General features: G+C 44.2%; 43 protein-coding genes and 1 CRISPR repeat array (1 of these 44 running past the window's edge). Of the genes, 17 read left to right on the top strand and 26 right to left on the bottom strand.

All coding sequences use genetic code 11. The features are described 5' to 3' along the window. Positions 1-180: the 5' portion of a hypothetical protein gene (locus tag PN466_RS12790; protein ID WP_271940024.1), read on the bottom strand. Its footprint begins 48 nt before the window's first position; 180 of the gene's 228 nt are visible here — the first part of the coding sequence; its start codon is at positions 178-180; its stop codon lies beyond the left edge, outside the window. Between PN466_RS12790 and PN466_RS12785 the strand changes: the two genes are divergently transcribed. The 4 genes from PN466_RS12785 to PN466_RS12770 all read left to right on the top strand — a co-directional run bounded on the left by PN466_RS12785 (position 179) and on the right by PN466_RS12770 (position 4,161). Beyond that, the gene (locus tag PN466_RS12785; RefSeq protein WP_271940023.1) at positions 179-2,011 is read left to right on the top strand and encodes an NAD(P)H-quinone oxidoreductase subunit F; all 1,833 of its coding nucleotides are present in this window, start codon (positions 179-181) and stop codon (positions 2,009-2,011) included. The genes PN466_RS12790 and PN466_RS12785 overlap by 2 nt on opposite strands. Positions 2,012-2,023: 12 nt before the next feature. After that, a complete protein-coding gene (locus PN466_RS12780) occupies positions 2,024-3,523 on the top strand; it encodes an NADH-quinone oxidoreductase subunit M (protein ID WP_271940022.1) in 1,500 nt (499 codons plus the stop codon). Positions 3,524-3,537: 14 nt separating this feature from the next. Continuing rightward, complete coding sequence (locus tag PN466_RS12775) at positions 3,538-3,912, top strand: DNA-binding protein (RefSeq protein WP_271940021.1); 375 nt, start codon at positions 3,538-3,540, stop codon at positions 3,910-3,912. A gap of 120 nt (positions 3,913-4,032) precedes the next feature. Then, on the top strand, positions 4,033-4,161 hold the full coding sequence (locus tag PN466_RS12770; protein ID WP_271940020.1) for a hypothetical protein: 129 nt from the start codon (positions 4,033-4,035) through the stop codon (positions 4,159-4,161). Positions 4,162-4,234: 73 nt separating this feature from the next. Here the strand turns inward: PN466_RS12770 and PN466_RS12765 are convergent, their stop codons facing one another. Continuing rightward, entirely contained in the window at positions 4,235-4,564 is a 330-nt protein-coding gene (locus tag PN466_RS12765; RefSeq protein ID WP_271940019.1) for a type II toxin-antitoxin system RelE/ParE family toxin, read from the bottom strand. 6 nt (positions 4,565-4,570) lie between these two features. Then, positions 4,571-4,834, bottom strand: coding sequence for a ribbon-helix-helix domain-containing protein (locus PN466_RS12760; RefSeq protein WP_271940018.1), 264 nt, complete (start codon positions 4,832-4,834; stop codon positions 4,571-4,573). A 569-nt stretch (positions 4,835-5,403) separates the two neighbouring features. Here PN466_RS12760 and PN466_RS12755 point away from each other — a divergent pair. Then, positions 5,404-6,705, top strand: coding sequence for a CO2 hydration protein (locus PN466_RS12755; protein ID WP_271940017.1), 1,302 nt, complete (start codon positions 5,404-5,406; stop codon positions 6,703-6,705). A gap of 44 nt (positions 6,706-6,749) precedes the next feature. Next, entirely contained in the window at positions 6,750-7,151 is a 402-nt protein-coding gene (locus PN466_RS12750) for a fasciclin domain-containing protein (protein WP_271940016.1), read from the top strand. A 29-nt stretch (positions 7,152-7,180) separates the two neighbouring features. Here the strand turns inward: PN466_RS12750 and ispD are convergent, their stop codons facing one another. After that, entirely contained in the window at positions 7,181-7,870 is a 690-nt protein-coding gene (gene ispD, locus PN466_RS12745) for a 2-C-methyl-D-erythritol 4-phosphate cytidylyltransferase (protein ID WP_271940015.1), read from the bottom strand. 219 nt (positions 7,871-8,089) lie between these two features. Further along, positions 8,090-9,031, bottom strand: a complete 942-nt coding sequence (locus PN466_RS12740; RefSeq protein WP_271940014.1) for a hypothetical protein — start codon at positions 9,029-9,031, stop codon at positions 8,090-8,092. A gap of 72 nt (positions 9,032-9,103) precedes the next feature. Here PN466_RS12740 and PN466_RS12735 point away from each other — a divergent pair, with 72 nt between their 5' ends. From PN466_RS12735 to PN466_RS12715, 5 genes are all read left to right on the top strand, one after another. Beyond that, on the top strand, positions 9,104-10,063 hold the full coding sequence (locus PN466_RS12735; protein WP_271940013.1) for a glycosyltransferase family 9 protein: 960 nt from the start codon (positions 9,104-9,106) through the stop codon (positions 10,061-10,063). A 939-nt stretch (positions 10,064-11,002) separates the two neighbouring features. Further along, positions 11,003-11,590, top strand: a complete 588-nt coding sequence (locus PN466_RS12730) for a D-glycero-alpha-D-manno-heptose-1,7-bisphosphate 7-phosphatase (protein ID WP_271940137.1) — start codon at positions 11,003-11,005, stop codon at positions 11,588-11,590. A gap of 238 nt (positions 11,591-11,828) precedes the next feature. Beyond that, a complete protein-coding gene (locus PN466_RS12725; RefSeq protein WP_271940012.1) occupies positions 11,829-13,052 on the top strand; it encodes a DUF790 family protein in 1,224 nt (407 codons plus the stop codon). Positions 13,053-13,185: 133 nt separating this feature from the next. Beyond that, a complete protein-coding gene (locus tag PN466_RS12720) occupies positions 13,186-14,799 on the top strand; it encodes an AAA-like domain-containing protein (protein ID WP_271940011.1) in 1,614 nt (537 codons plus the stop codon). Between the two features lie 15 nt (positions 14,800-14,814). Further along, on the top strand, positions 14,815-18,282 hold the full coding sequence (locus PN466_RS12715) for a WD40 domain-containing protein (protein ID WP_271940010.1): 3,468 nt from the start codon (positions 14,815-14,817) through the stop codon (positions 18,280-18,282). 22 nt (positions 18,283-18,304) lie between these two features. Here PN466_RS12715 and PN466_RS12710 read toward each other — a convergent pair whose 3' ends face one another. Further along, a complete protein-coding gene (locus PN466_RS12710; protein ID WP_271940009.1) occupies positions 18,305-18,646 on the bottom strand; it encodes a winged helix-turn-helix transcriptional regulator in 342 nt (113 codons plus the stop codon). Between the two features lie 101 nt (positions 18,647-18,747). On the opposite strand from PN466_RS12710, the gene PN466_RS12705 reads away from it, so the two are divergent. Together PN466_RS12705 and PN466_RS12700 are read left to right on the top strand one after the other, a co-directional pair. Next, on the top strand, positions 18,748-19,473 hold the full coding sequence (locus PN466_RS12705; protein WP_271940008.1) for a pirin family protein: 726 nt from the start codon (positions 18,748-18,750) through the stop codon (positions 19,471-19,473). 318 nt (positions 19,474-19,791) lie between these two features. Beyond that, positions 19,792-20,376: an NADPH-dependent FMN reductase gene (locus PN466_RS12700; protein ID WP_271940136.1), complete on the top strand. Its 585-nt coding sequence runs from the start codon at positions 19,792-19,794 to the stop codon at positions 20,374-20,376. A 34-nt stretch (positions 20,377-20,410) separates the two neighbouring features. Here the strand turns inward: PN466_RS12700 and PN466_RS12695 are convergent, their stop codons facing one another. From PN466_RS12695 to PN466_RS12675, 5 genes are all read right to left on the bottom strand, one after another. Then, complete coding sequence (locus PN466_RS12695; RefSeq protein WP_271940007.1) at positions 20,411-22,264, bottom strand: zinc ribbon domain-containing protein; 1,854 nt, start codon at positions 22,262-22,264, stop codon at positions 20,411-20,413. A 397-nt stretch (positions 22,265-22,661) separates the two neighbouring features. After that, positions 22,662-24,180: direct repeats of the CRISPR family, unit length 37 nt; unit sequence GTTTCAATCCACAGCAATCTCTATTAGATTTTGAAAC. Positions 24,181-24,189: 9 nt separating this feature from the next. Beyond that, on the bottom strand, positions 24,190-24,630 hold the full coding sequence (locus tag PN466_RS12690; protein WP_271940006.1) for a Crp/Fnr family transcriptional regulator: 441 nt from the start codon (positions 24,628-24,630) through the stop codon (positions 24,190-24,192). A gap of 3 nt (positions 24,631-24,633) precedes the next feature. Continuing rightward, complete coding sequence (locus PN466_RS12685) at positions 24,634-27,366, bottom strand: hybrid sensor histidine kinase/response regulator (RefSeq protein WP_271940005.1); 2,733 nt, start codon at positions 27,364-27,366, stop codon at positions 24,634-24,636. 144 nt (positions 27,367-27,510) lie between these two features. Beyond that, the gene (locus PN466_RS12680; protein ID WP_271940004.1) at positions 27,511-30,696 is read right to left on the bottom strand and encodes a cyclic nucleotide-binding domain-containing protein; all 3,186 of its coding nucleotides are present in this window, start codon (positions 30,694-30,696) and stop codon (positions 27,511-27,513) included. 20 nt (positions 30,697-30,716) lie between these two features. Next, the gene (locus PN466_RS12675; protein ID WP_271940003.1) at positions 30,717-32,324 is read right to left on the bottom strand and encodes a bifunctional metallophosphatase/5'-nucleotidase; all 1,608 of its coding nucleotides are present in this window, start codon (positions 32,322-32,324) and stop codon (positions 30,717-30,719) included. 115 nt (positions 32,325-32,439) lie between these two features. Here PN466_RS12675 and PN466_RS12670 point away from each other — a divergent pair, with 115 nt between their 5' ends. Then, on the top strand, positions 32,440-33,327 hold the full coding sequence (locus PN466_RS12670) for a PhzF family phenazine biosynthesis protein (protein ID WP_271940002.1): 888 nt from the start codon (positions 32,440-32,442) through the stop codon (positions 33,325-33,327). Between the two features lie 290 nt (positions 33,328-33,617). On the opposite strand, the gene PN466_RS12665 is transcribed toward PN466_RS12670, so the two are convergent. The 6 genes from PN466_RS12665 to PN466_RS12640 all read right to left on the bottom strand — a co-directional run bounded on the left by PN466_RS12665 (position 33,618) and on the right by PN466_RS12640 (position 42,535). Continuing rightward, entirely contained in the window at positions 33,618-34,739 is a 1,122-nt protein-coding gene (locus PN466_RS12665; protein ID WP_271940001.1) for a HesA/MoeB/ThiF family protein, read from the bottom strand. A 438-nt stretch (positions 34,740-35,177) separates the two neighbouring features. Continuing rightward, on the bottom strand, positions 35,178-37,913 hold the full coding sequence (locus tag PN466_RS12660) for a CBS domain-containing protein (protein WP_271940000.1): 2,736 nt from the start codon (positions 37,911-37,913) through the stop codon (positions 35,178-35,180). A gap of 79 nt (positions 37,914-37,992) precedes the next feature. Next, positions 37,993-38,352, bottom strand: coding sequence for a hypothetical protein (locus PN466_RS12655; protein WP_271939999.1), 360 nt, complete (start codon positions 38,350-38,352; stop codon positions 37,993-37,995). Positions 38,353-38,554: 202 nt separating this feature from the next. Then, the gene (locus PN466_RS12650; protein WP_271939998.1) at positions 38,555-39,193 is read right to left on the bottom strand and encodes a Uma2 family endonuclease; all 639 of its coding nucleotides are present in this window, start codon (positions 39,191-39,193) and stop codon (positions 38,555-38,557) included. A gap of 383 nt (positions 39,194-39,576) precedes the next feature. Then, on the bottom strand, positions 39,577-39,840 hold the full coding sequence (locus PN466_RS12645) for an element excision factor XisI family protein (protein ID WP_271939997.1): 264 nt from the start codon (positions 39,838-39,840) through the stop codon (positions 39,577-39,579). Positions 39,841-39,991: 151 nt separating this feature from the next. After that, on the bottom strand, positions 39,992-42,535 hold the full coding sequence (locus PN466_RS12640) for a S8 family serine peptidase (RefSeq protein ID WP_271939996.1): 2,544 nt from the start codon (positions 42,533-42,535) through the stop codon (positions 39,992-39,994). Between the two features lie 310 nt (positions 42,536-42,845). Between PN466_RS12640 and PN466_RS12635 the strand changes: the two genes are divergently transcribed. Beyond that, positions 42,846-45,011: a WD40 repeat domain-containing protein gene (locus PN466_RS12635; protein ID WP_271939995.1), complete on the top strand. Its 2,166-nt coding sequence runs from the start codon at positions 42,846-42,848 to the stop codon at positions 45,009-45,011. Between the two features lie 76 nt (positions 45,012-45,087). Here PN466_RS12635 and hpf read toward each other — a convergent pair whose 3' ends face one another. Then, complete coding sequence (gene hpf, locus PN466_RS12630) at positions 45,088-45,735, bottom strand: ribosome hibernation-promoting factor, HPF/YfiA family (protein WP_271939994.1); 648 nt, start codon at positions 45,733-45,735, stop codon at positions 45,088-45,090. A 265-nt stretch (positions 45,736-46,000) separates the two neighbouring features. Here hpf and lipB point away from each other — a divergent pair, with 265 nt between their 5' ends. Continuing rightward, complete coding sequence (gene lipB, locus PN466_RS12625; protein ID WP_271939993.1) at positions 46,001-46,663, top strand: lipoyl(octanoyl) transferase LipB; 663 nt, start codon at positions 46,001-46,003, stop codon at positions 46,661-46,663. A gap of 75 nt (positions 46,664-46,738) precedes the next feature. Here lipB and PN466_RS12620 read toward each other — a convergent pair whose 3' ends face one another. The 8 genes from PN466_RS12620 to PN466_RS12585 form a co-directional block, all read right to left on the bottom strand. After that, positions 46,739-47,215, bottom strand: a complete 477-nt coding sequence (locus tag PN466_RS12620) for a single-stranded DNA-binding protein (RefSeq protein WP_271939992.1) — start codon at positions 47,213-47,215, stop codon at positions 46,739-46,741. An 86-nt stretch (positions 47,216-47,301) separates the two neighbouring features. Continuing rightward, positions 47,302-47,658, bottom strand: a complete 357-nt coding sequence (sodX, locus tag PN466_RS12615; RefSeq protein WP_271939991.1) for a nickel-type superoxide dismutase maturation protease — start codon at positions 47,656-47,658, stop codon at positions 47,302-47,304. Between the two features lie 225 nt (positions 47,659-47,883). Then, a complete protein-coding gene (gene sodN, locus PN466_RS12610; RefSeq protein WP_271939990.1) occupies positions 47,884-48,366 on the bottom strand; it encodes a superoxide dismutase, Ni in 483 nt (160 codons plus the stop codon). A 238-nt stretch (positions 48,367-48,604) separates the two neighbouring features. Beyond that, entirely contained in the window at positions 48,605-48,958 is a 354-nt protein-coding gene (locus PN466_RS12605) for a zinc ribbon domain-containing protein (RefSeq protein WP_271939989.1), read from the bottom strand. 39 nt (positions 48,959-48,997) lie between these two features. Further along, complete coding sequence (locus PN466_RS12600; RefSeq protein ID WP_271939988.1) at positions 48,998-49,675, bottom strand: phosphoribosyltransferase; 678 nt, start codon at positions 49,673-49,675, stop codon at positions 48,998-49,000. Positions 49,676-49,744: 69 nt separating this feature from the next. Continuing rightward, complete coding sequence (asnS, locus tag PN466_RS12595) at positions 49,745-51,133, bottom strand: asparagine--tRNA ligase (RefSeq protein ID WP_271939987.1); 1,389 nt, start codon at positions 51,131-51,133, stop codon at positions 49,745-49,747. A 302-nt stretch (positions 51,134-51,435) separates the two neighbouring features. Beyond that, positions 51,436-51,741: a hypothetical protein gene (locus PN466_RS12590; RefSeq protein WP_271939986.1), complete on the bottom strand. Its 306-nt coding sequence runs from the start codon at positions 51,739-51,741 to the stop codon at positions 51,436-51,438. Between the two features lie 163 nt (positions 51,742-51,904). Then, entirely contained in the window at positions 51,905-54,334 is a 2,430-nt protein-coding gene (locus PN466_RS12585; RefSeq protein ID WP_271939985.1) for a cache domain-containing protein, read from the bottom strand. Positions 54,335-54,706: 372 nt separating this feature from the next. On the opposite strand from PN466_RS12585, the gene PN466_RS12580 reads away from it, so the two are divergent. Continuing rightward, on the top strand, positions 54,707-57,671 hold a 2,965-nt coding region (locus PN466_RS12580), incomplete at its 3' end, for a two-partner secretion domain-containing protein (RefSeq protein WP_271939984.1).

Genomic DNA, 57,671 nt, shown 5'->3' with positions numbered 1-57,671 from the left:
AGGGGCGATCGCCACAGCTCGATCGCGTTTGTTTTTTGATCGAGAACATTTTACAATCCAGCTTAAGGTATAGACTTTTAGCAATGCAACATCTAAAATAATGAGGCAAGAAGTAATCCTACTTGGATTGCTTAAGTCTAGCTCCTCTTTTCCTCCCCAATGGATGATTGACTCACCCATGAACACCTTCAGTCAAACGATTTGGTTAGTCCCGGCTTATGCCATCCTCGGTCTATTAATGACAATTCCTTGGTCACCGGGTTTGATTCGGCGAACCGGCCCTCGACCGGCTGGTTATATTAACTTATTAATGACATTGGCGGCTTTTATCCATAGTCTCCTCGGTTTACGGGAAGTGTGGGGTGCGCCCACTCACTATTCCCTCAATTGGCTCCATGCCGCTAATCTGGATATTACTTTTGATGTTGAAGTTTCAGCCACCACGGTCGGTGCATTAGTGGTGATTTTGGGCTTGAATATTCTCACCCAAATCTATGCCATTGGCTATATGGAAATGGATTGGGGTTGGCCCCGATTCTATGCTCTGCTGGCTGTTTTTGAGGCAGGGATGGCGGTTCTCATGCTCGCCAACTCCTTATTTTTCAGCTACGTGATGTTGGAAATCCTCACCTTGGGAACTTACCTGCTGATTGGCTTCTGGTTTAATCAGTCTCTGGTGGTGACGGGTGCAAGGGATGGGTTTCTGACCAAGCGAGTCGGTGACTTAGTTTTACTCATGGGTGTAGTTGCTCTTTACCCCCTGGCCGGAACCTGGAATTATGATGAATTAACCGTTTGGGCGAATACGGTAGAGTTGAATCCGACAGTCGCCACTTTATTGGGTTTAGCACTGCTGGCTGGACCGTTGGGGAAATGTGCCCAATTCCCCCTACAACTGTGGTTGGATGAGGCAATGGAAGGGCCGATGCCAGCAACGGTACTCCGAAATGCGGTCGTGGTTTCTACCGGGGCTTGGGTGTTAATTAAGATGCAGCCGGTTTTGGAGTTATCGCCCTTTGTGGTGAATACAGAAATTGCGGTGGGGGCGTTTACTGCCGTTAGTTGTGCGGCGATCGCCTTAGCTCAAGTGGACATTAAACGTGTATTTTCTTATGCCACCAGTAGTTATTTAGGCATTGTGTTTATCGCGGTGGGGACTGGAAACAGTCAAGGAGCGTTAATGCTGCTGTTGACCTATGCGATCGCCATGGCGCTGATGTTAATGGCGGTAGGCGGTATTATCCTAAACAATATTGCCCAGGATATTACTCAACTGGGTGGATTGTGGTCTCGTCGTCCCATTTCTGGTATTTGCTATGTAGTCGGCGCTCTCTCATTAGTAGCGGTTCCTCCCCTCGGATGTTTCTGGGGACTTGCAGAAATTGCCAATGGGTTATCCCCAACTTTATTAACCGTTTTGTTATTGGTAAATGGATTAACCGCCTGTAGTTTAGCGCGGGTGTTCGGACAACTATTTACGGGTTCCATTACAGATTGGACAAAGCGATCGCCAGAAGGATTATGGGCACTCGTTTTACCGATGATGGTTTTACTCGGTGTTGCCCTCCATTTACCCCAATTATTAGCCGTTTTAGGACTATTACCTACTCTGAGTTTAGTGACACAACCCGCCTCTTTATTGCTAATTGGCTCGACTATAATCGGTGCTGGGATTGCCTTATTCCTCTATGTTGGCGACCGAATCCCCAAACCCATTAAACTTCCTGTTCCAGGAATTCAAGATTTCTTTGCCTACGATTTCTACACTGCCCAACTCTATAAAGTAACGGTCATCGCTATTGTGGGATTTCTGGCCAAATTTATTGATTGGTTCGATCGCATCTTAGTCGATGGTGCAGTGAATTTGATCGGTCTGTTCACCATCGCCAGTGGTGAAGGTTTAAAATACAACACTACGGGACAAGTACAGTTTTATGCCCTCTCGATTCTTATGGGCACCATTCTCTTTGGATTATTACTCGTTTATCCCCTAATTTCTGCTTTCCCTTAATCAACTCTCCCTATGCTATCTGCCTTACTCCTGATTCCCTTATTAGGCGCGATCGCCATTTTCCTCTATCCTAAACCCCAATCGAGTCGGGCGATCGCCACTATTGCCAGTCTTGCCAGTTTCGGTTGGAGTCTCTATTTACTCAAATTATTTGACCTCAACCCACCAGAACTGAGCGCAGTCCAATTTAGTGAATTCCATACTTGGATTCAACCCCTGGGTCTAAACTATAGTGTCGGTGTTGATGGTCTCTCCTTGCCTCTGCTGGTTCTCAATGGCCTTTTAACCCTCATTTCCCTCTACACCAACCGTAAAGATCTCGAACGCTCTCGTCTTCATGACAGCCTGATCTTACTGATTAACGGTGGAATTGCCGGCGCTCTAATGGCGCAAAACCTGCTCTTATTTATCATCTTCTATGAATTAGAACTGATTCCTTTTTACCTACTCATTGCCATTTGGGGAGGAGAAAAACGGGGTTATGCTTCAACCAAGTTTCTCCTCTATACCGCCGTTTCCGGCTTAATGGTAATCGTAGGATTCTTAGGACTTGTCTTCCTGGGTGACTCGGGTAGTTTTGAGTTTAGCGATCTAGACATCAATAGCCTGGATCTGATTACCCAAATCCTTCTCTTAACTGCACTCCTGATTGGATTTGGTATTAAAACTCCCCTAGTTCCCCTCCATACCTGGATGCCAGATACTTACGTTGAAGCCTCCCCCAGTACCACGGTACTGCTCGGTGGGATTTTCTCTAAGTTGGGAACCTATGGCTTATTGCGCTTTGGACTGCAACTGTTTCCTGTAGGTTGGGAAACCATTGCCCCAGGGTTAGCCATTATTGGGACAGTCAGCGTCATTTATGGAGCCTTAAGTGCGATCGCCCAACGGGACATTAAACGCATGGTCGCCTATAGTTCGATTGGTCACATGGGGTATATCCTGGTTGCAGGGGCGGCAGGGACTGAATTGAGTGTTTTGGGGGCGATCGCGCAAATGATTGCCCACGGCTTAATTCTCGCCCTCCTCTTCTTCCTCGTTGGTATCGTCGAACAAACCACCGGCACCCGCGATCTCGACGTTCTCAACGGCTTAATGAACCCCATTCGCGGCCTACCTCTCACCAGTGCCCTCCTGATTTTAGCCGGAATGGCTAGTGCTGGTATCCCTGGTCTAGTTGGATTTGCGGCTGAATTTATCGTCTTTCAAGGCAGTTTTGCTACCTTCCCCATTCCTACCCTACTGTGCATCCTCTCTTCAGGATTAACAGCCGTCTATTTCGTCATCTTAATTAACCGCACTTGTTTCGGTAAATTAGATAATTCTCGCGCTTATTATGCCCGCGTTACCCTGAGCGAACAATGGCCAGCCTTAGTGCTAACCGTCATTATCCTCTTTTTAGGCATTCAACCCAATTTCCTATTGCGCTGGATGGAACCAACCACCAACCGCATCGTCGCTGAACTGCATCAACCTGCTCGGATTGAAATTGCCCAAAATTTACCCTTGTAGAGGAGATCTCGACTATGAAATTAACAACTTTAGGAACATTAATTGCGGCTATTTTAGCCCTCCCCATTTCCCTCACTGTCTCTGGAGTAACCCAGGCTCAAAACACCTCTATTAGCAACTTAAATCGAGAGGAAAATACCACTATTTCTGGCACAATTATTGGTTGGGGAGAAGCCGATGAAAACGAGTTTATTCTCCAAGATTCCACCGGAACCATAGTCGTCGATGCTGGCCCCCGTTCGTCGCAAGACTTGAATCTCAATATCGGAGATGAAATCACAGTCGCCGGAGAATTCGATGATGGAGAATTTGATGCCTTTTCCCTCACCTATGCCGATGGCACAGTGGTAGACATTCGGTATCATGATGATGAAGAATATGATGACTAGCGGGTAGCCTGTACGGTGGGCAGGAGGAGTAGCGAAGCGATCATATTCAACTTCTACACCTCTTGCCCTGTCCACCCTACTAAGCTTGTTCTTGCGATCGCAGTGAAGCAGAGGTAAGTTGTGAGTCGCCTGCTTGAGTTAATTGAAGAAGAACTCAAGAAAGATCTTGAACTTCTGAAGGAGCTAGAAGACACAAGACGTTACGAAACTCGTCCAATTCGTAGGCGTAAATATGATGCTCAGATTTAACAATTAAAACAGACAATTTTTGTCGATTTCTAGAAAGGAATCTCCAGTGATTTTGCTCAAGGGTATAAAGATTTCACTCATCAATTTCAAATAAGGCTTTTAGGTCTCGATACCCACTGACAATCCTTAAAATTTCCACTCCCTCGGCGATGGGCTGCGCCCCACTAGAGGCGATCGCCCGATAAAATATCAGATAGTTATTAACGGGAAAACTGCGCGAGTCCGGCCAAAGTTCATCTCGTCGTTTCCCTAACCCCGGAAACTGAGCGAGTCTCTGGCAAGTTTGGTTAACACGCTCCATTAGCTTCTCAGCAGCATCAATACTCTGATATTCGGCAATGTAATCTAGGATGGCTTCTAAATCTCGACTGGCTGGAATGGTAAAGCGACAAATTAGATTCATAATTCATCAGTATCGATCACGTTTAGCGCTTAATTTCTGCTCCAGATGCTTGAATACTGTTTCTGCATCTAGTAACTCACCCCTATCTGCCGCTTCTACTCCTATTTGCACTTCTTTTCGTAGTTGGGCATACCGTCCTTGGTAGATTCGGTTAATTTCTTCTAAGAGCTTGACTCCTGCTAAAATCACATCACTAGGGGAAGCATACTGACCAGTATCAATTTGATTTTCAATCAGTCGTTCTAACTCAGGGGTTAATAGAATTTTCATGATCTTGTCCTCCAACTTACTCTAATATAGTTTATTCTCTTTGGAGTAAGACATCTGAACAGGAGTAGATGAAGAACTTAAAACGCTTTTCTTTGTCTTGCTCTTACTTGGAACTTTTCTATCAGTCAATTGTCGCCTAGAGGTAGTTTCAGTAGTTGATTGACTGACGGTTTGGTAAAATCTCTGGAGAACGACGGTTATTGATTTGAGTGGCTTCCCAGAGGGCATAGCAGATGGGGTACTCTCTTTCATCTGGGCAACACCGACGTGGAATAACTCTCCGATAATGGTTATACTCTCATTTTGCATTTTTTTGTTTGAGTCCCGTTAGGTCACAGTTCCATTGCCATCACAGGGATTGATTTGCATACCGACCAGAGCAGCAGCAGTTATTTGGATATTTAACAATATTTCCCATTGCCTATTCCTATACAAATGTTGCCCTGCCCACCCTACTATATATATAGTGTGTTAGCCAATGGGTTTAACTTGCTCGCGCTTAGAACTTGACAAAATGCACACAGCCTTAACAGGTTAGCAATCCCTATTCCTTGTTCCCTAGTAAAACTATGCCTGAAACCCTAGAGTCATCAACCACAAAAATTCCGCCTTCAACCCACAAATACGCCGAAGTCATCCATCGTCTAGAAGCCGGTGGTTCCATGTTACCGGATACCCCGGAAAACCTAATGCAAATTATCGGCATTTATAAAGCCTATGCCGTGCCGATGGATTTCTATTGGCGAGATTTACTCTATATTGCCGAGCGCGTTTTTCTTGACCCTTTACCCTTCTTTAAATACTTCTTACCCCAAGAGTATTTAGATCTCCCCAATCACTATGCCGGAGACACCGCAGATTTTCGAGTTTGGCAAAAAGGAGAAGCCAGCGCTCACCCGGAATTATTGGAATTTATGGACAAGGGAGAACTGAAGAAAAAACTCCCAAAAATTTTCCATCATCTCTGGCACGATCGCGTAAACATGGAGTTTGCCGAAGCCTGTATGCGTGCCATGCTCTGGCATCAGGGAATGGGGGGTCAGTTTTATGACTATCTGGAGAGTGAGGAATATCTCGCCAACTGTGATAAGGCCATTAAAGCTTATTTTAAGGGCAATCCCTTGATGTTGGGACTCTATAAGCTCTTCCCGCAAATGTTCTACGAAAAGGTGCGCGAACTCTCCTACTACGCTAACTTGGGCTTATTCTGGGAAGTCATGGCTCCCGTGTTTTTTGAAATGAGCGATCTTTATGATGCCGGAGAGTTCAAAACGGTCCCCGATGCTATGAATTTCCTGGTTAATGGTATCTTCATTGCTGCCGGACGACCCATTTATCACCATGTCTATATTGGTGATGAATGTTATGAAATTATTCCCAAATCTAAAGGGTTTATGTGGCTCTATGAAGCGGCTTTACCCTATGTAGAAGCCGTGTTTTACCGTACTGCGCCCTTCCGAGGAACCAAGTCCTACAACGCCCAAGCTAAACAAGTTCCCGAAGAGCAAAAAGACTTTCACTATGGCATTCTCTACGCCGATGTTTTCCCGGTGGGAACCGCAGGCATTCCCCCAACTCTTTTAATGCAAGATATGCTCCATTTCCTCCCTCCTTATTTAGAAGAGTATTACCAAAAATACTGTCGAGGAGAAGATGATATGCTGATTCAGTTGGGAATTACCTTCCAGCGATCGATGTATAATGTTACCTCTGCGGTTATTCAAGCTTTAAGAGTTGCCCTACTCTATCCCTTAGACGATCCTAACCCCGAACACTTATTAAAAAATCGCCAATTCTTTGAAGCCCAAATGGATCGCTTCCTCCGCCCAGAAGCTCGTTTACCCGATATCCAAAGCCAAGATTATCGTTAATTGCCCCAACCCCTAGAAACCAAGTTTTCCCCATTCCCGAAAAAATGCCCAACATTGTTGAAATTGCAGTCAGTAATGATGCCTTCTCCACCCTCGTCACAGCCGTTAAAGTGGCTGGGTTAGTTGAAGCACTCCAACAACCTGGCCCCCTCACGGTTTTTGCCCCCAATGATGATGCTTTTGCCAAATTATTACCGGGAACCGTAGAGAGTTTGGTGCAGAATATTCCCCAACTTCAGCGTATCCTGACCTATCATGTGGTTGCTGGACGCTATACAACTGATGAATTAAAGGATCTCGGAAGTGTGACCTCTCTGGAAGGTTCCCCCATTCCCATTCGCTGTGGTGAAATTTTTGAAGTGAAAAATGCCACGGTTTTAGCGCCAGATATTGAAGCCAGCAATGGCATTATCCATGTGATAGATACCGTGATTTTGATGGGGTAAGAGCCTCTTTTTTCTGCCGATCCTAGTGGTTAGAGATCGGTTGATCGCTGTTGCAGAATACGCTCGGCGATCGCCAAATCAATGGGAGTCGTTACTTTAATATTCGTTTCTTCTCCCCTGACAATTTTTACTGGTAACTGGCATTGCTCAAATAAAGCTGCATCATCGGTGACTTCCCAGCCCTTGGCGCGTCCCTTTTCATGGCAGTCTTTAATTGCGTCTACTGCAAACCCTTGGGGCGTTTGGGCAGCCCAAAGATCGGCGCGGTTGGGGGTACTTTCAATCCAATGCTCGGTATTGACCACCTTAATGGTATCTTTGACAGGCACAGCCGCAATTAACCCCTCGCACTCTTGAAGAGCGATCGCACACCGGTCGAATAGCTCCGGAGTCACCAAACACCGGGCCCCATCATGGATCAAAACCCTCTCAGCGCCCTCTGGCAGCGCCTGTAGGCCGTTGTAAACCGATTCTTGGCGCGTCGAACCCCCCACAATCAAATGGACGGGTTTTTGCAAGCCTAAGCCGCCGATAATCTCCTCAAACGCCGGAAAATCCGTCGGTTGTCCCATAATGCCAATCCACTCAACAGTTTCCGCTGCTTCTGCTGCTCGTAGCGTCCAAGCGAGTAAAGGATCGCCCAATACGGTTAATAAGAGCTTATTGCGATCGCTCCCCATCCGCTTGCCCATCCCTGCTGCTGGAATCAATACATGCATAGTCCTTATGAATTAACAATTGACAATTAATAATTTTCATGTCGGCGACAGCCGAAACAATGGATTTGTAGGGGCGGGTTTTACCATTAACTAGAATACCTACGAGTCAATTTCCTAAACCCGCCCTCCTTCTCTGTGTCTCTGTAGTTTACCATCTACGATACGCCAGCTAGAAGCCGGGTTTCTTTAAGAAACCCAGCTTCTGGGAACACAAGGACATTAATTCTCTGGACTAAACCGGGCTAACATCTCCTCACGAGATTCTTGCATACAGACTGGAATCAACTCTTCTAGAGACCGTTCCATCATGCTGTCTATCATTCCCCCTAACTCCTCATCCAAAGAACCAAACCGCGTTCTTAATAACGTTTCAATGGTTACTCGTTTAGCCTGTTGAACACCTTCTTGTATCCCTTGTTGAATACCTTCTTGTATTCCTTGTCGAATACCTTCTCGTACTGTATCTTCTCGCCATTTTAAGTAAGCCGGTGATAATTCCATAACTAACTCCTGGTCTTCGGGATTGAGATCTATCTTAGCTTGTACATTAATTCGCCATATCCCAATGAGTTCTAGGATATTACGCCGTTGTGGATCATTTTCTGGCAGTTCTAGCACTTGTTCGATCGCTCTTTTCTGGGTTCCCCCTTTTCCCAACAGTCTTAACCAGAGGGTTTCTGGGGTTTCTGGGAGTTGGTTAATCGCGATGATTCCGGTGTGGAAAATCTCAGCAAACCGGTAAACTCCGGTACACCAGTTTTCTGCGTCTGAGTGAGCGCCACAAAGATCTAAGACTCTTTCCGATACAGTGGGGGTTAAAATCCACAGGGTAGGTAAGGTTTGGGTCTCTATCGGTTGTGTATCTCGCTTGGCTTGACGGTAGAATTCGCCATGGATGTACAGCAGTTTAAGGACACAACTGCTAATTTCTCGTTTACTGGGACAGTTGCGAAAGGGTTCCCACAGGCAAGGCGTAGAAGCCAGTTGAGCCAGTAAACCCAAGGGTGGAGGATTGCTGGGAGGTTCCGGGGAGGGCTGGAAAAAGAGGTCAATGTGCAAGGTTTCCCCTGGAATTTCGCGGCTAACTTCCACAGTTCCTAGGGGTTCGAGGAGTTCTTTCAGGTAGGCTTTGGCAAATTGATCGTGGGGTTGGCGAGTCATTTCGATGAAAATTGCTCTGTGGGCCTAAGACAACGGATACAATGCAAGCGTTCATACATTCTACAGAAGGTCATGAAAGTAGTAGCCCTTGTTCCGGGTGGCATTGGGGATCAAATCTTGTTTTTCCCGACTCTCGATCGCCTGAAACAGTCCTATCCCAAAGCTGAAATCGATGTCATTGTTGAACCTCGGTCAAAGGGAGCATATCGCGTCAGTCAGTCCGTCAACGATGTGTTTGCCTTTGACTTCAAAGACCGCAACTCTCCAGCAGACTGGGGAAACCTATTGGGCATTTTACGCGATCGCGAATATGAAATTGCCCTCTCCCTCGGTCAACGCTGGACAGTTGGACTCCTTCTCTGGCTCACGGGTATTCCTACCCGCATCAGTTATCAAGGCCCGGGGTCAATGTTCCTCTCTAACCCCATTCCCCTGAAAACCGAGCAATATGCGGCTCATATGTATTATGACCTGCTCCAAGGTTTGGGCATCACCAGCCCCTGTCCCGAACTCTCCATCAATGTGCCCAAAAAAGACATTGAATGGGCCGAAAAGCAGCAGCAAGACCTCGGTATTGGTGAAGGGGGCTATCTCTTAATTCACGGTGGGTCTAGCCAATTAGCCCAAACCAAAGGCATTGATAAAATTTATCCGGTGGCAAAATGGCAAGAAATTGTCCAAACCCTCAACCAGCAACAGCCAGATTTACCCATAGTGGTACTGAAAGGCCCTGAAGATGAAGCTCTGGTTAACCAACTCCTACAAGGAAATCCCAACTTGAAGGTCACGTCTCCACCAGATATAGGTAAACTGGCAGCTATGATTGCCAATGCCAATTTAATGCTTTGTACCGATAGTGCCCCTATGCATTTGTCTGTGGCCGTGAAAACCTTTACCATTGCCCTATTTGGCCCCACAGAACCGAAAAAATTACTCCCTGCCAGCGATAAATATATCGGTATTTCCTCCCCTACGGGCAAAATGGCAGATATCACCTCCCAAATGGTGCTGGAGAAAATTCTCGGCAGTTAGCACTCTATTGTTTGCCCTCATCTCCCAGCTCCTTCTCCCATCGGCTCTGCCCTGGGCAAAGCCGATGGGAGAGGGCAGAGGTGCTTCGCGCTAGGGAATAGGGAATAAGGTCGGAGAATGGGCAAAGCGTCTTGCTATAACTTTGACAGGACTTACGCATTAACTCTATCCGTAGTAGATTGTTTCACCTAAAATAGTGCTTTGTTTGTAGTAAGCACGAAGAGTGCTTAAAAGCCTAGCTACAGAGGGCTAGAGCAATCACTACAAACATTCGCTCGCTCTCGGTGACGGTTTATATTAGGAGTTGATGTCATCAAATTATAAAACAGCTATGAGTCGGGAAATTAGAGTCGCAATTGTTGGGATGATTTTGGGACTACTGGCTACCATTGCTACTGAAGAGATGAGATGTATTATTTTGCCGTTTACATCCAAGTGTTTGAGATGTTGGAAGGAAACACATTCCAGTGGAAATATATCGGAAATTATTGGATCGTATTTTTCAGTTATTTGCTTATGTTTCCTGGGTTTTGCGATGTTTTTTTGTCAATCCAGAAAAGGATATAAATCCAAATATACCACTAATTAATAGGATAGTCGTCATAACTGTACTCTCTTTGATTCCACCAATTACCCAGCTTGTTTACTGGATTTATAAATTGGAAAAATGTCTGTAAATAAAGCGAACTTTTTGGCTCTAAAACAACTCGCTTTTTCTCTGCCAACAAAAGAGCTTCCCAAACACTTATCGGACTTAAATAAAGTTGATTGGTTTCATCCTCAATCATTTCAATCAGCGATGGTTATTAACTTGAACCAACTTGGTATGCCTTGGTAAGGTTAATTCATGTCCAATTCAACTGTTATCGGTTCTTGGCAACCTTTGGCCGGCGATCGCTATTATTTTCTTATCCCTTATTCCCCCATCCCCCTATCCCCATGAAACCTGCCGTATTTCTAGACCGCGATGGAGTCCTTAACCAGGAAGTCGGCTATATCCATCGAGTAGAAGACCTCAATCTCATTCCCGGTGTTGCTCAAGCTGTACGTCGTTTAAACGATCGCAACTTATTCTGTTGTTTAGTCACCAATCAATCTGGCCCAGCCCGTTCTTATTATGGTATGGATCATGTTCATGCCCTCCATCAGCGCCTCTGTAACCTCCTAGAAACCGAAGCTGGAGCCGTCTTAGATACCCTCTTCGTGTGCCCCTATCTCAGCCCCCCAGAAGGCGGTACTAACCCGGAATTTGCCCGATGGAGTACCTGGCGCAAACCCAATACCGGCATGTTAGTCGCGGCCGCATGGGAACACGATCTAGACCTCAGTGCTAGTTTTATGGTGGGCGATAAAGCCACCGATATTGATATGGCCCATAATGCCGGATGTCAAGGCATTTTAGTCCAAACCGGCTATGGTTCGCGGGTACTTTCCGGAGACTATCAACACCATACCCGACCCGATTATATCGCCACAGATTTAGCTGATGCCGTAAATTGGATTCTTACATCAGGGAATAGGGAATAGGGTTGGGTTTTCGGCAAAGCCGACATGTTTCCGCAAGGCGGACATGAACATGTCGCGAAGCGAAACGTTCCTCAACCCAAACTACATTAGATTTTGTTTGTAGTGAGGGTTTTAACCCTCTCCAGCTAGGCTTTTAAGCACTCTTCGTGTTTACACCAAACAAAGCCCTATTTTAGGTAAAACAGTCCACTACAATGATTTACTAGACCCATTATTGATTTTTAATTGTTAATTAATCATGCTGCCGAGCGAATTACTCATTTATCGCTATAGCGGTGAAACCATCATTCCCAAACGATTAAAATTAGACCGCTATTGGATAGGCATCGCCACCGACTTAATTGCCTGTTTTCAAGATCATATCAGTCAACCCCAAAAAAAACTCGATCGCAGCTTACAGGAATTTGAAGGCGAAAGTCCCGATTTTCGCATTAAGCGCGGACTCGCTCATTTATTGAAAAGCAGCTTTTCTACGTTTGAAACCATCAGTCCCCTCGACCCTCCCCTCCTCAGACAACGCATCTTTGCCCAAGCTGCCCAAGGTCGGCCGGGACTAGACTGGACAGAACAAACCTTAAATCAAGTTGCCGAAAGTTTGAGCCAAGAACTGAAGCGAGAAGTTGCTATTGATGAGTTGCGTCAAGGGCTTTATTCTGATTTAATCGAAAATCGTATCTTTACCCAATTCGATCCCCCAGAACCTGAGCCACTCCTCCACCGTTATAATCTTTCCCAAGTCCAAGGAATTTTTTATCGCGCCACCCATATTAAAATTAATGCCCATCGCAATGTTCCTGGAGAATATAAGCTCTTATTCCGCTATTTAAAACTCTTTCAACTGATGTCTTATATTGAAGGAGATGCTGACCATGGATTTACGATTACTATTGATGGGCCATCCAGTTTACTACGGGTGAGTACCCGCTATGGACTCGCTTTAGCTAAGTTGATTCCCGCTCTACTACATGTTACAAAGTGGAGCATAGAAGCTAATTTGCAAACTCGTGATTTCTATACTGGCGCACCCAAACAAGGTAAGTTTTCTTTAGATTCTCAATGTCAATTAGTCAGTCACTATCCCCCTGGCAAATCCTATGATAGTATGCTCGAATCCGCTTTTGCCGATCGCTGGGCCAAGCAGAAAACCGATTGGGTTTTAGAGCGAGAAGTCGATTTAATCCCCATTCCCGGGAGTGTGATGATTCCGGATTTTCGCTTTGTCCATCCCGATGGGCGGTCAGTTTTGTTAGAAATTGTGGGCTATTGGCGACCGAGTTATTTACAGAAAAAGTTTTATCAAGTGAAACAAATTGATGATAAAGCTTTAATTCTAGCCATCTCTGACCGCTTGAATTTAGAAAAAGCTGGAGTTAAGATAGAAGAGTGTCCTATCCCAATTATCTGGTTTAAGAATAAGTTATTACCCAAGTCTGTACTGCCAGTATTAGAGGCCATGCAATGATAAACACTCCTCATACATCTGCTATCCTATAGAGTATGGCCGTAATGAGGAACCAATCGGAGTCAATCTGTATAAAAAATGAAAAACAGTTGACCATTACCCATTACCCATGACCTATAATGAGGGTGAGTCAATGAATTTTTCTTCTGAACAAATCTGGTCTATAGAAGCTCCATATTCCCCAGTTCCTATTGGCTCTCCCTTTTATATTGAACGGTTCCCGATTGAAGAAGAAGTTTGTACTGAGTTAGAAAAACCAGGCAGTCTGATTCGGATTAAAGCGCCTCATAAGATGGGGAAAAGTTCTCTCTTAATTCGGATTATTGCCCATGCTCAATCCTTAAGTTATCCAACAATTACCATTGACTTTCAGGAAATTGATGAATCTATTTATACAAGTTTAAATAGATTTTTACGTTGGTTTTGTATTAAAATAACTTTAGCTCTCAAATTGCCGAATGAATTAGATGAGTATTGGGATCAAGAAATCGGAGCTAAAGCCAGTAGCACGTTATATTTAGAAGAATATATTTTGCAGCATTTAGATTCGCCAATTGTCTTAAGTCTCAATGAAGTGAATCGAATCTTTGATTATCCAAATTTAGCTCAGGATTTTTTGTCTTTGTTGCGGTTTTGGTATGAACAATCTAGACAAGTCAGTGAGTTTGATCGATTTCGATGGATTGTTGTCCATTCTACGGAAAATTATGTTAAGTTCAATTTGAATCAATCTCCGTTTAATGTAGGCATTCCGATCCAACTCCCCCCCTTTACTATAGAACAAGTTGAACAATTATTAAGGCGACATAAATTGACTTTAGTCGATCCATCAGATCTGGTATATGTGATGAACGTAACAGGTGGTCACCCTTATTTAGTTCGCTTACTCTTTTACTCTCTTTGTCGATCTAACTTATGCTTAAAAGATTTTCTAGATAATGATGTGTTGAAAACAAAAATATATAAGCGTCATTTACAAAAGAAATGGGGGAGTTTACAGCAGGATGCCGAGCTATTTAAGCAATTTCAAGAGTTAGTCTCTGAGGAAGAAGGATTGGTTTTAGAACCAAGAGTTGCTTATAAGTTGGAGAGTCTAGGATTAGTCAGTATTGTGGGCGATCGCGCTCAAGTTTCCTGTGAACTTTATCGCGATTTCTTCTTGAATTATGCCTTTATCACGCCTTCCCCATCAAATCAGCATCTGGAAAAACTAGAACAGGAAAATCAAAAGCTAAAACAATTGATTCATACGGATAGTTTAACTCAAGTGGCTAATCGTCGCCGCTTTGACAGTTACTTAGAAAATGAATGGAATAGATGCTTAAAAGAAACGCTATTTATTTCCTTGGTTTTGGTTGATATTGACTGCTTTAAAGAGTATAATGATACTTATGGGCATCAGGAAGGCGATCGCTGCCTACAAAAAGTAGCACGAAAGATAGCCCAATGCCTCAACCATACCGATCATCTGCTGGCTCGCTATGGTGGCGAAGAGTTTGCCATCATTTTGTCAGGGAAGAATCCGATTGTTACCCTGAACCTGGCTGAAGATATTATGGAGGCAGTCAAAAGCTTAAAAATTGAGAATATCAATTCTAAAGTCGGGTCTAAAATTGTTACGATTAGCCTGGGAATTGCTAGTATCATTCCTTACATCAAAGATCATCCAGATGACCTATTCAAACGAGCCGATCAAGCCCTTTACCAATCCAAGGAAAAAGGTAGGGATCAAGTCACTTTAAAGTAATTTTTAATTTATATTATGTCCATCTATCAGGTTGGTGGTAGCTTAAGAAAAGATTCATCAAGTTATATTCAAAGACAGGCTGACACTCAGTTATATAATGCGTTGAAGAAGGGTGAATTTTGTTATGTTTTAAATTCCCGACAAATGGGCAAATCGTCTCTATTGGTCAGAACCCGATATCAATTAGAGCAGGAAGGATGGAAATGTGCCACAGTTGATTTAACCAGTATTGGCAGTGAACATATCACTCCCGAACAATGGTATAAAGGGATCGTAAGTGAATTAAGACGAGGATTTAAGTTATTTAAGACATTTAATTTAAAGGAATGGTGGAAAACTCAAGAGAGTTTATCCATCACCCAGCGCTTAACCCAATTCATCTATGATATTTTGTTTGCCACATTTGAGCAAGAAAATCTAGTCATTTTCATTGATGAGATTGATAGTATTTTAAGTTTGCCTTTCCCGATTAATGATTTTTTTGCTTTCATTCGCTTTTGCTACAATCAACGTGCTTTAGAACCGGATTATAATCGATTAACATTTGCCATTTTTGGGGTGGCGACTCCCTCCGATTTAATTGCCGATCCATCCCGAACTCCCTTCAATATTGGCACAGCCATAGAATTGAATGGATTTACGTTTTCTGAGATGCAACCCTTAGCTCAGGAATTATCAGCAAATCACCTGAATCTGAATCGAATTATCAAGCGGGTTTTGTATTGGACAAATGGACAGCCTTTTCTGAGCCAAAAGTTGTTTAAAACTCTTGCCCAAGTGAGTGAAGAGATCGATGAAAAATCAGCAAAATTATTAGCTGGAAATGAAGAACTTTGGGTCGAGCAAGTTGTCCGGGAAAAAATTCTCGATCAATGGCAATCTCAAGATGAACCGGAACACTTAAAAACAATCCGCGATCGCCTGCTCGACAATCCCCAGCACAGTGCCCGACTCTTGAGTGTTTACCAGCGTATCCTCCAAGGGGAGAGAGTTCACAATGACGATAGTTGGGAACAGATTGAACTGATCTTATCCGGTTTGGCGATCAAGGAAAAGGGGGTATTACGGGTTAAAACTCGGATTTATGAGCAAATTTTTAATCAAGACTGGGTGAGAGAGCAATTAAATGATCTGCGCCCTTACTCCCAAATGTTACAGGCTTGGTCGATCAGTGGTCAAACGGATACGTCCCGATTATTGCGAGGACAAGCACTTCAGGATGCCCAAGTTTGGGCCCAAGGAAAACGTTTAAGTAATGAGGATTATCAGTTTTTATCGGCATCGGTTGAGGTGGATCGGCAAGCGGTACAAACTGCCCTCGAAGCCGATCGCACCAAAGAGGTAGAAGCACGGTTAAAACAAGAACAACATCTCGCTCACTTACAACGCCAATTTCTCTGGGTTCTCAGTCTTGCTCTACTGATTGCCAGTGGATTGGGAATCCTAGCCTTTTGGCAATTTCGACAAGCGAGACTGAGCGAACAACAAGCCAGAATTAGTGAAATTAGAGCGTTGGTTTCTTCCTCTAGGGGACTCCTGATTGCTGATAAAAAATTGCTGGCTTTAGTTGAAGGAATTAAAGCCAAACGTCGCCTACACAGTCTGAATAATAGTTCTTCAACCTTAAACCAACAGGTTGATAGAATCCTAGAACAGGGAATCTATGAAATTGTTGAAGCCAATATTTTATCGGGGAATCAAGCCGGAATTCCTGAACTGGATTTTAGTCCAGATGGGCAATTGATTGCTACGGCGATCGCCGATCATACCCTTAAACTGTGGACACCTGAAGGCGCTCTGCTCAAAACCCTCCAAGGTCATCAAGCGCCCGTCATTGCTGTTACCTTTAGCCCCAATAGTCAAATCCTTGCCTCTGCTGCAATGGACAATACCCTTAAACTCTGGACAAGGGAGGGTGAATTACTTAAGACTTTAACCGGCCATACCAACATTATCTTTGGCATTGCCTTCAGTCCTGACGGCCAAACCCTGGCATCCGCATGTAGGGATGGTACAGTTAAACTCTGGACTCTGGAGGGTCAATTACTCAAAACATTGCCCCATGAGAGTGGAGTGCGAACGGTGAGGTTTAGCCCAGATGGGCAAATCCTCGCTTCTGGGAGTGAAGATCGCACGATTATTTTATGGACATTAGAGGGCAAACGCCAAGCGACCCTCAACGGTCACCAGAATGCCATCACTGATATCGTTTTCAGTCCCGATGGCCAAACCCTGGCTTCTTCTAGCTTAGACCAGACGATCAAACTCTGGAACTTAGCCAGTCCTCACCCTCAAGAACTGAGAACCTTAGAAGGACATCAGGGACAAATCTGGAATCTGCGCTTTAGTCCCCAGGGTAAGATCTTAGCCTCGGCTAGCGACGATCGCACCGTGAAAATCTGGACAGTCGAGGGTACAGAGATAGCCACCTTAGTTGGTCATCGCAGTCGGATCAGGGCCCTGGATTTTAGTCCCGATGGTCAGACTCTAGCTTCTGGAAGTGCGGATACAAGGGTGAAATTATGGCGACTATCCCATCCCTTACAGACTATTTTTGCTGAAAGCGATCGCCAAAACCAGACCCTGGTCAGTCAGGATGGCCGCCAATTACCGTTACTAGATTTGACTGAAACCCTTAATCATTGGCAGTCTTCTCCTGAATCCTTAACCGGTTCCTACCCTCATAAGATTGGAGTCTGGAAAAACGAACATTCCGATGGCCAGGTGAAGACAACCGCAGGGCAAGTCTGGAGACGAGATGCGGGTCTGAGATTAGCTGTTGCGGGCAAAAATGACGGTGTTCGGAAAGTCAGTTTTAGTCAGGATCGTCAGATGGTTCTCCCTCTCTATGGCTCTAACAATGGCACGATTGAGATTCAACGGTTAGATGGGTCTATCGTGAGTGTGCTTCAAGGTCATCAGTCGATTGTTTGGGGAACAGACTTTAGTCCCGATAGTCAGTTAGTGGCGACTGCCAGTTCCGATGCTACGGTTAAACTGTGGCATGTGGATGGAAGGTTATTAAAAACTTTGGATGGACATCAAGCGAGTGTGTTTGATGTGGCGTTTAGTCCTGATGGTGAGTTTCTTGTGTCCGTGGGTCAAGATCAAACCATTCGCTTGTGGAATTTAGAGACGTTTGCAGTGCAAGTTTTCCAGGCAGATCGCGGCTTACATAGTGTAGACGTGAGTCCTGATGGTCGCTCGATAGCAGTGGGGACGTTAGATAATGCGGTGGAACTTTGGGATCGGGAGGGCCGGCGATCGCATGTTCTCAGCGGCCATGAAGGGGCTGTCACTGCCTTACAATTTAGCCCAGATGGTCAGTTATTGATATCTAGAAGCAGCGATCGCAAGGTGATTGTTTGGAATATGGATGATATCCTCACCGCTAATCCCCTGGATTTAGGCTGTGATTGGGTTCGGGATTATTTGGTCAATAGTCTGAATGGGGAAGAGGGCGATCGAGGGGTTTGTGGATAGGGAATGGGGAATAGGGAATGGATTAACCTTTACCGCGCGAAGCGTTGTATTGAATCGCCCAATTGTGCATCGCAGTCAAGACTGGCTCTAAGCTGCGTCCAGTGGGAGTGAGGGAATACTCCACTTTAGGGGGCACTTGAGAGTAAACGACGCGATCGATGAGTCCATCCTGTTCCATTTCTCGCAGTTGTTGAGTCAGCATTTTCTGCGTTACTCCAGAAATTGCCCGTTGCAGTTCCCCAAAGCGTTTCACCCCAGAGAAAAGTTCGCGCAAAATCAGAACTTTCCACCGTCCCCCAATCACTTTGATCGTGGTTTCTACGGCGCAGGTTAGGCGAGTTGAGGACTCAATTGGACTGTGCATCGTTACTTTTTGGGTACTATGGCACTTTGAAGTACCGTCTTTACAGGCTCAGTTGAGCTGAACTAAACTAATGATTAAGAGTTGAGCTGGGTCTTTCTGTTATGGTTAACGCACCCTTAAAAACACCACAAATTGTGCTTCGTAAATCCTCAGAACGAGGACAGGCAAACCATGGATGGTTAAAGTCGAATCATACCTTTTCATTTGCCGGTTATTACGATCCAAAATATCAAGGCTTTCGCCATCTTTTAGTGATTAATGAAGACCGAATTCAAGGAGGTTCTGGATTTGGAACCCATCCGCACCGAGATATGGAAATCATTTCTTATGTAATTAACGGTGCGTTAGAACATAAAGATAGCATGGGCAATGGGTCGGTGATTAATCCCGGAGATGTCCAGATTATGAGCGCTGGAACCGGAGTAACCCATAGCGAGTATAACCATTCTCAAGAGGATACGACCCATTTTTTACAAATCTGGATTGCACCGAATCAAAAAGGTCTGAAGCCAGGCTATCAACAAGAGTATTTTAGTCCAGAATCGAAACAAAATCAACTGCGATTGTTAGTTTCTCCCGATGGTGAGGGCGGTTCAGTGGTGATTCATCAAGAGGCAAAAATATTTGCGTCGATTTTAGATCCACAGGTGCAGGTCTCTTATAATTTTGCGCCAGAGCGTTATGGATGGATACAAATGATTCGCGGGAAACTATCCGTCAATGGTATGGTATTAGAAACGGGAGATGGAGCCGCGATCGCCAACCTCCAAACCTTAAATTTACAAGCGGAAGAATCCTCGGAATTTCTGCTCTTTGATTTAGCTTAGTTGCTGTTACAGCGCTTCGCGCGGTAATAGGTAATAGGAAAATCATTGTTCACGCTATAATGCCCTGAGTAAGTTTGAGGATTAAACTTCAATTTTACTTGTCCCAGAGTGATAGAAGAGGGATAGCGTTTCTCTCTTCTATGAGGTACAGCTTGAAGCCTTAGAAACTAAGCCATACAAGCTATTGCAAAGCAAGCCTAGCGCGAAACACTATATATCCCTCTCCTGCTTTGGGAGAAGCGCTCCCTTCGACTCCGCTCAGGGCGCGCTGGGAGATGAATGAAACGGTTTAAAACTCATTTTCTCACTCAATTAATCATGTCCAACTCCACTAAAATCCTGGCCTTTGCTGGCAGCGCTCGCCAGGACTCTTTCCATAAAAAACTGGTGAAAATCGCTGCTCAAGGAGCTACTGATGCGGGGGCAGAAGTTACGTTTATTGATTTGCGTGATTACCCGATGCCCATTTATGACCAGGATTTACAAGAACAGGAAGGATTTCCGCAGTCCGTTTTAGCCTTGAAGCAGTTCTTCAAATCTCACAACGGTTTGTTAATTGCCTCTCCAGAATACAATAGCTCCATTAGCGGGTTATTGAAAAATACCATCGATTGGCTCTCTCGTTCAGAACCAGATGAATCCCCTTTAGCGCTCAGTTGTTTTCGGGGTAAAGTGGCCGCAATTATGAGCACCTCCCCTGGAGGATTAGGCGGTTTAAGGGGATTGGTGCATTTACGAGCAATTTTGGAGAATATTGGCGTAATTGTTTTACCAGATCAAAAGACGATTCCAAATGCATTTGAACAGTTTGATAGTCAAGGACAACTGAAGGAGCAAAGGCAACAGGAGTCGGTACAAGCACTGGGAAAAAAGTTGGCTGAGTTAGCGATGAAATTGCAATAGTTAATGGTAAGGTCGCAAGATTTTTTGCCCCTACTTATGATTTTTTGCGCGTTTTTTTGATCTTTTGTTTAATGGTTTTCTGTAGACTGGGTTCACGTCCAATCTTGGCAATCAGTGCAGAAGAGTTAACATCTCGATCGCCCTCATACCCACACTGGGTACAATGATAGACGGGCTTGCTGATGTCCATTTCTGGGTCATAGGCTAGGCATTTACAGCAGATACGGGATAAAGGTAGGTCAGCAGCGAACTTGATGCGCTGGGTAGACTTGCCAAATTCTTGGGTTTTCTTGTCGATTAAGTCAATCTGTTGACCGATCGCCGCGTCTCGATTACTCTTATTTTGTCCTGTAACGGCCGATGCTTGATTTTTGTCAAATCCGCTCCCGTCTTCTTTCGCTTTGGCTTTTGCCTTTCCCACTTTCTTCTGTAGTCCATCCTCTACAGCAATACCCGACGAATAGGTGGTTAAATAGGAAGCAATGCGGTATTGATGCGATCGCCGTCTGCGTTTCGTTTTTTCGTGGATACGTTTAATTTTCTGTTTGCACTCCTTCACCCCTTGGGAGTCTCCGCACTGTTTCCAGCGCAAGCGTTGGATAGTACTGGCGTTTAAATCAACACCAATATGGGCGCATAAATCCTCAACCGTGCGGCAAGTTTTGAGAATATCCGCATCCCCTTCCGAGACATAATCCAAGAGATTAGTGTCCGGATGATGAATCCAGAGAATCAGACGACGGTAGAGCTTCTCGTCCAGTTTCTGCTGTGCTTTTCCCAGTTGCTCTTGGGACTCTCGATAAAACCGGGGTTTACTGATTTGTTGACTGCGGGTTTCTCCCCCCTCATTCACCCAACTCACCGAGCAATAATTCTCCTCTTTCCATCCCCAATCGATGCCGGCATATCCCCTCGGTTCAACCTTTCGCACTCGTCGGGGCGTTTCTTCGCGGGTGAGTTGCACGAAAAAACCCGATGCTTTCTCCACAATTTGCATAATTTTCACCCGACTCTTTCCCCAGCGTTTATCGAGTCCAGGTAGGTGGACATCCCCAAAACCAGGAATTTTCAGCACATCGCTCCCAATAGCACGGACAGCATCAGCCGATTGGGGTTTCTTCCCTCCCGCGTTGGGGTTGGGGTGGCGAATGGTATTCACTGGGGTGTTCGTTCCTTTGAATTTCGGCTTACCTCGGCGTAGGGATTCTTTACTGTAACGGTCTTTGACATATTTATCCCAAGCGCCCCCTAGTTGTTCGAGTAATCCCATCCGATACTTTTGTTGCACGTTGAGGATTAATTGACGGTCTAAGTCTTTGAGCAAATCGGGGGTAATAATTGTTGGATCTTGTAAATCTCTGGCTCTGGCAAGGATACCTAAACCTCGTTTGGAGTCCTTCATGGCTGAATTGCTAATTAGACCCGGGTTATGGTCTCGTTGGATGGGACAGGAGTAGCCATATCCCCCAACCCATCCAGAGGCTTTAACCTCGGCGCGGGTAAACACATGATCTTTATCAGCCATTCTCTGGTGGCCCGCTTTTGTAGTAGCTGTGGGGTAGGCTTGGCAAGCAGCGACAATCCACCGAGAGCGCCTGTCAAGGACGGGGGAATGGGCGACCCAGGTTTTTGAGAGGTCATCCTTGACTTGGTGACGGACTAGGGTACATTTGGAGACATAAGTTTTAGACACCTTGTCATAGTGCCAATTTTCATCAGCGTTGATCAGTTGCCCTAGGGCAAAATTCCATAGCCGCCTCAAGCCTTCCTGATATTCACGGATGATGGCGATCTGGTCGGATGTAAAATTGGCCTTGAATTCACTAACTTTACAGATCATTAAGCGTGGTTGAAATTTGCGTTTTGGTGGTATAGTAAATCCTAACATCTTACGATGTTCCCTGGTTTCGAGGGATACGGCGGTGTAGCTTCGGCAGCCGCAATCTGCTGGTGAGATCAACCAGCGATTTCTAATAGAGATTAGTTATTCATGAACCTTGAAAACTGAATATTCGGATTGCCCTCTAATTCACCGCAATCTCTATTCGCTTTTGGAAGAATTCCGACACAGGGTAGATGTTAAGTTGAAGTGATTCCGAGATAGGCTACAGCCCCGATCCCGATTGACTTCTAAGGACTCAACTGCTCAATCGACCGTCGGCCCTTATGCAGTCAGGGTTTCAGCGATTTTGGCAGGATCAAGGTCTCTCATTCAGCCATCTTTGGGGTTCAGTGTCGGAAACTGAGTGTCAAAGCTATGGCTGATAAGGATTCTACAGCAAGCGGTTTCAATCCACAGCAATCTCTATTAGATTTTGAAACCCAGAAAACCTTATCTCCCAAAAACCAGTAGGAGGCAGGAGTTTCAATCCACAGCAATCTCTATTAGATTTTGAAACTTGTCCATTGGGAAAAGGAAGAATGCATTGTAGAGTTTCAATCCACAGCAATCTCTATTAGATTTTGAAACAGTACCCATTCCTTCCGCAGAACCGCACTAACGCAAGTTTCAATCCACAGCAATCTCTATTAGATTTTGAAACAAGCCTTTGAAATGGGCATGACCGAGCTAGAGGAGTTTCAATCCACAGCAATCTCTATTAGATTTTGAAACGCAGGAGAGCGCAGATATCGAGCGGCTGTAGAGCGTTTCAATCCACAGCAATCTCTATTAGATTTTGAAACGAGGTATAAATCCAGATACGATCCTGAAGGGCTGAGGGTTGCGTTTCAATCCACAGCAATCTCTATTAGATTTTGAAACACAAGGCAATTCCCAGAGATATAGATTTCAAGGTTTCAATCCACAGCAATCTCTATTAGATTTTGAAACTTGATTAATCGGTCGATGGGATGAGCATTAGGATTGTTTCAATCCACAGCAATCTCTATTAGATTTTGAAACGATAGATACCTGAAATGGTTGGAGGGGAAATCATGAGTTTCAATCCACAGCAATCTCTATTAGATTTTGAAACTTCAGGCAAAAACCTGTGATATTCAGGCTTGCCATTGGGGTTTCAATCCACAGCAATCTCTATTAGATTTTGAAACCGGGGGGATTGATGGGGTAAACGATCGCGTTTGCCAGTCGATGTTTCAATCCACAGCAATCTCTATTAGATTTTGAAACGGCAAGAAATATAATCACGGGTACTCTCACATGAGTTGAAAGTTTCAATCCACAGCAATCTCTATTAGATTTTGAAACCCCCAAAAAACACAATCAGAAGAATCCCCAGAAGAATCCCAAGTTTCAATCCACAGCAATCTCTATTAGATTTTGAAACCGTGCGAATTTCGTGCGAATTTCGTGCGAATTTCGCGTTTCAATCCACAGCAATCTCTATTAGATTTTGAAACTTGCAGGATTAACAATTAATGGACGAAGCAAGGGCGATCGCGTTTCAATCCACAGCAATCTCTATTAGATTTTGAAACCTCTTCTTTAACCCCGGACTGTTCCTCACCTTCTTGTTTCAATCCACAGCAATCTCTATTAGATTTTGAAACTGGTCTTTTGCAGCCAATGCGCGCCAATTGCGAGCGTAGTTTCAATCCACAGCAATCTCTATTAGATTTTGAAACAACAGTGATCGCGCTAGAGAATTGCAAGAATTAGAGTTTCAATCCACAGCAATCTCTATTAGATTTTGAAACAATCTTTCCGACTTAACTTATGAGCTGAATTCTCGTTTCAATCCACAGCAATCTCTATTAGATTTTGAAACTGAGCTAACCGCAGATCGGCTGGCAAAAATGATCAAGTTTCAATCCACAGCAATCTCTATTAGATTTTGAAACTTGAAACTACTAATGATTAACCTCTTGCATCCATTGTTGATAAACAACCTGCTGTAACGTTTGACTAAAATCGCGACAAATAGAGATCAAAATCTGTGGACGTTGGTAACCTAGACTAATTAAACGTTTCTTAGCAATTTTGAACAATTGGCAGTCAGTTTTAGCCACAAATTGCAATTGTGAAGGTGAGTCGTCAAAGAGGTCAAGATAGCCAAAACTAGAACCAGAGGAAATTTCCTTAATGGGGATTAACTGGTCTTCAGAGCGCTTAGAAGAGGTCACTGTCCCCGATCCAACAATATAACAAGCATTCATCACTTTACCTGCGGGGAGGATGATTTCATTTTCTAAAAACTGTTCTTGGACTAATTCTTGGGAGATTAAAATGAGTTCGTCTAAGCTCAGGCTTTGGAAGAGGGAGAGATTTTGTAAGAGGACAATGGGATTCATACATTAAGAGGTTTTGTTATTTGAAGTTTGCTCTAGGGTTGAGGAATCTAAAGACTGCTCAATTAATCGGACGATCGCCATATCTTGAAAATTAGTAACTAAGACCAAAATCCGATTTGCAAAACTCCGATAGCGCTCATCCTGTTCCAAGGGTTGCGCTAAGGCTTCAATCTCCGCAATATCGCCAATTTTTGCGGCTTGATAAATTTGTTCTAAAATATGCCGGGGTGGGAGCAGTTTTTCACAATCATCACTGACGGCTGACTGTTCAGGCTCAGGGGAAATTATATCCTCATAAATCCACTCAAGTTTTAAATACCTTTGCAAACATTGAAATAACTGTTGAAGCTCCACAGGCTTTTGAATAAAATCCTGACAACCGACTTCTAAACTGTTTTCTTGATCTTTAGCTAAAACACTGGCTGAAGAAGCAATAATAATTGTGTCTTTAAACTGGGACAGGGTACGCAATTTACGCACCATTTCAAATCCATCTAAAACTGGCATGACTAAATCAGTAATGATTAAATCCGGTTGAAAACCAATCGCCTGCTGAAATCCATCTTCCCCGTGTTCTGCCTCTTGACATTCAAATCCTAAGGAGGTTAACACCGTGACTAAGATTTCGCGGTTGACTGATTTATCGTCCACAATTAATATCTTATAGCGATCGCCTCGATAACCGATTATTTGTCCAATTTGGCTCACTGTATCCGTTTCTACCCATTCCGACGCAATGGGTAATTCAACCTCAAAGTAAAAGGTACTGCCTTCTCCAGGTTTACTGATCACTTGAATTTCACTCCCCATCAAACGGACAATTTTCTGGGAGATGGTTAACCCTAAACCGGTTCCTTCAGCTTGTCGTATTTTATTCCCCACTTGTTCAAACGGCAAGAAGATTTTACGTACTTGTTCAGCAGTCATGCCCACCCCAGTGTCTTGCACCGTAAACCTGAATAGTGCTTTATTGGAGTCTGCTAAGGGTAAGGCTTCTACCCTCAGTTCCACACCTCCACTATCGGTAAATTTAATTGCATTCCCTAACAGATTAAGCAAGACTTGACGCAATCGTTTTTCATCCATAGTTACGGATGATGGCAAGTCTGGATTTAAGGCAAAATCGAACGTAATCCCTTTGCTTTCTGCGGGAATTCGGGACATTTCGACGACACCAAATAAGAAAGAAGCGAGATGAATATTTTGAGGTCTTAATTCTAGTTTTCGAGCTTCAATTTTGGAGAGATCGAGAATATCGTTAATTAAATTCAGTAAATGGTTTCCCGATTGTTCAATCACTTCTAAACCGCGATCTTGATGCTCCGTATCTTTAGCCTGTTTGAGAATTTGGGTATACCCCAAAATTCCATTTAAGGGTGTGCGTAATTCATGACTCATATTGGCGAGAAATTCGCTTTTAGCTTGGTTGGCAACTTCTGCCGTTTCTTTGGCTTCGGCTAATTGAGTAGTGCGTTCTTTGACTTTTTGTTCTAGGTTATTGAAAGCTGTTTTTAATTGGTGTGCCATGCGGTTGAATGCAGTAGCTAGGGTTTTTAATTCTACAATCGCACCTTCTGACACCTGTTGACCTAAGTCTCCTTTAGACATCGCTTCTGACGATTGTGCCAGATCTAGTATGGGTTTGGTAATCCAGCGAGAGGTATAAATCCCTAGTCCAATGGCGATCGCCAAGGCAAGCAAACACAACCCAATCGTGGTGTAAGTATTGGCATTAATTTCTGCGATAAAATCTTTTTCGGGCATGACAATAACGACCAGCCAATCTAACCCCCATCGATCTTGATAGGGCAAGACTTGAACAAAGTGTCGTTTGCCATTGACTTTGCAAATCAGTTTTTCTAATTGAGAGATATGATTGAAGTCGCCAAACTTTTGCTCTAAAAACTGAGCCGTTAATTGGGTCAACTGATTTTCACTGTTAATAGCTAATAAGCGTTCTAATGTATTTTCTCCCGCATTAACAGAAAATGGATTTTCTCCGGTGGAATTAGCAACCAATAGACCAGAACGCTCTAAAATAAATGCTTGCCCAGTTTTCCCAATTTTTAACTCGCTGAGAAATTGATTAATATCTAATAAAGTAAAATCTGTGGCCACCACCCCGACCAATTCCCCCTCTGGATTGTACACTGGATCTCCAAAGGTTAGGGCAAGTTTGGGACTGGCTAAATAAGTATAAATCTCACTCCAAACCGATTGATGCTTCGTTGCGGGGGCAATGTACCAATCACGAGTCCGGGGATCGTAGTTCGGTGAAATATTCAGGATTTGGGTGGGTTGCCCTTGAGGATCGGTTGCATAGACATGCAGATTATAATCCGTCGTGCGATCGCTATTCCAGATGTTTAAGCTGTGGTCATCCAGCCGTTGGATACCATAAAATTCCCTGTTTTCGTTAGCCACTTGAATAAAACTAATTTGCTCAAATAACCCCATCTTTTTAAAAAAGAATTGAGCTAAATTAGGATCGCGTTCTAGATTAACATGCCCCAGAGCGATGGCATTCAAAATACTCTGATTAACTAAGTAGGGTTTGCCTAAATAGCTATTGAGATGTTGTTCGATTCTCGCCCCAATTTCTGTCTGTAATTGGGTCGCAATATTGCCAACTGCCTTTTGTCCATTGCGGAGGGAGAGCCATCCAGTTAAGCCCACTATGGTACATATTTGTAAGACAAATGGGACAATTAACACCAATCGCAAATGTAACTTCATAATCAAAAGAAGGTCATTATTGACTTAATCAGCAGTTCCTTCCCTCTTCTGTCATCTACACAGTACTAAGTTTTGTATCACAACCCTATTCCCGATTCTCTAGCGCCCAGGGCTATATGTATACTCAGTGACTGTACTGTTATATTAGCTTAGAACTGGAGACTCTAGGGTAACTTCGGTTTCTTCTAGGCTTTGCTTGAGGAAGGCGCTAAAGCGTTTGCAAATTTCCAGAATCATATCGGGTTTTTGGTACACTAGGTCGAGGAAGCGATCGCTCTCTAACTTGAGTAAAGTACAATCTGTTTCGGCAATCACATCCACCCAAGCAGGATTTTGATTAAACAGTTGCGCTTCTCCAAAGTAATCCCCTGAACTTAAGGTAGCTAGGATTTTTTGTCTCCCGCCCACACTTTTAACAATCTGCGCAGTTCCGGAGGTAAGAATATAGAGATGGTGACGTAGGGAACCTTCGGCCACGATCGCTTCTTGAGGAGCAAAATGTTCTTCGATCAATTCTTGATTAATCAGCAGTAACTCATCCAAGCAAAAGTAACGGAAGAGATTGACGCGGGTAAGGATATAGATCCGTTGTAGGGTTGGATTTTGATGACAGATGAGACCTCCAGCCGGAAATAGGGTTTTTGCTACGTCTTGAACGAGGGGGTCTGGGGTTTTGATCAGGGTTCGGGGAATATCAACCAAGGCCACCATTGCACCGAGTTCTAACCATCGGTCTTGGGACGCAAGGCATTCCAAAATCAGTTTATAGCCTTGGGTTTTCATCCATTGGGCATCGGCATTGATTTCCTGTTCCAGGGATTGACCGCTGGCCCAAGTTTCTAAAAAGGGCAATAGGGGTTGCACAAATCGACGATAGCGCAGGGAGGCAATAGTTTCTACCGCATTGGCCCGATCGCGTAAATTGTGGGAATGAATCACCTGTTTGAGTGCATCTAGGGTTGCGCTACACCCTAGGGTTGACAGGGAATGGAACACCCGTTCTAAGACACGCTTTTGATAATCATCAATGGCGATCGCCAAAAGCTTCCACTGGGGACGGTCTGCGGGAAGCTGCTGCAACCATTCCCAACTGCGGCTAAATTGGTGCAATTCGGGCGCTAAATACTCATAAAGGCGGTCTTCAGCCCGAGGTGTGCCCATATATCCCAAGGTCGAGATAGCTGCATCGACGACTTCTGAGTGGGGGGACTCTAGATAAGATTCGACCCAGTGCAGAGCTTTTTCTCCAGCATGGGCTAGGGCTAGGGCTGCTTGCTCGCGCACATGGGGATGGCAATCCATTAAGGCTTGGGCTAAATAGGGGAATAAGTTTTCTTCTGGTGCTTTGCCCAAAATTTCAATGGCAGTTGCTCTCATTTGTGGATCGGAATGACCGAGTTGGGAGGCGACTAACTCCCGAATCTGGGGAGTGTTGTGACATTCTAGGGTGGTCAAATATCGTAGTCCCTGCTGCTGTATTTCCAAGGGAGCATGGCGGATTAGGGGTTCGAGCAGGATCAACAGGTCTGGGTTGCAACTGCGAGCAATGATATGGATGAGATTTTGTTGGCTATGGGAGGGCAATTCAAGCGCCCAAGCCTCTAAATTGGTTGGTAATGAGGTTTTTGAGGTTTGCAGCTCTGCCAGGGTGATTAGGGCACGAATTTCAGCATCTCCCATTGCCCAAAATTGCGATCGCTCAGGTTCGGGAACGGGTTCTTGACATAAAATCAACAGTTCTAAGGCGATCGCTCGTGCTAACTGGTCTGTTGAGTCTAACAAGTTTCGGGTACAAAAGTGTTGATCCTGGGAGGGAATTTGACTCAGAAAGGTAACCACTCCCTGACGCAGTTCGGGATGGGTGTGGGAAAACAGGGTTTTGACTTCCGGTAAAACCTGGCTAGGGTTAGGGAGACGAGTCGCTAATTGTAACCCTAAAAGCTGGGTTTGGAGATCGCCACTGGTGAGCATATTTTTTACTTCCTCTTGATAGGAAGAGGGGAGCGTAACCCATCCGGTTTTGACTCCATCTAAATTCACCAAACCTTCCGTTACCATGGTCATTAAAGAGTCCAGATAACTGCGACCGGTGAAATAACCCACCCCACTATGGATAACACTTAAACCCATACCGAGTAAGGTTGTTGTGGTTAAACTTCCTAAGTGTTGGGCACTGAGGAGAATCAGACCGCCTAAAACTTGTCCAATGGGGGAAAATAGACCTTCACTAAGAACCCGAAACCGCCCTAGAATTCGGGGAGGAACAGCGTTATAGTTGAGTAATCGCACGGCTTCAGCCATGCCATAATTGAGGGAACGTTGGTTAATGTTGGTAAAAACCGCCGAACCTAAACCAGGGGCGAGAAATAAACCGACAAAACTCGCTAAGGTGGTGAGGGGATAAATCAGATTCATACGTCGCACTCCCATTTTTTGAATTAACCAGGGAGTAACGAGGGACGATAAGCCAAATTCCAATAGACTTAACAAGGCGGCCATTAAAGCCAGGAAACTCGCCAATTGTTGGGCATTGTCTAGGGAGTCGGCGTAGATCGCTGAATATTGATATTCTCCTAACAGGCGCACTAATAAGAGTAAAAACGTATTAGCCGTCAGAAACAGAAGAATGGGATAGCGAGAAATCAGTTGGGGAAATTGGCGCAGGGAGTCTTTTAGGGTTTCTACGTGTTTCTGGGGCTGCTGCTGGAGTTCGTTAACTTCAATATCATTTTGGTCAATTTCAATATAGACCATTTCGGCGATCGCCAACCCATATAATCCGGGCAGTGCGATCACCAGTACGGAGGGTTCAATCACCTGAAGGGCAATACCGGCGATCGTATTAGCCAGTAAATAGCCTAAACTAGAGGCTAAATTGAGATAGGATGTATAACGCTTGAGTTCTAACGTCGTAAAGTAATCGGCTACCAGATTCCAAAAACCAATTTTAATCACCAGCACGCTGACGACTTCGGAAAAAATATAAAAGATAAATAGGATATAGAGTCCATAATCTAACCATCCCAGAATCCTTAACCCTGACATAAACAGGGCACTTCCCAAAAGGAGCAGTTGCAAGAGACGCTTATGGGAAAATCGACCAATGACTTGGGAAAAAAAGCCAGAGATAATGATAATACAAATTGGCGTTAACGTATACAGTAACGGCAGTTTATCCGCCCCTGCGTTAGCTAAAAATAGAGAACGAGCCAGTAAGGACGCTAACCCTTGGGTTCCCACTAGAGTCAAGGCTAGCAGAAGAAAAGCACCCAGTCTTTTCAGTTGATCTTCAGATAAGCCTAGGTGCTTTTTGAGTCGGGATAAAAACATGGGATTGGGAGAACCAAGTGTTACGGGTTAACGACAGAGCGATAAGGCTCCGCATCGCTAGCGCGATCGCGGATATATTCTATCAGAGAATCGGAGATTAAATATCCCGTATCAACAACATTTTTTCCTTCAGAAAATAAGGTATATCCGTCTCCTCCTTTGAAGAGAAAACTAGAGGTGACTACCCGATAGGTTTTATCGAGATCCAGAGGACGATAAGCCCCATCAACTTGTCGAGTTTGGATACTGAGCATCCGCGAACCCACCGGTAAATCAGATTGCCAATCCAGTTTAAGTCCAGCCACTTGGGGAAAAGAACCATCAAGTTTATCCACTTGACTCACCCCATATTCTAGAAGCTCTTTAATTTGTTTTCCTGTTAAGTCTACTGCAATAATTGTATTGGAAAACGGAAATACTTCTAATACTTCTCCAATGGTGATCTCTCCCGCAGGAATACTCCCTCGAATTCCACCACCATGGGTAATAGCAATCTCGGTTTTTTTACCTGCTGTTTTCGCCAGTAAAGCTTCTCCTAACAGGGTTCCCAGATTAGTTTTTTCTTGTCGAATATAGGGGCGATCGCCATTGAGTTTAATGGGGGTTTCACCAATCACTTTACTCTTCAGTTGTCGAATGGGTTCAGAAAACGTGTCTAAAAAAGCTTGAAATTCGGGATCATCCGTTATTTCTGCATTCACAGGATGCAGATCGCCTTTCCAGTGTTGTAGATGTCCTTGGCGGTCAAACGTAATATCTAAATCCCCTAAATATTTTCCCCATTCCCAATCGGTAACCACTAAAACTGGCTGACCATTCGGTGTTTTTTCCACGATGGGATAGGGATAAGTTGCATTAGGCATATCCCCCATTCTCGTATGGGAATGACCCCCAATAATCACATCAATGCCATCCACTTGACGGGCTAATTCCAGATCTTCAGTAATTCCTAAATGAGTCAGGGCAATAATTTTATTAACTCCTTCCTGAGTTAACTCCTCAACTGCCTGTTGAGCTGCTGAAACGGGATCTAAAAACTCAACCCCTTCCCCAACCTCCGCCATAGTCATCGTTTTTGGTGTTGTTAGTCCAAAAATACCGATTTTTTGCCCATTTTTTTTCAGAATAATCCAGGATTTGACTAATCCCGAAAGAGGGGACATCACCTCTGCTTTTACATTGGCTGAAATAATAGGAAAATCACTGCTTTGAATGAATTTTGCTAGAACCTCCTGACCTCGATCAAATTCATGATTGCCTAGAGTCATGGCATCATATTCTAAAGCATTGTAAAATTTACTATCAGCTTGTCCTTGATAGGTATTAAAGTAGAGTGTTCCTTGAAATACATCACCTGCATCTAAAAGTAACAGGGGTTGATCGGCACGTTGACTTTCTTTTCTGAGTCGGTCAATCAGGGTTTTGCGTTTAGAAATCCCCCCCAATGTCCCCTTTTCTCCTATCTCTACCGGTTCTAAATGGGCATGATGATCATTCGTATGCAACAGACGGAGTTCAAATCCATCCGCACTCCAGAACTGACTACTGACGAGTCCGATCATCACCGCTAGAATAATGCCCAGTAGCACGTTTAGACTTCTTTTCCAATAGACTGAAGTTCGAGCCATGGTTTTTTGGTTTTAGAAGCTTCAATAAGGTATTCCCCTTCTAGGATATCTTAATATTGAATGCCCCTAAAACTTTGATAAACTAAACTTGAATCAATGACTGGCCTGAGATCCTATGCCCTCTGTCCCCTTTTATATTGTTGACGTTTTTGCCGTTAAACCCTACAGCGGCAATCAATTAGCCGTCATCCTCAATGCTGGAGAGTTGACTACGGAAACGATGCAAACGATCGCCAAGGAAATCAACTTTTCAGAAACGACGTTTATTTTAGGCGATCGCCCCGAAAATGGCGGCTACCCAGTCCGCATCTTCACTCCAGTCCAGGAACTCCCCTTTGCGGGACATCCCACCCTAGGAACCGCATACATTATCCAGCAAGCACTGATTGGATCGGCAGTTGATGAAGTTACCTTAAATCTACGAGTTGGCCAAATTCCCGTCCATTGGCAAACCGACGCTCAAACAGAACTATTATGGATGATGCAAAACCCTCCAGAATTTACCACTACTTATTCTAGAGAAGCCCTTGCCCCGATTCTGAGTTTAGAACCGGAAGACATTGACGATCGCTTCCCCATTCAAACCGTCTCTACCGGTATTCCCTTTATTATCGTTCCCCTGAAAACCCAAGCTGCCCTCAAACGATGTCGAATTGAACAATCCTTATATTTTGAATTTATAGAAAATAAACCAGCAAAAGAGATTTTTGTATTTTGTCCCGAAACCCATTACCCCGAAAACACCTTTAGTGCCCGCATGTTTGCTGATTCTTTAGGCATTCCCGAAGATCCAGCCACCGGTAGCGCCAATGGCTGTTTTGCCGGTTATTTAGTGGAACAGAATTATTTAGGAACTCAGGATATTGACGTGCTAGTCGAACAAGGCTATGAAATTAATCGCCCCTCCCTATTACGCCTGAGAGCCAAACGGAACCAGCAGACCATTTCTGTTGAAGTCGGAGGTCAAGTCATCCCCATTGCTAAAGGGGAGTTTTTTCTATAGCCCATCATATCAAGCCCACTTATGGGACCCATTTAGGATCTTAGGAGCATGTCGTTTCAATAGGAGACGGAGAAAGCAAAGGTCAATCTTAGCTTTGGCATGAGCGAGATTTCATTCAAAATTCTTCACCCAATCTGAGCATCTGCTGGTAAGGAAGAATCGTCATAATTGATGAGACTGGAGATAGAAAAAAAAGGAAAACAGACCGATTATGTGGCTCGGCAATACTTATCCCTCTTCTGTCACTTTCGGATCTCGCGATCGCTATTAAGCTCACTTAGAGCAATACTCTAGAAGTCAAAATGCAAAAATTCAATTTTACTCTCAAAAGTACGCAGCGATATTTTAAACCGTTTACCGACTAAAATAGGTTCATCATAATTCGTTAAGACTTTGATGGCTTGATCGGCTACCATACCCGAAGCAATCGATAAAGCAGGACAACTATGCCAATTCTTAACGATTCTATTCCCATCTCTATAATTTCTCATGATTTCTGCTTTTTGAAAACTTTGAATATTTTCATCTACACTATAAAAGGCTTGTTTTAATGTGCCTTGCAATTCTGAATAAGATGGACAAGAACCATCCTGCAAATAAATTGGTCCCACAATCACTTCTAAGGGATCGGCTCCAAACTCCATTAAAGGAATCTTTTTATTTAATGCAACTTGATGTAAAGTTTCTGTAATCGGTTCTGAACAATAAATTCCTAAGTTCGTCCATGCTAAAATAATAAGATCTATTCCTTCTACTAACTTGTCGATTTGTTGACGATCTGCACCGACAAAATATTCATAAACTTCACAATTAACATGAGGATTGATTTCCTTAATCTTTTCTTGGGCAGCTAATACTTTGGGTTTGCCAATAGAATTGCGATCGTAGAGGACTTGACGATTCAAGTTGGATAATTCTACCTCATCACCGTCAACCAATCTTAACGTTCCGATTCCTAACAAGGCCAGTTGCAGCGCAATCCAACTCCCCCATCCTCCAACTCCCAAAATTAAAACGGTACTGTTCTTTAATTGTTCTTGGTAAACAAAACCCGGTAATCCTTGGCGATCGCAGAGAGAAAATTGTAAAATTTGGCGATCGTATCGTTCTAATTCTTCAGTGGAGAGCAGTTGAGATTGTCTTTGAGGATCTTCAAGAAGATTAAATTGACCCAGACTTTGAATAATATGAAAAATCTCATCTCGTGTCACCTGATACTCTAGATTTCGCAATTCTTGAATGATATCATCAATTCTCTTTGAACCATCAAGACGTTCTAGTAAAGGAATAAACCAACTGGGAGGATTTCTAACAATTTTACTCAATCCCGGAATTTGACCAATGCACACATCTCCCTGTTCATTAACAACGACATGATGCGATCGCTTAATTTGTGGGAGTTCCCATTCCACTGATTTTTTTCTCGCAATGTAAGCTAACTTAAACTGGACTAGATTGCTGAGTTTACAAGCATTATTGTTCGTAACAGCAACCTAGCCGAGAGATGATAGAAAATTGAAGTAAGACTATTGCCCTTTCTTTTTCGTCTTATCCTTATCTTCTGGTTTGTCGTGGGACTCATCGCAAAGAGGACCGATGCGTTCGGTTAAATCTTCAAAAACGATCGCACCATCATTCATAATTTTTCTCCTTAGAGTTGGTTTCCAGCAAACATAGCACTTAATTTTTCTTTTTCTACATTTCCTTAAACTTTCTTGACATTAGGAGAGTATAGCGTTTCTCTCTTCTATGAGGTACAGCTTGAAGCCTTAGAACCTAAGCCATACAAGCTATTACCTATTGCCTATTGCCTAGCGCTTCGCGCTATATTTCAAGAAATATTGCAAGCGCTATAATGGAAAATTTTTCTGCAAGAAAGCTTCAGCACTAGCGCGGTCTGTCAGTTCTCCATCTAATGTCATCTCCAGGAGTTTATCCAAAATCACCTTGAATTGACGACCCGGTTTATAGCCCAACTGCTTTAAGTCATTGCCATTTAAAATCGGCTTCGCTTGTGCCAGTTTCCACAAATATAACCAGATCTTTCGCCGCAAAACTCTAGGACTCTGCACCATGACTAAAATTAAGGTAGAAAAGCGATAGGGCTGGAGAGCGTTAACCATAGTGCTGGGGGATTCACAGGTGGGTAAAAGAGAGAGAATGGTGGTTTTTGCTGCTTCTAAATCCTTTAACCGTTCGATACTTTCGGCAGGCAATTGAAACCCAGAAGCGACCCAATAGCGGTATTCTGGCGCAAGATAGGCAATCATTACTTCAAGCAACAGTTGCCAGGGAGGGCACAGTCCAGGAGGATTAAAGCGACGTAAACATCGGTCAACGAGCTTCAGTTGTTTCCACAGTTCTGGAGTCAGTTCTAAACAGGAGTGAATACATTTGAGTGCGTCTAGATTGCCCAGGAGTTGAATCGCTCTTTTCCAATAGGGTGCTTCTAAGATATACTTCAGTTCATTTTTCAGCCGAGTTTGCAGGGCAGGCGCTCGGTTATTTTCAGCTACAGAAAGATCGTACACCCCACTGGCGATCGCATAACGAATATAGCCCTCCGTTTGTCCTTCTAACCGAAATCCTAACCGCACGGCAAACCGCACCGCTCGATAAATGCGGGTCGGATCTTCAATAAAGCTATTGGCGTGTAATACGCGCATTAACTGCGCCTCTAAGTCTAAAATACCACCGAAAAAGTCTAATACTTCACCAATGCGCGGAGGCGTAAGCCTCAAGGCTAAAGCATTAATTGTAAAATCTCTACGGTATAAATCTTGTCGAATTGAACTCGCTTCCACCTCCGGATTTGCCGCTGGATAGGGATAGAACTCGGTTCTTGCCGTAGCAATATCAACCCAAAGACTGCCTAATTCTGGATGTTTGTGCCAGAGTAGAGCAGCCGTTTGGAATTGCCCGTGAATCTGCAATCGAGCGCCCGAATAGTGTTGCTGTAAGACTTTCGCTAACTCCACTCCAGCTCCCGGTTGGGCAGCGCGATGATAGCCATCGACGACTAAATCCACATCCTGGAGATTGATGACTTTCTCCGTATCTGCCAGTAATAAATCCCGTACTCCGCCCCCAACTAAATATAAATGCCAGCCTCTTTGCTCGGCCGCTAGGGCAGCTTGCCGTAAAAGCTCCTGTAAGGGCCCGGTCAGACTCTCCTGTAGCATTTGCTTCATTGTTTCCGGCAAATAGCAGGACTTGAGCCGATTGAGTTGTATTTTCGCTCCTACTCGCTGTCCCGTTTCCTGAAGATGGAACTGGCGTAACACATCACTACGGGTGACAATGCCTACCAAATTGCCGTCCTCTAATACGGGTAAGCGACCAATATCATAGGTAACCATCAATGCCTCAATTTCCGGCAGTTGGGTCTCTGGGGTAATGGTTTTCAGATGGGGAGTCATGTAGCCCTTTACGGGAGCGTGGGAAAAGCCGTGATGGAGAGCAATATCGAGGTCGCGACGGGAAATAATCCCCACTAATTCCCCTTGGTGATTAACGACAGATAACCCAGAATGACCATAGCGTAACAGAATTCGTTGGGCTTGGGCGATCGCCGTTTCTGGTAGAATCGTTCGCACCGGTGAGGACATCAACTCCCGTGCCCTTGGTGCGGTGGGCACTTGGTTTTGCAGGTGTTGCACCAAATCCTCAAAGGTGGCTTCAATATTGTGCTCTCGCAGCGTCAAAGAGGCGGCTTGTGCATGACCTCCTCCTCCTAGGGGAGCAAACAGGGTATGCAGATTCAGGGGAGGATTGGAGGAAGACCGACATCTTTGTCGAGAGCGACCAATGACGGTTAACCGTTTTTCTTGTCCGGTTTCATACCAAGACCCAAATAATAGGGCATCACTATGGGTTAATCCCATCAGGCGAGTTGCAATACTGGACAATCCGGGCACAAAGTCAGAGGTGGGTAAGAGAACCCAGGATAATTGATACCCCTCGCAGGTGGTCGTATGCAATTGTTCTAGGGCAAGGGTGAGTAAGTCTTGCAATTGCGGAGATAATCCCGGTTCAACATATTCCCCAATCACCGATAAACTTGCGCCTTGGGTCATTAACCAAGCGAGGGCTAAAGCATCCCTAGGAGTACTCGAATCATAGGTCAGCGAACCGGTATCGACATGAATTCCCAAAGCCATCACGGTTGCTTCTGCGGGAGTTAATTCCAAAGATTCTAGCTGTTGCAACCGTTCCACAATCAGCGTCGTGGTTGCACCCACCGGTTCGATGACTAAGTGGGTAACCGGAAGGTCAGTCGCGGTATCGAGATGATGGTCATAGAGTTCTACCTGTTCGAGATGGGGTAGAGCAAACCAATCAGCGGCTAGTCCGAGGCGATCGCCCTGTTGGGTATCCACTACAATTAAACTGCGGATTTGCTCGACATTCACCGAGCGACGCTCAATTAAGGCATACTCATCCCGATAAAAGGCTAAAAACTCTCGCACCGTGGGATGACATCCACCCGTCAGCACCACCTGAGCGCCCGGTTTTAGGCGCGTTAACCCCACTGCTGCCCCTAGTGCATCAAAATCTGCGGTGGTATGGCACAAAATTAAATCCATGGGAATAGGGGGGTGGTAGAGCGGTCTCCGATCCTAATCTATCATTTCACAAGTAACCAGATCCTGTATTAAGTACAGGTTAATCCAACGATGCTTGCTTCCACTCTTGCCAAAAAAACTGTGACCAGAGGGTAAATAATAGTAAAGGAATAGCGACAAAAGATTCTATCAGAATAAGGCTATTCATTTTGAGCGACAGATCCCAGATGGGGGCAATGAGATAATGCCCCAATGTTAATTGACTGAGCAGAGAATAACCATAAAGGCCGATATAGGCAAGCGGAAACTTTTTTTGCCGATAGAACCAGAATCCTCCGATACCCAAAGGAGTCATCAACCACCAAATCGAATCAGTTAGGTAAGGAGAAAACCAATCGGGTTCCGGATAGAGATCGAAGTAAATCAGATTATCTGTGTAGTGAAGAATGGACGCAATCATATTCAATACTAACAAGATAAGAAGACAAGTGCATCTCTTGCTATTTAATAATTTCGGGGTAAGCATTTCAAATATCTCCTGACTCAAAATCGATGAAAGTGTAGAGATCTAACATCATCTATAGCGTTTCTCTCTTCTATGAGGTACAGCTTGAAGCCTTAGAACCTAAGCCATACAAGCTATTGCAAAGCAAGCCTATTGCCTAGCGCGAAGCGCTATACATAGTTCTCAGCCAATCCCGAAACATCCTGATTAATTCTAAATAACCTCTTGTTTCGGCTTGTTGGATAAATCTGGCAATTTCTGGTATGGGAATATTCGGAAAAAATTGACTGTTCGCTGAGGAAATATATTCTTGATTTTGTAATTGTTGGATCGTTAAAGCGTTGCCATCATAAATCCAAACTTCAGGCACTCCCAAAGAAGCATAAACCTGTAAGCGATCGCGGGAACTGCTGGTGATATCAATTTCAATGACGAGATCGGGGGGTGGATCGCCCGGTCTCAATCTGCGTCTGCCGCGAATGGCAGCAATATTGCGGATATAAAAACATTCATCGGGTTCTGCCCCGCTTAACTCTGGATGCTTGTATGTAGTCGAGCCAAGGGGATAAATATTTATTTCTAATTCTTCTGCAAGCGTCTCGACAAAACGCCCCATTACTTTTTTATGAAGTTCGTGTTCTGGTGAAGGTGACAAGATTTCTAAATTTCCACGATAGTAGGTTAAACGTAAACGGCGATCTTGCAGTTCTTCAAGAAGATTTTCGTAGGTTTTCCAACTGATACCCGAAAGATGGATAATTTCAGGGGGGGTTGCTATGGGCAAAATTGCTGTCATCGCTCTTCCTCAGAACGCTCTGGATCAATTATAGGCGATCGCTCATACTTAAGGTAATGTTATCCTGGCTTGCCCTACTACCTTGATAGCATTTGGGGTAATCTTTTAGAGTGTAGTTCACCCCAAAAAAGTGTTATAAAGTAAAGAGAAACTCCTCGTAAACTTATGCAAATCGAATACTATCCTAGCGATTACTACCCCTCAGCAAAAGATTTACCTAATTCAGATGAGATTCCTATGGATAACGAACTTCAAGATCTCATTGCCACTCTCCCCAAACCCATGCTCGCTTCCATTTGATCGGAGAGAATGGATTAGTTGTTTGGTGTAGATATGCGATTATACGCTGAACCCAACCAACCCGTCATTGTCTCTGATGTTTTTTAAGTATCCGTATCCCTAGAATCCTTTACAGAAATATTAGTTCCGTCGTGTTGAATCCAGATTTTGCCCTCAATAATATCAATATGAATTACCGAACCATGGACGCGCCGTTGGTTATCCCAACCCACATGCATTAATTCATAGCGATCGCGCTCTAAATCCAGGATAACCTCCGGTTCAATTTCCCCATTAGACGGTTTATATTGCCCATATTTGAGGAGCAGATTACGCACCAGTTCGTGATAGTTTCTTAGGGTATCCATTGGATCATTCTCCATTACACTTCATTAATAGGACTTGCGCAACGAATCCATATATAGGGAATTGGTGCGTTACACTTCGCTAATACACCCTACTGAATAGATGTAATGCGTAAGTCCTGATTAAAAACGATCAGTTGGATATCCCAATTTTTTAAACAGAAACAAAACTACCATTGAGCAGTTCCGGCGTTACATTGATAACCAGACCTAAGATTTGATTCGAGGGAGCAACGCGGATCAAAGTATTACCAGCAATATTTTCTAGAATCAGGTCAGCAGCAGACACGCCTCCACTGAGTCCAATGGTATCTGTACCCACTTCAAAATCAGCGATCGCGTCTGCATCTACTAGAGTAGATACTGGTATATCAGTACGTAGAAGAAATAAATCTTGTCCCGACCCCCCAAAGAGAATATCTATCCCAAGATCGCCGCTGAGAGTATCATTTCCGAATCCCCCAATCAGAATATCATTACCTTGTCCGCCATAGAGCAAATCATCTTGTTGTCCGCCATAAATCAGATCGTTGCCTTGATTGCCATTAATAATATCATTGCCTTGATTCCCATTAATTCCATCATTCCCTAAACCTCCAAAGAGTGTATCTAGTCCAGGCAAACCAGAAATATTATCATTTCCAGCGAGTCCATTAATCAGATCATTATTGTTAGTACCAAACAGGATTTCATTACCCGCAGTGGGTTGATTTGAGGGAGTAGGTGTGGAGGTTGGAGTAGAAGTTGGGGTTGAAGTAGATGCTGGTGCTGTTGGTTCTACAAAAGGAGCTGGGCTGGCTGAAGGAGGGGGCGACACTCTAGTGCCCGTGACTTGAATATTATCAAAGGCAAACCCTATATTTTCAATCTCTTTATTGACCAATTGCCCAAATTGTTGGAATTTAATCCGGACATCTGCTCCCAAGCTGAGACCATTAGATTGAGCAAAATCACTCAAGTTGATGCTCTTAGTTTGATACTGCTCAGTCGATTGAGAGCCAGTGAGATCGAATAACCGAAACCAGTTGTTCCCATCGACACTTAATGCTACTCCATCAGAATTGTTAGAACCCACAAACTGGGACGGCATAGGTTCATCTATATCTCCAAATTCCCGTTGATCGAAACTCAGTTGAACTCCAGTGTAATTGTTGGCATCAACGTGCAAAATAACTTCATTCAGAGGAGAAACAGGTTCTTCATCCGTAAATTTAACCTTCAGGCTTTCTAGAACTAAATGACGGGTGCCTAGAGGATTTTTATCACCAGTCACTTGAATCCGTCCCGGCCCGTTCGTTTGAGTTTCGTAAGCTAGGGGTAGGTCGCCATCTTCAAAATTATCGGTAAATGGTAGCGAGGCGGCTTTGATCGCGCCGAAGACAGCATCATAGGCATTAATTAACCCAATCCCTGTTTTTGTATCTTTTCCTGGTGCGCCAATATCTTTCGCTGTAGACTCTAAACGCGCGTAAATTTGTTGAGGGGTAAAATTGGGGTTAGCTTGTTTAATTAATGCTGCGATCGCAGCAGCATGAGGAGCCGCCGCCGAAGTTCCAGCAAAATTAGGAAAGGTATTTCCATCAACATCAGCACCAAAAAAGGTCGTATCTGTATTCTGAAGGGCAGCAAAATCAACTCCATTGCGGATTTCTGGTGTCGCTTTTAGAGTTCCATCCGGGTTAAAGAGAATCGTTACCGGCCCAAACGATGAAAAATTTGCTCCCTTGGTTTGATCGAAGTAATTAACCGCTCCAACTCCTCGCCCCTGAGTGGCTGCGGGATGGCCGTAGATGGCTGGACTCTTGGTGTCAAATTCTAATTTTTCCATGCCTCCGAAAACCCCTTCGTTGACATATTTTATCCGCCCAGGTTGCGGCCCCGTCACCAATTTAATCGCCAGATCGTACTCCTGGGTTTGACCAGTTGGATTGGTAAACGTCAATGTTTCCAAGGGTTGTTGAGACTGGAGATTGTTCTCAGTTCCAGATGCGACAACAGTGTTAGTATTGGCTTCAAGTAGTTGAATGTCTAAGTTCGTATCTACACCACTATTTGTATAAAAAGGGTCATTCCACTGAAGAGTTAAGTCTATTTTAGACCCAGCACCAAGACTAAATCGTTGTCTAGTATCGACTCCTGCTCCAGGATCGAAGTCATGAAACAAAACATTGGCTTCTAAAGGATCGTTGGCTCCAGCAAAATTTGTTGATTCATAAGCTTGATTGCCTGCATTACCTGCCGCAGAAAAGTAGGGAACGCCCCGCTGTGTGACGACTTCATCAACCGCTCGGCTAAGTACCCCATCTTGAAAAAACGGTTCTGTAGGAAAACCAATATCGTCAACGATGATCTGTGCATTGCCCTTTGCTGGATCTGCCAAGTCACGAATCGCTTGTGCCATCGTGTCTTCGTTTGCTCCAGCAGATGCAAAAAGTAAAGTCGCTCCGGGGGCTAAACCGTGAATGAGTTGCATCATCGCACGACCTTCATCCTCTCCACTAGGATCGTCAGACAGTACCTGAATCCGATTAGCTGGAGGCAGATCTCCTGATGCAATATCTGCGCCTGCTCCACCCTTCGCGTTATAACTATCGCTAATGACTCCAATGCGGATTCCCGTTCCATCAAACCCTGCTGGTAGAGCAGCTCGCACTCGTTCTGTTTCATGGAGGAAGTCAGCTTGGCTGATAACTTTCATAGTTGGTTATATTTCAATAAATTTTCGTGTAGACAGAAGTTGTACTGTGTAATTGAATGAGAGTCTTACAGCACACTCGAAGCAAAGATATCACATGATAATCTATTTTTCTCTGATCAATAATTAAGAAATCTATACACTTTACACTGCACTATTTTTTGTCACTCTGAGACAACCCTTGTCTTGACTAAATTTTAGAACTCTTACAGGATTGGAGATCGCGACGGTTTTTCCTGTCTGAGAACATCCATGGCAATTTAAGTGATTCAGCAATGCATACTACACTAGATCCAGGAATGGGGATCTTGCCATGTCGAACAACAAGCCAACGGTGGACAACCGCCATTGGACGGAAATTGCTGAATCTGTGTCTATTGTCGCCTCAGTGGTGGGTGCTGGGTTTGCTATGCTTCTGGAAAAAGTGGTTTTTGTCGCCACTCCGATGTCTTTGTCTCTGTTTCTGAATCTAATTAACCGTCAACGTTTAGCTGCACAGTATCAGCAGGATCGACAAACGGATCTGCCGCAACTGCAAGCTACCCTGTCTGAAGAGATTGAATCTTTACGCGCAGTGCTACTTTCTCTAGGGAGTGAAATCAACCCTCGACAGTGGGAACAAGGGCTAAGTAGAGTTGAAACTAACTTAACGAACCGTTTATCGGTTTTAGAAACCCTAGATTTTAAGATTATGGAAGAAGAGTTAGCCCAACTTCGCAATCAATCTAATTATGTTCTCGAATCCTTAGCCCAGATTCTACAACGGCTCGATCGCCTCCCCACAGAAGAGAGACTTCAAACCCTAGAATCTCAATTAACCGAAGTCTCTGGGGAAGTCAAAACCCTTAAGCAAGACGTAGACGGCGATCTAGCTGAACTGCGCGGTCAATATAGCAGACTTCAAGAGCATCTGGATCAAAGTTTTAGTGAATTTCAGGACAGTCTCAGCACCTGGAAAGAAGCCTTACAAGCACAAATCGATCGCCTGGATCTAAGCCAATTAAACACCGCATCCAGCCAACTGCAAAGCCTGGAAAGCACCTTAGAACGACTCGGTTCCCAATCAACTGAGTTACTTAACTCCATTGTTCACGTCAACGAACAGTTACAATCTTTACCCGTTCCCCAAACTTCTGGCGACGTTCTCCCCAAATTAAGCCAACTGCAAACCCAACTCGACCAACTTTCAGCCGAAATTGGGCGCTTACCGAGCCAAACCACAGCCCCAGAAGCTGATACCGAAACTACTCTTTCCCAACTCCAAAGTCAACTCAATCAACAAACTGAGCTACTACTCCAGGTACAAAACCGTTTAGAGCGATCGCCCGAACCCCCGACTATCGACGCAGACCCTCCGGTTTCTGATGTCAAAAGCTTTACCGAACGTGCTGAAAAATGGGTCAGTCGGATTAAACAAGGGTTTGATGACTTTCAATCTCAGATGGACTTTGAACCCGATCTGAGCCGTGACGATGAATGGGGAGAGGATGATGAGTGGGAAACCCCTGCACCGGTTCAACCGGCAACCCCTAAAGCTTCATCTCCAGGAGTTTCTCCCCCAGAGTCCGTTAAAAGTAAAACAGGTTGGCAATGCGTGAAAACCCTCACTCAATCGAGCGCTGTCACCTGTTTAGCCCTCAGTTCCGATGGTAGTCGGTTAGTTAGTGGGGGCTATCAGGAAATGAATGGGGTCGATTTAAGCACCTATGAAATCACCCGATTATCCTTAGATACCGAAGATTTATCCGTGAGTTCCGTTGCCCTCAGTCGAGATGGGAAAACCCTAGCCGCAGCGACCGGAGAAATTGAAATTTGGAACTTAACGACAGGGAAACTGCTGCAACAACTCGAATGTGAAGATTGGACAACAGTGGTTGCCATCAGTGCCGATGGTCAAACCCTGGTGAGCGCGGGTTCAGAACCCTTGGAAGAGAAGAGTTCCCTCAGATTTTGGGATTTTGCTCACGGAGAGTTGATCCGCACGAATTATTATGTCGATTATGAGATTGATTCGTTAGGGTTTAGCAGAGACGGGGATGTTTTGGCGATCGCCGGCCGCAACGATCATCGCGGTTTAATCCAAGTTTGGCAAGTGGGAGCCGATACTCCCCAAATGACTCTCGAAGTGACCATGGCTCTCTATAGTGTAGCGCTGACACCAGATGCTCAAATGTTAGCCGGTGGATGTGGCGATCGCACCATTAAACTGTGGAATTGTAGTACGAGGGGGTTAGTGCGAACCTTTTCTGGCCATCAAGGTATTGTGTATGCAGTCGGTCTTAACCCAGAGGGGCAAGTGCTAGTCAGCGGTAGTCATGACCAGACGATTAAACTCTGGGAACTAGAGACCGGTGAAGAAATCGATACCCTAGTGGGACATCAAGGCCCGGTAACCGCTGTTGCCTTCAGTCCAGATGGGAAAACTTTAATCAGTGGTTCCCAAGACATGAGTGTTAAAATCTGGCAACAAACCGGTTAACGGCAACCGAGATGGCATTTGAGGCGTGTCGTCTCTTCTGCCATCGGGCCGTTGTAATCCAAATCATGAATCCCAGTTAAGCATTGGAGCTTACAGGCGCATTCGCTTGAGCGGTTGAACCATTGCGACCATGAGTATGGCCATTGCCATTGCGGGGCATGAGCACTCCATATCCGCCATGGTTGCGCTCATAAATCACATTGATTTCTCCCGTTTGTGCATTTCTGAACATAAAGAAATCATGGCCCACGAGTTGCAACTGTTCAAGAGCTTCTTCCACACTCATCGGAGGCATGGCAAAATACTTGGTTCTGACTACATCTGCGGGCAGTTCCGGAGTACGATTAGCCAGTAGATCGCTAATCTCTTCCGTGTCTTCCAGAATTTCAGGGGGTTCAATCTCTCCCTTGGTTTTGTGTTTGTTGTTGTGACGCTTTTCCTTATACTTACGCAGCCGTCGAGCAATCTTATCTGCCACTAAATCTATGCTGGCGTAGAGGTCTTCACTGCTCTCCTCTGACCGAATGACTGTTCCATTAGCATAAATGGTCACTTCAGCCGTCTGCTTGGGGTTTATCCGGGGATTACGAGCTACTGAAAGATTGACATCAACCTCTGTTGTCAGATTCTCAAAATGACTGACAGCCTTTTCGACTTTTTGATGAACATATTCACGAATTGCATCTGTTATTTCAATGTTTTTTCCCTGGATAACAAGCTTCATATAAGCTTCCTCCCATTAAACGAATTTTCTTAGGCTAGCCTGACTCTTAGTGTGAGGCTAAGAGAGACTTCCTATTGGAGTTATACGTTTACACTAGCATTTTGTATTCTGCTGAACACAACCATTAAAAATCTGTTGCATCCCTTGACAATTCTTGATGTTTTAACCGGATATTTTTCTAAACTTATGTTAAAATTAACCCAATTTTTGAGATGAGTAGTGCGAAGGAAGAGGCGATCAGCACTCTAGCAATAGGCAATAGATTATGGGATTAGAGGCGATCGCAGCTCGCGGCTGTCAGGTTTGGCAACTGGGACTGCTGCCCTATGAAAGGACATGGCAATGGCAGCAAGAACTGGTGGCCGAACGGCGAGAGAATCCTGAGTTAGAAGATGTGTTAATGTTGCTCGAACATCCTCCCGTCTATACTCTGGGACGAGGAGCCACCCTAGACTTTCTCAAATTCGATCCGGATCGCCCCCCAGCAGAACTCCATCGCGTCGAACGGGGAGGCGAGGTCACCTATCACTGTCCCGGTCAATTGGTGGGCTATCCAATTTTGAATTTAACCTACTATCAACGGGATCTCCATTGGTATCTGCGGCAACTAGAAACGGTTTTAATTGAGACGCTTCGGGTTTATGGCTTAAGAGCCGATCGCATTCCGGGTTTAACTGGGGTTTGGCTCAATGGGTATAAAGTGGGGGCGATCGGCATTAAGGTCAGTCGTTGGATTACCATGCATGGCTTCTCCCTCAACGTCAATCCCGATCTCGAAGGCTTTAAGGCGATCGTTCCTTGTGGAATTGGCGATCGCCCCGTCGGGACTCTAGCGCAATTCGCTCCCCACATTTCCCTCACCGACATCCGCCAAACCCTCCCAGAGATCTTTGCCCAAGTCTTTCAGGTATCCCTGGTGATGAGATAGGCGAATGGGGGGATAGGGGGACACGGAGATCGCTTGTTCCCTATTCCCTATTCCCTATTCCCTATTACCTATTCCCTAAAATGGAATTTCATCTTCTTCCAAGGGTTGAATATTCGCAGGGGGTGGCGCAACCGGAGCTGGAGTGGGTTGGGGACGAGGAGATGCTGAAGCAGGAGTAGACATAGGAATGACGTTATCCTGGACGCTGGCAGTTGCCCCCACAGTTGCTAAAGGCTGAGTTGCTACGGGTTCCCCATGGACATTATGGATACGGGAAACGATCAACTCTGCCCGTTTTTCCTTAAATCCTTCTGGGCGATCGAACGTATTCATTCTCAGGCTACCCTGAAGAATCACCCGATCCCCTTGATGATACCCTTGGGCAATTTCCGTTGCTAAGTTTCCCCATCCCACTGCCTTCAACGTATGGGGTGGATCTTCTGCCTTCGTCGCCGCGAACTGGACTAACATCTCTGTTACTGCTGTCTCATCTGGCGTATAGCGCAGTTGAGGATCTTGGACAATCTGGGCGATTAAAATACAACTATTCATTTAACTTGAAGAAAAATTCATCATCAGCACAATTTTAGCGAATATTCCCTAAACTCGGCGATCTGCTGAAACCCCAACGGCTCAGATTAGTCGTTCAAGAATCGACTGGTGACCCGACCAACAAGACATTGCGGTTCGACCCATCCAAAACTCCAACTATCTGTACTACACGATCGATTGTCACCTTGTACAAAACAAGCTCCACTTTGATCGATAGAAATGACCCGTTTGATAAGACGCAAATCGGGTTGCTGAGGAGACCAAATCACAACAACATCGTTTACGGAGGGTCGCTCATATCGATATGCCCGTCTATCAACCAAAACTTCATCTCCCGGTTGCAACACAGGCAACATGGAAATGCCTTCAACACGAAAACGCTGCCTCTGCCTCAATAACCAAAGTAATATATCCACAAGGTTACTGTCTCGGATTTGAGGCATAGCGCTTCGTGTGGCAGAAAGGTAATTAGTAATGGATAAACTGTTTTTCCTTTAACAATACCTTCGCTATTTTCTTGTAGGTTGGGTTTCACTTCATTAAATCCAACCTACCAATCCAGACATTTTTAGTTTTGGCGAAGGTATTGCCTTAAACGTCGTCATTTCTACTGTAATCCCATTCCCCTAATCTACTTCGCTGAGATTGGGGAATAAGGTACGGGATGTTTAGCTGGCTTTATACCAAGGAACATCAGTCCGATTTTTGGTAGCCCAGAAAATTTCTTGGATCTCTTTGATGGCATCCATTAACTCATTGGCGTGTTGTAGGCTAACTTCCACTTTGCAAGCAGAACACAACTTAGCAATGTTCCAAAATTTGGTGTGTAAATCAGGAAACTGCTCTAAATGAACGGGTTTAAAGTAATCTGTCCATAAAACTAACAGTTCTGTCTTTGCTAAGTGCGCTTGCTCTTCTTTGATTTGAATATAGCGAGAGAGCGTATTGTTATACGCTGCCATTGCTTTGGCATCGTCAGGGGCTGGAGGTTGCAAATCCAGAATTTTCTTGGTCATGGATAAAACTGCTTCAGCCGCAATTCTAGCTGATGCAGGATCATACACACCACAAGGTCCATCACAATGAGCATGAACAGCAGGAGCTGGAAACCAAGTTTTTACTTGGGTAGCAATCGTTTTGAAGAAGTGCATGAACACAATTCCCTTCAATCTATAGACCCCTAAATTTTACCATTGTATGGATCATTGATTGAAACTTTGTTGGAATGAGTGAAGGTGAACAGATGTAAAGATTTATGTCTGTATGTGTTAGGATGAGTCATGGAAATGGCTATTCACCTCTCTCGTTTTTATCGATGGGTTAAAGAATGACGAAGTAAGGCGATCATTGGTGATTTGGATAACCAAAAACGCTAGAGAGGAATGGGGATTAAATCGATAGCCATAAGCTGACAATCAATAGGGCTAAGAGGATAATCCAAATAGAGTTTTTTTGAAACCACGATCGCCATCGCCAACTCCCTCCTCTATACTGTCCCCTCGATTCAGGAACAAGGGGTTGTTCTTGATTATGGTATAAAGTGCAATCCTTAGCAGTTGGCCGTTGAGGAAAATCACAGGTATCATCAGCATGATAGATGCAAGTGTCGCAAAGATAGCCTTCTCCTTGGGAACGGTGGAGGGGAATACCCGGATGACCATGGGCTTTAAGGATAAACTGACAGTGGGGACAACTGACTGCATCAGAAGCGATCGCCTGTTTACATCGAGGACATTTAACCATAATTCCTATTACCTATATACCCATTACCAGCGCATAGCACTATAACCATTCAGATTGAGTCATCAAACAGGCGATCGCCTCTGACATTTCGACTTGTTCAAATTGAGTATAAAACCGACTTACACTTAAAAAGGGATCGGGGGTCGCTAAAATCATCATTCGATCGCACCAGTGTCCTAACTGCTGCTCTAAACCTACGGGAGCAACAGGGGTTACCACCCAAATTTGAGCAGGACAGCGGGCACGGGTCGCTAAAATTGCTACAGCCATTGTCATCCCCGTGGCCATACCATCATCCACTAAAATGGCGATCGCCCCTTGAGGATTAACTGTCGGACAGTGGGGAGATAAAGTGGCTAACTGTTCTTGGGCCCTTTGCTGGGCAACGGCTTGCCGACTTTGCCACGTTCTGCTTTGGCTTTCTTCTTCAGATAAGGTGGACCATACCACTTGACCGCAGGCTGTGATCGCACCTACAGCTAATTCTTGGTTGTTAGCACTGGTGATTTTTTTAGCTACAATTACAGCTAAGGGACAGTAGAGAGCCTGAGCAATGGGTTTAGCTACGGGTAATCCTCCTCTGGGAAGAGCATAAACAATTACTCTTCCTGAGTGATTCAAGTTAGCTTGCCACTGCTCAATTTCGGGTTTAATCGCGATCGCCAACTGTTCACCCGCATCTTGGCGATCGCGGAACGGGAGGATAATGTTGCTCATAGCATAGAAGTTGCCAAAGTGCAATTAGCCACAATCATAAACAATCCAACTCGTTTGGCAAGTCCTGACTTAAAAGTCCAAACTCAGAGGAGCGCGGGGGAAGGGAATCACATCCCGAATATTGCCCATTCCCGTCATAAACTGCACCAACCGTTCAAAGCCTAATCCAAAACCGGCATGGGGAACGGTGCCAAAGCGGCGCAAATCTAAATACCACCATAACTCTTCTGGATTAATACCATGTGATCGCATCCGATTTTCCAGGATATCTAAGCGCTCTTCCCGTTGCGAACCACCAATAATCTCGCCAATATTGGGTGCAAGGACATCCATCGCCCGAACCGTTTTACCATCATCGCCGACGCGCATATAAAAAGCCTTAATTTCAATGGGATAATCGGTGACAATTACTGGCTTTTTGAATAATTTCTCGGCAAGATAGCGCTCATGTTCCGATTGCAGGTCTAATCCCCACTCTACGGGAAACTCAAACTTATCCGGCGCTTTTTCCAAAAGGGCGATCGCTTCCGTATACGTGACCCGCTCAAACTGATTGTTAATAATATTATCTGCTGTCGCCAACACCGTGTTATCAATCCGTTGGTTAAAAAACTCCATATCCTCCGGGCACTTCTCCAACACCGACTTAAACACGAACTGCAAAAACTGTTCGGCTAAATCCATATTGCCCTCTAGATCGCAAAAGGCCATTTCCGGTTCAATCATCCAAAACTCAGCCAAATGGCGCGAGGTATTCGAGTTCTCCGCCCGAAACGTGGGGCCAAAGGTATACACATTCCCAAAGGCCATAGCCATCACTTCAGCTTCCAATTGTCCACTGACCGTAAGATAGGCCGGTTTGCCAAAAAAGTCTTGGGAATAATCCACCGTTTGCTCTTTCGTGTGGGGCACATTTTTCAGATCCAAGCTCGTCACTGCCAACAATTCACCCGCACCTTCACAATCATTCCCCGTGATAATGGGCGTGTGCATCCACAAAAAGCCCCGTTGTTGAAAAAACTCATGAACGGCTGCTGCACAGGCATTACGGACGCGGAAAACCGCCCCTAACGTATTAGTTCGCGATCGCCAATGGGCGATCGTTCTTAAGAACTCAAAGGAGTGGCGCTTCTTCTGTAAGGGATAATTCTCATCTGCTTCCCCATACACCACTACCGTTTCCGCTTTCAGCTCTACCCGTTGTCCCTTCGCGGGAGAAGCCACTAAAACCCCTTCCACTTCCACCGATGCGCCGGTACTCAAAGACTTCAGCACCCGATCGTAATCAGCCATCTCCTGATCCAGAACTACTTGCAAATTCGCCAAACAGGAACCATCATTGACTTCCATAAACGAAAATGCCTTCAGTTCTCGTTTCGTCTGTACCCATCCTTGGATCGTTAGGCGATCGTCTGGGTTTCCTTGACGCAGAATTTCCGCAATGCGCTTTGTGGTCATAAACTGGTTTACCTTAATCTCTTCAATATCTTACCTATCACCTATCAGTATGGGGGATAGGGAGATGAGGAGGCGATCGCTAAAGAGCTGGGTAAGGAGATTTGGCGTAAGGCTAACTCTATTTCATCTGGAGAATATCGGAAAAAGGGATAACACCTGTCGGGATATAAAGGTTTGACGACAGTCAACCTGGGTATGTCTGGATAACGGCTGTTTGCAATCCGTTACAAATAGGCGGGGTAATTATGGGTTCAGTACCAAGTTGGGACACACTTATGATCGCGCTAGGATTCACAGAATTATCAAGTAAAGTGAGCGATCGCCTTTGAAAGCCCTATCCTGTAAGAGTTTCCAGCTATACTTCCCCTCATTGCACCTTCGCTAGTTTTTTCGAGATCGTAATACTCATCGGGATGATGTTGAATATATTTCTGAGCTGCTCTTTTTAATGCTTGTTCAGTATTACAAAAAGCGACAAAGCACCTAAACAAATCCGAATGATAAATTGAGAAAATATAAATGATTTCTGCTGATTTTTCTTCTCTAGCTTTAAGAAAAGCAGAATAGGTTGCTTGGTATGTAAGCTTTTTAAATTTTTTGTAATTCAACTCAAGTACTATGTTAAACTCAAAAGATATTTTTCTATCGTTAACTTTGTCAATATCCTCATTTTTATGAAGTCTAGTTCTTCTATAGCGTAAAAAATGGTTTTCCCATTACCCATTACCGCGCGAAGCGCTGTATTTTCACTGAGGCTTCCTGAGAGAGTCGTCAATTTTTTCTCGATACACCCTGGGAAATCGGAAGTGCAATCTGAAACTCTGCTCCCCCTCCGACTTCAGACATACAAGATAAGCTTCCTCTATGTCGTTCCACCACAATTTGATAACTAATGGACAAGCCTAAACCGGTTCCTTGACCCACGGGTTTAGTCGTAAAAAAGGGATTAAACAATTGTTCTCTTATGGAAGCACATATCCCTGGACCATTATCAGCGATTGTAATCATCACCCGATCTGGACTGCATAAGGAAGTGCTAATAGTTAAAGTTGGCAACTTTCCCTCGTCAGACTCAGAGGAGATCGTTCGGCAATTTTCTAGAGCATCAATGCCATTGGCTAAAATGTTCATAAAAACCTGATTTAATTGCCCTGGATAACATTCGATTTTAGGCAGATCTCCATATTTCTTAATCACCTTTACTTCTTTTTGTTCTAATTTTCCTTTTAGATTGTTTTGCAAAATCAACAAACTATTCTCAATTCCTTCATGCACATCAACTTCCTTAATTCCATCTTCATCTAGACGAGAAAAATTACGGAGTGAATTAACAATTTCTCGAATTCGTTCCGAGCCTGATTTCATAGAGGATAAAATCTTCCGAAAATCAGGAAATATAAATTCTAATTCTATTTCTTCTATCAATTGTGTGATTTCAGTTGAGGGATCTGGATAATGTTTTTGGTACAATTCAATTAAACTTAATAGATCTTGTGCATAAGTTTCTGCCGGTAAAATATTGCCATGGATAAAATTAATCGGATTATTGATTTCGTGAGCAATTCCCGCTACCAATTGACCTAAACCGGACATTTTTTCAGCTTGAATCAGTTGGCTTTGAGTGGCTCGTAGATTTTTCAGTGCGACTTCTGCGGATTCTTTTGCCTGTTTGAGTTCTTCTTCTGCGGCTTTGCGATCGCTAATATCGGTTCCTGTACTAATCACGTATTGAATATAGCCTCGATCGTCAAGTAATACGGTATCCGACCAAGCGATTTGCCGTAAGCGTTTATCTTTGGTTATCCAAGAACTCTCATATTGAATCGGAAATTGTAAATTTGACCGTTGAGCATCAAAACACTGGTTCTGAAATTGACTGAAGTTCGATTGAGCCTGTTGTCTATCATCATCTGCTAAGAATATCTCCCAAAAGAAACAATTCTTAACTTCTTTAAAGGAATACAGTGTGGTTTGTTCGCAAGCACGGTTAAATCGAACAATTCTGCCTCGATCATCTAAAACAATAACCAAAGATCCAGCGGTATCTAGAATAGTGGAAACAAAAGTTTTCTCTGCTTCCAAGACTTTAAATAACTTTCCTACTTGAGCTGTCATTTGATTAAATGTGGTAGCTAAAAGCCCTAATTCATCCGATTCTACAATTTCGACTTTAGTATCAAAATTTCCTTTGCGAATTTCCAGGGCTGCTTCTGTCAAATTCTTGAGTGGAGAGAGAATGCGATGGGCACGATAAAATCCAATCGCCATAGAAATAAGTGTAATAATAAATAAAGATACACCGGTAATCCATAACATTCTGGCGATCGGTGCATAAGCTTCATTAACTGGTAACTCAACAACTAACTTCCATTTCATACTGGGAATAGCAGTAGTTGCGCCTAAGACTTTTTGATCGTACAATCCTGAATAAATATTGAGTTGAGTTTTCTGCTCAGGAAAAAGATATTTTAACAAATTAGGATTAGAAATGTGTTGAAATCTAAATTTTTCTGGCATCATTCCTGTTTTGGCAACAATGATATTACGCTCATCTAAAACATATGTATAACCCGTTTTTCCCACGGTAGTATTGGAAACTATCAATCCCAGAAAACTTAAGTCAATTTCAGCAATCAACACACCATCTATTTGATCTTCCTCATTGCGAATGGGAACAGATAAGATAGTTTGAGGGAGACCATTCTTTTTATTAATATGAACAGAAGTAATATACCGATCTTTTTTATTAAAAGAGTACTTAAAAATCGGAGATTTACTCATATCTTGTCCCAGGTTTATTTCTTTTTCTGGATTGAGAAAAGCTAAGTTGATGACTTTGCCGTGACGATCAATGATAGCGACCGATTTATAGGCATTATTATAACGAATTAATCCTTCTAACAAATTCCTTTGATCTTTAATGTCTAAATTTGTCAGTCCTCTAATTGTCGATAAGAATCTCAATTTAACTTGGATATTATCTAAGTAATTATTGATTTTGTTTGCCGCGGATTCTGAACGTTTTTGTTGTAACTCTTGATTCTTTTTTAGCTCAGATTTCAGACTTAAATATCCCAGGATACTGCCTGTAGTCAACACACTAACAACACCGACCAGAATCAGGCTGTATCGGAGTTGGGTGGACAGGGAGAAAAATTTAGGAAAATTTTTATGATTACGATTAAAAAATATATGTTTCATGAAAATTTTGAAAAATGTTATTTTAACAATTAAAACAGTGGATATTCTAGTCAGTATTAAAATACTGATAATATAGGTCAAAATAAATAATTGACGACGCATATTCAAGGTGATCTTCTAAGTCGAAATGGATCAGAGATTGCCTTCTGCTCAGGCTCGATCGCAACTCAAACATCAGTACTATCTAGCTATTTTAGCTCACTCGTGTGAAAAAAATGTGAAGATTATTAAATCATTATTAAGATCCCAGAGGCAAAAAAAAGCTATCATAGATGAAAATAGTCTACTAATCTCTATCGACTCTCTCTTGCTTTCATCGAAAAAGATAGATTATTTTAATTTAAACAATTATGATGCTGGGAATGGGGAAGTATGAACATACTTATTAATAAGAGTCTAGCTAGTGGGAAATATGGGTGGGTGTATTTTCTAGTGGCGAGTATCCTGATGTATTTCAATGGTGGATTTGCTTCGCCAGCTTTCGCTCAATCGATTATTCCGGCACAAGATAGGGTAGGGACTATTGTTTCTCCAGGGAATAATCAACAGTTTAATATTCAAGGCGGAACGCAAGCTGGGCAAAACCTCTTCCATAGTTTCCAACAATTTGGATTAACCCAGGGACAAATTGCTAACTTTATAGCTCAACCGGATATCCAAAATATTTTGGGTCGTGTGGTTGGTGGAGATCCTTCCGTGATTAATGGATTAATTCAACTGAGTAATAGTACGGCTAACCTCTATTTGATCAATCCTGCGGGTATTCTATTTGGACCAAATTCTAGTTTAAATGTGCCCGCAGACTTTTATGCGACTACAGCAACTTCAATAGGATTAGGAATCGATCAATGGTTTAATATAGTGGGTTCTAATGATTGGAGTACCTTAACAGGAACACCTGCGGAATTTAAATTTGAGGGGGCAAATCCTGGAAGCATTGTTAATCTGGGTGATTTACAAGTTAATGAACAGCAAACGCTAGGTTTAATTGGTGGTAATACGCTTAATTTTGGAACCCTATCCGCACCAAGGGGACGTATTACGATCTCTGCGGTTCCGGGACACAATTCGGTGCGGATCTCCCAAGACGGCCATCTATTAAGTTTAGATCTGCCTGTGAACTCGGAAAATACGAACTCTCAAGCCATTACCCCGTTAACACTTCCTGAACTGTTGACCAGCAGTAAACTGGATCATGCCAAAAGTTTAACGGTTAATTCCCAGGGACAGGTGGTGTTAACCGGATCGGGGATCGCGCTTCCAGATAGATCGGGAGTAGCGATCGCCTCCGGAACCCTCGATACGTCTAGTATAACCGGCGGAAATATAAATATTCTAGGCGATCGCGTTGGCATCATCGATGCCCAGATTAATGCTTCCGGAAACCAAGGCGGTGGAATCATCAACATTGGCGGTTCATTCCAAGGAAACGGCCCCCTTCCCAACAGCGAATTTACCCTAGTGAATGAAAACAGCATCATCAATGCCGATGCGCTCCTCAATGGAGATGGGGGAAATATTGTCATCTGGAGCGACGACACCACCCAATTTTCAGGTCAAATTAGTGCCAGAGGAGGAGAAAATTCTGGGAATGGCGGATTTGTCGAAGTTTCCGGTCAATCATTTTTAAGTTACCAAGGAGAAGTAGACACGACTGCACCTCAAGGAAAAATAGGAACGCTATTGCTTGATCCGACCAATATTACCGTGGTTCCTGAAGGAGGAGACACCAGTAACCTAGAAGATGTAAATCAATTTAGTGATACTGACCTGAATCCTAGCGAAAGTATTACCCGAATCAACGTAAGTGCTATTAATAGTGCAGAAACCAACGTCACCTTGCAAGCGAATGAAAATATCACCTTCAGTGCAGCAGTTAATATGACCTTTGAATCTATTGGACTCTCTGCTGAAGCTGGAACCTCTATAGATGTTGCGGAAAGCATCACCACCAATAATGGCAATCTTACCCTTGATGCTCCCACCATTAACATTAATGCTCCACTGAGTACAGGGGGAGGCTTAGTTTCCCTCAAAGATAGCACTGCATCAACTAACTCTTCTATTACCGTTAATCAGAACATTAGTACCAGCGGAGGAGATATTTTACTCGGTGGTGCAACGGCAGCAGATACTCCAAACATCGATGTGAATACAGTGCTGAATACAGAAGGGGGTCAGTTTAGTGCGATCGCCAATCAGATTACCACTGGAGATATCACTACCAGTGGTGGTACAGTCAATGTAACTGCTGATAGCACAATCTCCCTGGGCAGTATTAATACTTCTAGCACTACCAGTAGTGGAGGAGATGTTACTTTAAACAGTTCCCAAAATATAGAAGTAACCTCAATCAATACCGAAGGGTTAACCAGCGGAGGAAATGTTGACCTCACGGCTGATGGTTTTGTCCGCGTTACCGGAACCTTCAGCGCAAGCAATAGTGAAACTGCCAGTATTTCCACCGTTGGAGACACAATTGGTGGAAGTATCGCCATTACCCATGGTGGAAATGGCACCACCCCTTTTATTGTCGGCGATGCCACCACCAATGGTACAGCAGGCGCGATTACCAGAGGCACGGAGGCAGAATCAACGATTGGTATTACTAATGAATATCTAGAACCTCATACCCAGGATACAGAGAATATTCAAATCATCACAACTGCAACCAACCCAACAACAGACCCAACAACAAGTCCCCCAGAAGTCCCTCCCAGCGATCCGACTCCTCCCCCCAGTGCAGAACAACCTCCAGGAGAGCAACCTCCAGGAGAGCAACCTCCAGGAGAGCAACCTCCAACAGGAGAGCAACCGCCGACAGGAGAACAACCTCCGATAGAAGAACAACCTCCGATAGGAGAACAACCTCCGATAGGAGAACAACCTCCGATAGGAGAACAACCTCCGATAGGAGAACAGCCTCCGATAGGAGAACAGCCTCCGATAGGAGAACAGCCTCCGACAGGAGAACAGCCTCCGATAGGAGAACAGCCTCCGACAGGAGAACAGCCTCCCCAAGATGGTAACCTGAACAACCCCACTAATTCTGCCCCACAAGAGTTTGGGGAGAATGTTGACCAGTTAAACACCACTAGAGAAGGTTTAGAGAATTCCGTATCTTTGAATGAGCAGTTTGGCGATTTTGGCCCTGGAGGTGACTTGGGAGCAGAGGGCAATTTTGGTCCTGGAGGTAATTTTGGTGAACCCGGTTCCGATGATCCTGGAGGTAATTTTGGTGAACCCGGTTCCGATGGTCCTGGAAGTAATTTTGGTGAACCCGGTTCCGATGATCCTGGAAGTAATTTTGGTGAACCCGGTTCCGATGGTCCTGGAG

Origin of the sequence: Roseofilum reptotaenium CS-1145 (assembly GCF_028330985.1) — a bacterium.
GTDB classification, from domain to species: domain Bacteria; phylum Cyanobacteriota; class Cyanobacteriia; order Cyanobacteriales; family Desertifilaceae; genus Roseofilum; species Roseofilum reptotaenium.
This window is presented reverse-complemented; position numbering and strand designations above follow the sequence as displayed.

Coding starts and splice junctions, on each gene's coding strand:
- PN466_RS12635 (WP_271939995.1), top strand. CDS start 42,846: ATGTCGAACAACAAGCCAACGGTGGACAACCGCCATTGGACGGAAATT.
- PN466_RS12775 (WP_271940021.1), top strand. CDS start 3,538: ATGAAATTAACAACTTTAGGAACATTAATTGCGGCTATTTTAGCCCTC.
- asnS (WP_271939987.1), bottom strand. CDS start 51,133: ATGACCACAAAGCGCATTGCGGAAATTCTGCGTCAAGGAAACCCAGAC.
- PN466_RS12750 (WP_271940016.1), top strand. CDS start 6,750: ATGCCCAACATTGTTGAAATTGCAGTCAGTAATGATGCCTTCTCCACC.
- PN466_RS12675 (WP_271940003.1), bottom strand. CDS start 32,324: ATGGCTCGAACTTCAGTCTATTGGAAAAGAAGTCTAAACGTGCTACTG.
- PN466_RS12735 (WP_271940013.1), top strand. CDS start 9,104: ATGAAAGTAGTAGCCCTTGTTCCGGGTGGCATTGGGGATCAAATCTTG.
- PN466_RS12585 (WP_271939985.1), bottom strand. CDS start 54,334: ATGAAACATATATTTTTTAATCGTAATCATAAAAATTTTCCTAAATTT.
- PN466_RS12730 (WP_271940137.1), top strand. CDS start 11,003: ATGAAACCTGCCGTATTTCTAGACCGCGATGGAGTCCTTAACCAGGAA.
- PN466_RS12695 (WP_271940007.1), bottom strand. CDS start 22,264: ATGTTAGGATTTACTATACCACCAAAACGCAAATTTCAACCACGCTTA.
- PN466_RS12710 (WP_271940009.1), bottom strand. CDS start 18,646: ATGCACAGTCCAATTGAGTCCTCAACTCGCCTAACCTGCGCCGTAGAA.
- PN466_RS12785 (WP_271940023.1), top strand. CDS start 179: ATGAACACCTTCAGTCAAACGATTTGGTTAGTCCCGGCTTATGCCATC.
- PN466_RS12670 (WP_271940002.1), top strand. CDS start 32,440: ATGCCCTCTGTCCCCTTTTATATTGTTGACGTTTTTGCCGTTAAACCC.
- lipB (WP_271939993.1), top strand. CDS start 46,001: ATGGGATTAGAGGCGATCGCAGCTCGCGGCTGTCAGGTTTGGCAACTG.
- PN466_RS12600 (WP_271939988.1), bottom strand. CDS start 49,675: ATGAGCAACATTATCCTCCCGTTCCGCGATCGCCAAGATGCGGGTGAA.
- sodX (WP_271939991.1), bottom strand. CDS start 47,658: ATGCCTCAAATCCGAGACAGTAACCTTGTGGATATATTACTTTGGTTA.
- PN466_RS12725 (WP_271940012.1), top strand. CDS start 11,829: ATGCTGCCGAGCGAATTACTCATTTATCGCTATAGCGGTGAAACCATC.
- PN466_RS12685 (WP_271940005.1), bottom strand. CDS start 27,366: ATGAAGTTACATTTGCGATTGGTGTTAATTGTCCCATTTGTCTTACAA.
- PN466_RS12715 (WP_271940010.1), top strand. CDS start 14,815: ATGTCCATCTATCAGGTTGGTGGTAGCTTAAGAAAAGATTCATCAAGT.
- PN466_RS12760 (WP_271940018.1), bottom strand. CDS start 4,834: ATGAAAATTCTATTAACCCCTGAGTTAGAACGACTGATTGAAAATCAA.
- PN466_RS12605 (WP_271939989.1), bottom strand. CDS start 48,958: ATGGTTAAATGTCCTCGATGTAAACAGGCGATCGCTTCTGATGCAGTC.
- PN466_RS12720 (WP_271940011.1), top strand. CDS start 13,186: ATGAATTTTTCTTCTGAACAAATCTGGTCTATAGAAGCTCCATATTCC.
- PN466_RS12690 (WP_271940006.1), bottom strand. CDS start 24,630: ATGAATCCCATTGTCCTCTTACAAAATCTCTCCCTCTTCCAAAGCCTG.
- PN466_RS12700 (WP_271940136.1), top strand. CDS start 19,792: ATGTCCAACTCCACTAAAATCCTGGCCTTTGCTGGCAGCGCTCGCCAG.
- PN466_RS12640 (WP_271939996.1), bottom strand. CDS start 42,535: ATGAAAGTTATCAGCCAAGCTGACTTCCTCCATGAAACAGAACGAGTG.
- sodN (WP_271939990.1), bottom strand. CDS start 48,366: ATGCACTTCTTCAAAACGATTGCTACCCAAGTAAAAACTTGGTTTCCA.
- PN466_RS12660 (WP_271940000.1), bottom strand. CDS start 37,913: ATGGATTTAATTTTGTGCCATACCACCGCAGATTTTGATGCACTAGGG.
- PN466_RS12620 (WP_271939992.1), bottom strand. CDS start 47,215: ATGAATAGTTGTATTTTAATCGCCCAGATTGTCCAAGATCCTCAACTG.
- ispD (WP_271940015.1), bottom strand. CDS start 7,870: ATGCATGTATTGATTCCAGCAGCAGGGATGGGCAAGCGGATGGGGAGC.
- PN466_RS12680 (WP_271940004.1), bottom strand. CDS start 30,696: ATGTTTTTATCCCGACTCAAAAAGCACCTAGGCTTATCTGAAGATCAA.
- PN466_RS12780 (WP_271940022.1), top strand. CDS start 2,024: ATGCTATCTGCCTTACTCCTGATTCCCTTATTAGGCGCGATCGCCATT.
- PN466_RS12765 (WP_271940019.1), bottom strand. CDS start 4,564: ATGAATCTAATTTGTCGCTTTACCATTCCAGCCAGTCGAGATTTAGAA.
- PN466_RS12705 (WP_271940008.1), top strand. CDS start 18,748: ATGGTTAACGCACCCTTAAAAACACCACAAATTGTGCTTCGTAAATCC.
- PN466_RS12655 (WP_271939999.1), bottom strand. CDS start 38,352: ATGATTGCGTCCATTCTTCACTACACAGATAATCTGATTTACTTCGAT.
- PN466_RS12645 (WP_271939997.1), bottom strand. CDS start 39,840: ATGGATACCCTAAGAAACTATCACGAACTGGTGCGTAATCTGCTCCTC.
- PN466_RS12755 (WP_271940017.1), top strand. CDS start 5,404: ATGCCTGAAACCCTAGAGTCATCAACCACAAAAATTCCGCCTTCAACC.
- PN466_RS12740 (WP_271940014.1), bottom strand. CDS start 9,031: ATGACTCGCCAACCCCACGATCAATTTGCCAAAGCCTACCTGAAAGAA.
- PN466_RS12650 (WP_271939998.1), bottom strand. CDS start 39,193: ATGACAGCAATTTTGCCCATAGCAACCCCCCCTGAAATTATCCATCTT.
- hpf (WP_271939994.1), bottom strand. CDS start 45,735: ATGAAGCTTGTTATCCAGGGAAAAAACATTGAAATAACAGATGCAATT.